The 57,671-nt window shown below is 55.2% G+C and carries 46 protein-coding genes and 1 pseudogene (1 of these 47 running past the window's edge); 11 read left to right on the top strand and 36 right to left on the bottom strand.

What is annotated here, in order from left to right; all coding sequences use genetic code 11:
* A protein-coding gene (locus tag B0G52_RS33150; protein ID WP_094050724.1) for an alpha-galactosidase crosses the window boundary here: on the bottom strand, positions 1-2,023 show its 5' portion. Its footprint begins 167 nt before the window's first position; the window shows 2,023 of its 2,190 coding nt (coding positions 1-2,023); its start codon is at positions 2,021-2,023; its stop codon lies off the left edge, out of view.
* A gap of 145 nt (positions 2,024-2,168) precedes the next feature.
* Here B0G52_RS33150 and B0G52_RS33145 point away from each other — a divergent pair, with 145 nt between their 5' ends.
* The 3 genes from B0G52_RS33145 (at position 2,169) to B0G52_RS33135 (ending at position 4,649) form a co-directional block, all read left to right on the top strand.
* On the top strand, positions 2,169-2,996 hold the full coding sequence (locus B0G52_RS33145; RefSeq protein ID WP_158223987.1) for an AraC family transcriptional regulator: 828 nt from the start codon (positions 2,169-2,171) through the stop codon (positions 2,994-2,996).
* Between the two features lie 170 nt (positions 2,997-3,166).
* A complete protein-coding gene (locus tag B0G52_RS33140; protein WP_158223986.1) occupies positions 3,167-3,604 on the top strand; it encodes a MarR family winged helix-turn-helix transcriptional regulator in 438 nt (145 codons plus the stop codon).
* A gap of 28 nt (positions 3,605-3,632) precedes the next feature.
* Positions 3,633-4,649 (top strand): LLM class flavin-dependent oxidoreductase, encoded by a 1,017-nt coding sequence (locus B0G52_RS33135; protein WP_094050721.1) that lies wholly within the window; start codon positions 3,633-3,635, stop codon positions 4,647-4,649.
* Between the two features lie 36 nt (positions 4,650-4,685).
* Here the strand turns inward: B0G52_RS33135 and B0G52_RS33130 are convergent, their stop codons facing one another.
* On the bottom strand, positions 4,686-4,859 hold the full coding sequence (locus B0G52_RS33130; RefSeq protein WP_198960777.1) for a hypothetical protein: 174 nt from the start codon (positions 4,857-4,859) through the stop codon (positions 4,686-4,688).
* Between the two features lie 324 nt (positions 4,860-5,183).
* Between B0G52_RS33130 and B0G52_RS33125 the strand changes: the two genes are divergently transcribed.
* Entirely contained in the window at positions 5,184-6,476 is a 1,293-nt protein-coding gene (locus tag B0G52_RS33125; RefSeq protein ID WP_094050720.1) for a hypothetical protein, read from the top strand.
* Positions 6,477-6,568: 92 nt separating this feature from the next.
* Here the strand turns inward: B0G52_RS33125 and B0G52_RS33120 are convergent, their stop codons facing one another.
* From B0G52_RS33120 to B0G52_RS33070, 11 genes are all read right to left on the bottom strand, one after another.
* Positions 6,569-10,495 (bottom strand): S-layer homology domain-containing protein, encoded by a 3,927-nt coding sequence (locus B0G52_RS33120; RefSeq protein WP_094050719.1) that lies wholly within the window; start codon positions 10,493-10,495, stop codon positions 6,569-6,571.
* A 372-nt stretch (positions 10,496-10,867) separates the two neighbouring features.
* Entirely contained in the window at positions 10,868-11,275 is a 408-nt protein-coding gene (locus tag B0G52_RS33115; RefSeq protein WP_094050718.1) for a DUF6232 family protein, read from the bottom strand.
* Positions 11,276-12,017: 742 nt separating this feature from the next.
* The gene (locus tag B0G52_RS33110) at positions 12,018-12,782 is read right to left on the bottom strand and encodes a zinc ribbon domain-containing protein (RefSeq protein WP_094050717.1); all 765 of its coding nucleotides are present in this window, start codon (positions 12,780-12,782) and stop codon (positions 12,018-12,020) included.
* Positions 12,782-13,429 (bottom strand): GyrI-like domain-containing protein, encoded by a 648-nt coding sequence (locus B0G52_RS33105; RefSeq protein ID WP_094050716.1) that lies wholly within the window; start codon positions 13,427-13,429, stop codon positions 12,782-12,784. Before B0G52_RS33105 ends, B0G52_RS33110 begins: the two co-directional genes overlap by 1 nt.
* A 271-nt stretch (positions 13,430-13,700) precedes the next feature.
* Positions 13,701-14,654, bottom strand: a complete 954-nt coding sequence (locus B0G52_RS33100; protein WP_094050715.1) for a helix-turn-helix transcriptional regulator — start codon at positions 14,652-14,654, stop codon at positions 13,701-13,703.
* Between the two features lie 70 nt (positions 14,655-14,724).
* Entirely contained in the window at positions 14,725-15,924 is a 1,200-nt protein-coding gene (locus B0G52_RS33095; RefSeq protein WP_094050714.1) for an MFS transporter, read from the bottom strand.
* Between the two features lie 76 nt (positions 15,925-16,000).
* Positions 16,001-16,600 (bottom strand): TetR/AcrR family transcriptional regulator, encoded by a 600-nt coding sequence (locus B0G52_RS33090; protein WP_094050713.1) that lies wholly within the window; start codon positions 16,598-16,600, stop codon positions 16,001-16,003.
* Positions 16,601-16,757: 157 nt separating this feature from the next.
* Positions 16,758-17,189 (bottom strand): L-fucose mutarotase, encoded by a 432-nt coding sequence (gene fucU, locus B0G52_RS33085; RefSeq protein ID WP_094050712.1) that lies wholly within the window; start codon positions 17,187-17,189, stop codon positions 16,758-16,760.
* A gap of 36 nt (positions 17,190-17,225) precedes the next feature.
* Entirely contained in the window at positions 17,226-18,719 is a 1,494-nt protein-coding gene (locus B0G52_RS33080) for a rhamnulokinase (protein ID WP_094050711.1), read from the bottom strand.
* A 35-nt stretch (positions 18,720-18,754) separates the two neighbouring features.
* The gene (locus B0G52_RS33075) at positions 18,755-19,411 is read right to left on the bottom strand and encodes a class II aldolase/adducin family protein (RefSeq protein WP_094050710.1); all 657 of its coding nucleotides are present in this window, start codon (positions 19,409-19,411) and stop codon (positions 18,755-18,757) included.
* Between the two features lie 122 nt (positions 19,412-19,533).
* Positions 19,534-21,324 (bottom strand): L-fucose isomerase, encoded by a 1,791-nt coding sequence (locus B0G52_RS33070; protein ID WP_094050709.1) that lies wholly within the window; start codon positions 21,322-21,324, stop codon positions 19,534-19,536.
* A gap of 126 nt (positions 21,325-21,450) precedes the next feature.
* Here B0G52_RS33070 and B0G52_RS33065 point away from each other — a divergent pair, with 126 nt between their 5' ends.
* Positions 21,451-22,467, top strand: coding sequence for a LacI family DNA-binding transcriptional regulator (locus B0G52_RS33065; protein WP_094050708.1), 1,017 nt, complete (start codon positions 21,451-21,453; stop codon positions 22,465-22,467).
* A 268-nt stretch (positions 22,468-22,735) separates the two neighbouring features.
* Here the strand turns inward: B0G52_RS33065 and B0G52_RS33060 are convergent, their stop codons facing one another.
* The 12 genes from B0G52_RS33060 to B0G52_RS33005 all read right to left on the bottom strand — a co-directional run bounded on the left by B0G52_RS33060 (position 22,736) and on the right by B0G52_RS33005 (position 37,149).
* Positions 22,736-24,322 carry a glycoside hydrolase family 43 protein gene (locus tag B0G52_RS33060; RefSeq protein WP_094050707.1) on the bottom strand — a complete coding sequence of 529 codons (1,587 nt, stop codon included), beginning with the start codon at positions 24,320-24,322 and terminating at the stop codon, positions 22,736-22,738.
* 35 nt (positions 24,323-24,357) lie between these two features.
* Complete coding sequence (locus tag B0G52_RS33055; RefSeq protein ID WP_094050706.1) at positions 24,358-25,518, bottom strand: glycoside hydrolase family 88 protein; 1,161 nt, start codon at positions 25,516-25,518, stop codon at positions 24,358-24,360.
* Between the two features lie 47 nt (positions 25,519-25,565).
* Entirely contained in the window at positions 25,566-26,405 is an 840-nt protein-coding gene (locus B0G52_RS33050; RefSeq protein WP_094050705.1) for a carbohydrate ABC transporter permease, read from the bottom strand.
* Position 26,406: 1 nt separating this feature from the next.
* Positions 26,407-27,312, bottom strand: coding sequence for a carbohydrate ABC transporter permease (locus B0G52_RS33045; protein WP_094050704.1), 906 nt, complete (start codon positions 27,310-27,312; stop codon positions 26,407-26,409).
* A 200-nt stretch (positions 27,313-27,512) separates the two neighbouring features.
* A complete protein-coding gene (locus tag B0G52_RS33040; protein WP_094050703.1) occupies positions 27,513-28,877 on the bottom strand; it encodes an ABC transporter substrate-binding protein in 1,365 nt (454 codons plus the stop codon).
* 132 nt (positions 28,878-29,009) lie between these two features.
* The gene (locus B0G52_RS33035; protein ID WP_094050702.1) at positions 29,010-30,782 is read right to left on the bottom strand and encodes a cache domain-containing sensor histidine kinase; all 1,773 of its coding nucleotides are present in this window, start codon (positions 30,780-30,782) and stop codon (positions 29,010-29,012) included.
* Positions 30,783-30,836: 54 nt separating this feature from the next.
* Positions 30,837-32,429 carry a response regulator gene (locus tag B0G52_RS33030; protein WP_158223985.1) on the bottom strand — a complete coding sequence of 531 codons (1,593 nt, stop codon included), beginning with the start codon at positions 32,427-32,429 and terminating at the stop codon, positions 30,837-30,839.
* Positions 32,430-32,518: 89 nt separating this feature from the next.
* Positions 32,519-33,874, bottom strand: a complete 1,356-nt coding sequence (locus tag B0G52_RS33025) for a glycoside hydrolase family 28 protein (RefSeq protein WP_094050700.1) — start codon at positions 33,872-33,874, stop codon at positions 32,519-32,521.
* Positions 33,875-34,019: 145 nt separating this feature from the next.
* Positions 34,020-34,547, bottom strand: a complete 528-nt coding sequence (locus B0G52_RS33020; RefSeq protein ID WP_158223984.1) for a VanZ family protein — start codon at positions 34,545-34,547, stop codon at positions 34,020-34,022.
* On the bottom strand, positions 34,544-35,464 hold the full coding sequence (locus B0G52_RS33015) for a M15 family metallopeptidase (protein WP_094050698.1): 921 nt from the start codon (positions 35,462-35,464) through the stop codon (positions 34,544-34,546). Before B0G52_RS33015 ends, B0G52_RS33020 begins: the two co-directional genes overlap by 4 nt.
* Before the next feature lie 235 nt (positions 35,465-35,699).
* Positions 35,700-36,437: an oxygen-insensitive NADPH nitroreductase gene (gene nfsA, locus B0G52_RS33010; protein ID WP_094050697.1), complete on the bottom strand. Its 738-nt coding sequence runs from the start codon at positions 36,435-36,437 to the stop codon at positions 35,700-35,702.
* A 19-nt stretch (positions 36,438-36,456) separates the two neighbouring features.
* Positions 36,457-37,149, bottom strand: a complete 693-nt coding sequence (locus tag B0G52_RS33005) for a DNA alkylation repair protein (protein WP_094050696.1) — start codon at positions 37,147-37,149, stop codon at positions 36,457-36,459.
* Positions 37,150-37,370: 221 nt separating this feature from the next.
* On the opposite strand from B0G52_RS33005, the gene B0G52_RS33000 reads away from it, so the two are divergent.
* The 5 genes from B0G52_RS33000 (at position 37,371) to B0G52_RS32980 (ending at position 41,407) form a co-directional block, all read left to right on the top strand.
* Positions 37,371-38,084, top strand: a complete 714-nt coding sequence (locus B0G52_RS33000; protein WP_094050737.1) for a response regulator transcription factor — start codon at positions 37,371-37,373, stop codon at positions 38,082-38,084.
* On the top strand, positions 38,081-39,088 hold the full coding sequence (locus B0G52_RS32995) for a HAMP domain-containing sensor histidine kinase (RefSeq protein WP_094050695.1): 1,008 nt from the start codon (positions 38,081-38,083) through the stop codon (positions 39,086-39,088). The genes B0G52_RS33000 and B0G52_RS32995 overlap by 4 nt, the downstream gene beginning before the upstream one ends.
* Positions 39,089-39,168: 80 nt before the next feature.
* Positions 39,169-39,885 (top strand): ABC transporter ATP-binding protein, encoded by a 717-nt coding sequence (locus B0G52_RS32990; RefSeq protein ID WP_094050694.1) that lies wholly within the window; start codon positions 39,169-39,171, stop codon positions 39,883-39,885.
* Entirely contained in the window at positions 39,882-40,646 is a 765-nt protein-coding gene (locus B0G52_RS32985; protein ID WP_094050693.1) for an ABC transporter permease, read from the top strand. The genes B0G52_RS32990 and B0G52_RS32985 overlap by 4 nt, the downstream gene beginning before the upstream one ends.
* Positions 40,643-41,407 carry an ABC transporter permease gene (locus B0G52_RS32980; RefSeq protein ID WP_094050692.1) on the top strand — a complete coding sequence of 255 codons (765 nt, stop codon included), beginning with the start codon at positions 40,643-40,645 and terminating at the stop codon, positions 41,405-41,407. Before B0G52_RS32985 ends, B0G52_RS32980 begins: the two co-directional genes overlap by 4 nt.
* A gap of 60 nt (positions 41,408-41,467) precedes the next feature.
* On the opposite strand, the gene B0G52_RS32975 is transcribed toward B0G52_RS32980, so the two are convergent.
* The 11 genes from B0G52_RS32975 to B0G52_RS32925 all read right to left on the bottom strand — a co-directional run bounded on the left by B0G52_RS32975 (position 41,468) and on the right by B0G52_RS32925 (position 57,159).
* A complete protein-coding gene (locus B0G52_RS32975; RefSeq protein WP_094050691.1) occupies positions 41,468-41,932 on the bottom strand; it encodes a GNAT family N-acetyltransferase in 465 nt (154 codons plus the stop codon).
* Complete coding sequence (locus tag B0G52_RS32970; RefSeq protein ID WP_094050690.1) at positions 41,929-42,960, bottom strand: aminoglycoside phosphotransferase family protein; 1,032 nt, start codon at positions 42,958-42,960, stop codon at positions 41,929-41,931. Before B0G52_RS32970 ends, B0G52_RS32975 begins: the two co-directional genes overlap by 4 nt.
* 301 nt (positions 42,961-43,261) lie before the next feature.
* Positions 43,262-43,510: a hypothetical protein gene (locus B0G52_RS32965; protein ID WP_094050689.1), complete on the bottom strand. Its 249-nt coding sequence runs from the start codon at positions 43,508-43,510 to the stop codon at positions 43,262-43,264.
* A 144-nt stretch (positions 43,511-43,654) separates the two neighbouring features.
* Positions 43,655-44,323, bottom strand: a complete 669-nt coding sequence (locus B0G52_RS32960; protein WP_094050688.1) for a DUF4956 domain-containing protein — start codon at positions 44,321-44,323, stop codon at positions 43,655-43,657.
* Positions 44,324-44,353: 30 nt separating this feature from the next.
* On the bottom strand, positions 44,354-45,064 hold the full coding sequence (locus B0G52_RS32955) for a polyphosphate polymerase domain-containing protein (protein ID WP_094050687.1): 711 nt from the start codon (positions 45,062-45,064) through the stop codon (positions 44,354-44,356).
* Positions 45,065-48,157, bottom strand: coding sequence for an exopolysaccharide Pel transporter PelG (gene pelG / locus B0G52_RS32950; RefSeq protein WP_094050686.1), 3,093 nt, complete (start codon positions 48,155-48,157; stop codon positions 45,065-45,067).
* Positions 48,117-49,559 carry a GT4 family glycosyltransferase PelF gene (gene pelF / locus B0G52_RS32945; RefSeq protein WP_233163298.1) on the bottom strand — a complete coding sequence of 481 codons (1,443 nt, stop codon included), beginning with the start codon at positions 49,557-49,559 and terminating at the stop codon, positions 48,117-48,119. Before pelF ends, pelG begins: the two co-directional genes overlap by 41 nt.
* Before the next feature lie 20 nt (positions 49,560-49,579).
* Entirely contained in the window at positions 49,580-51,409 is a 1,830-nt protein-coding gene (locus B0G52_RS32940; protein ID WP_094050684.1) for a DUF2194 domain-containing protein, read from the bottom strand.
* A complete protein-coding gene (locus B0G52_RS32935) occupies positions 51,387-52,304 on the bottom strand; it encodes a hypothetical protein (protein WP_094050683.1) in 918 nt (305 codons plus the stop codon). The genes B0G52_RS32940 and B0G52_RS32935 overlap by 23 nt, the downstream gene beginning before the upstream one ends.
* Positions 52,305-52,308: 4 nt before the next feature.
* Positions 52,309-54,489, bottom strand: coding sequence for an NAD-dependent epimerase/dehydratase family protein (locus tag B0G52_RS32930; RefSeq protein WP_158223983.1), 2,181 nt, complete (start codon positions 54,487-54,489; stop codon positions 52,309-52,311).
* Between the two features lie 51 nt (positions 54,490-54,540).
* A complete protein-coding gene (locus B0G52_RS32925; RefSeq protein WP_094050681.1) occupies positions 54,541-57,159 on the bottom strand; it encodes a right-handed parallel beta-helix repeat-containing protein in 2,619 nt (872 codons plus the stop codon).
* Positions 57,160-57,530: 371 nt separating this feature from the next.
* Between B0G52_RS32925 and B0G52_RS36805 the strand changes: the two are divergent.
* Positions 57,531-57,671, top strand: a pseudogene (locus tag B0G52_RS36805) (RHS repeat-associated core domain-containing protein); the annotation flags it as partial.

Below are 57,671 nucleotides of genomic sequence, written 5' to 3'. Positions count from 1 at the left end.
CGTTAGGCTCGGCCAAGACGCCGACGTGCACGGCAAACGCTTCAGATCCGTCCTCCGCTACCGACATCCAGGCCGCGTCGTTGCCTTCGAACGGACTGCGGAGACGATAGAACTCCCCGAATTGGACGACATGGCGGATTTCCTTGTACTGCTTGACCTGTTCCTTGACTTCCGCTTTTTCCTCGTCCGTCATCTGGGTCAGATCCAGCTCGTAGCCGAAGTTGCCCGACATCGCGACGTCTCCGCGCGTCTTGAGCGACGTGATCCGTCCGGTCTGGTGGTTCGGGACCGCGGACACGTGGGCGCCCATCGCGCTGACCGGATAGACGAGGCTCGTTCCGTACTGAATGCGCAGCCGGTGAACGGCGTCCGTATTGTCGCTCGTCCACGTCTGCGGCATGTAGTAGAGCATGCCGGGATCGAAGCGTCCGCCGCCGCCCGAGCAGCTCTCGAACAGGATGTCGGGGAACTGCGACGTAATGGTCTCGAGCACCCGGTACAGTCCGAGCATGTAGCGGTGGGCGGTTTCCCGCTGCCGATGAGGCGGAAGCAGCGCCGAACCGATCTCCGTCATGTTGCGGTTCATGTCCCATTTGACGTAGGAGATCGGCGCCGATCGAAGCACCGCTCCGACCGCTTCGATCAAGTAGTCGCACACATCTTGGCGAGACAGATCAAGGATGAGCTGCTGGCGCGCCTCCGTCCTGCGGCGTCCCGGAACGTGCAGGCACCAGTCCGGATGCGCGCGGTACAGGTCGCTGTCCGGCGACACCATCTCCGGCTCGAACCAGAGGCCGAATTGCATATCCAGCCGGTTGACGCGGGCGGCCAGATCCTCCAGCCCTCCGGGCAGCTTGCGATAGTCGACCTTCCAGTCGCCCAGCGAGCTATTGTCGCTGTCGCGTCGGCCGAACCAGCCGTCGTCCAGCACGAACAGCTCGATGCCGAGCTCTTGGCCGACTTGGGCGATGCTCTCGATTTTGTCGGCGTTGAATTGGAAATAGGTCGCTTCCCAGTTGTTCACGAGCACCGGCCGCGTCCGATCGCGATGAACGCCGCGGCAGAGCCGGCTCCGGTAGAGCCGGTGATAGATTCTCGACATGCCGCCGAGTCCGTCCGCCGAGTAGACCAGAACCGCTTCGGGAGTTTGGAAACTTTCGCCCGGCTCCAGACGCCATTCGAAGTCGAACGGATTGATGCCGATCGATACCCGGGTCGTCTTGAACTGGTCGACCTCCGCCTGGGCGACGAAGCTGCCGCTGTAGACGAGGCTGAATCCGTACGAATCCCCGCGATCTTCGCCGGCATCCGGCGAGAGCAGTGCGATGAACGGATTGTGCTGGTGGCTGCTGGAGCCTCTGCGGCTCTCGACGGACTGGATGCCGGGGACGAGCTCCCTTCCGTAGAGATCCCTTTCCCTGGCCCACGATCCGGACAGTTGAAGCATGCGGAACGAATCGCGGTTGAAATCGATGCTCGCGCTCATCGCCCGAAGCAGGCGAAGCGGCGACGTTCCGACGTTCGTCAGCCTGACGGAGCGCGCGATCGCGTCGTGGTCCGCGAACACGGTGTAGCGCAGCACCGCTTCCAGGCCGGAGCGGTCGTCCTTCAGCGTCAGCTCGAGCGTCTGCGCTTCCTCTTCCCGCTCGGTATACGTGGACGGGAGTCCCTCGAGCCCCGGCTTGCCCGGAATAATGCGGTGAGCCGCATAGGCGAACTCCGTTACGGTCGTACCGTCGTCCAGTTGCACCTGGTAAGCCGGATGACGGAAATCGCTGCCGCCGTAAGCGGGATACTCCTGCGGAAGCGTATCGAACGATACGGTCCGGTCCTCGGGATACGGATTAGGCGAGAACGAAGACCGTTCGGTGTAGACGAGCATCCCTTTCAAGTTCTCTTCACGGATTTTCCGGCCCCAATATGCGTGCACCGGAACTCCTTTCGGATTTAATTGGATAATGTAGCTCGTGCCCGGCCCTTGCAGGTGAAAGGCGCGCTCTTGTTCGCGATATCGAATTCCCATGGGGCTTGTCTCCTTTGCGACCGGCGGGACGCCGGCTTGCCTTATCGGTTATAATATAACTATATTCGTATTATAAATTCGTTCTATCCCTATTCCTATTTTAATATTTTCATATCGCTATCAAAATATGAAAGAAGGTATTCCGATGGTTCAACCCTCGTTTCCGATCGTGACCGAATCCGATTCCCGTCTGCCGCTCTATCTGACGAGCATCGGCCATTGGGAGTATCAAGAACGCACGAGAAGGCCGGGCGGTTTTCCGGACTATCAGTGGCTGCAGTCCGTTTCGGGCACGGGGGAACTGGAAGTGGACGGAACGCGCTGGCAGGTGAAGCCCGGCCAAGGCTTCTTCCTGCTTCCCGAGGAAGCGCATCTGTATTATCCGACTTCGGAGCCGTGGGGACTCCATTGGATCGCCTTTAACGGCAGCCTGATGCCCTCTTGGATGAGCATCTCGGGAATCCGCCGGTCCGGCGTGTACGGCCTGTCCGATCCCGACAGCCTGATCGGGCAGATGAAGGCGATCTACGCCATGTCGCTCACCGGCCGCCCCTTTCTCGGATCGGAATGCTCCAAGCTGCTGTACGCGCTGCTTCTGGACTTGTCCCGCAACGTGAAGAACGGTTCCGCCGCCGCTCCTCATCATTCCCTGAAGCTGCAGCCCGTCATCCGCTTCATCGAGGACAACTGCCATCGGGTGCTGTCGATTGACGAGATGGCTGCGCAGATCAGCGTCAGCGCCCAATACTTGTGCTACCTGTTCAAAAATGCTTTCCAACTGCGCCCGATGGAATACGTCAATCGCGAACGAATCAACCGGAGCAAGGAGCTGATGCTGAACGAACCGCAGCTCAAGCTTCGGGAAGTGGCGCTTCGCGTCGGCTTCGACAGTCCCAGCTACTTCAGCTCCGTCTTCAAGAAGATCGAAGGCATGAGTCCGGAACAGTTTCGCGGTTCCCGCTCGGCCACTTAGCCGCCGCCTGAACACGGGATGCCGCGCCCATCCGACTGTCCGCAGCTCCGGTGCACCCGCCTCCCCGCGCCCACTCACGCGTTAGACTTCAAACGGCGAACCGCCGGTTTGACATCGGATTTCGTTTGCATTAGGATATAGTCAATAAATTGACTAATGGAGCGTCCGCCTTGAACCAAGACGAACAGCTGCACGGGAACATCGTCGTTAACCTTTTCCGCTGCTCCAATCTGCTCGAACGCATTGGCCGCAAGCTCGTCGCTGAGGCCGGTTTGACGAGCGTGCACCAGTGGTTTATTTTGTCCGCTCTGTCGGACGGCGACTTGTCGCTGAAGCAATTGAGGCAGAACGCGCACGTCACGAAGCAGAACATGACGGGCATGATCGAACGGCTGAAGCAGGGAGAGCTTGTCTCCACCTGCGAGGACCCGGAGGACCGCCGCGTCACGATGGTCCGCCTGACCGACAAGGGCAGGCAGGTGCTGAACCGGCTCGATTCGTTCGACGCCTTCGGCCAGGAAACGAACCTTAAGCATCTGTGCACGGAAGATTTGTCTTCCTTTAACCGCTGCCTGCAGCGGCTGATCGACAATATGAACGACGGTTGACTGCCGTCGGCAAGGAGGCTTTCTCACGATGACCCGACCTAATGCCCCTCTTTTCTCCGTCCTGGATCTCGCATCGATCACGCAAGGCAGCTCGGCTGCCGTTTCCTTCCGCAATACGCTCGATCTTGCCCGCCGCTCCGAGCAATGGGGCTATCACCGCTTCTGGCTGGCCGAGCATCACGGCATGCCCGGCATCGCCAGCTCGGCGACCTCCGTGCTCATCGGCCACGTCGCCGGAGGCACGTCCACGATCCGCGTCGGCTCGGGCGGCATCATGCTGCCCAACCACGCCCCGCTCGTCATCGCCGAGCAGTTCGGCACGCTCGAATCGCTCTACCCGGGTCGGATCGACCTCGGACTAGGCCGCGCTCCCGGATCCGACCAGGCGGTATCGCGGGTGCTGCGGCGAGGCCTCGGCGCCGGAGGAGAGGATTTCCCCGAGCTGCTCGCCGAGCTTCGCGCTTATTTCCAGCCGGACTCCGCTCCGGCTAACGGCATCGTGCGCGCTATCCCCGGCGAGGGGCTGAACGTGCCGATCTGGCTGCTCGGCTCCAGCGGCTTCAGCGCGCAGCTCGCCGCCAAGCTCGGGCTCCCGTTCGCGTTCGCCAGCCATTTCGCGCCGGATTACTTGATGCCCGCGCTCGAGCTGTACCGCTCGAACTTCCGGCCGTCCGCGGCGCTCGCCAAGCCTTACGCGATGGTCGGAGTCGGTGTGACCGCCGCCGACACCGAACGGGAAGCAAAAAGGCTTGCCACTTCGCAGCAGCAAGCCTTCCTGAATATGATCCGCGGACGCTTCGGCCAGCTTCCCCCTCCGGTCGACAGCATGGACGGCCTCTGGACGCCTCACGAGGAAGCGGCGCTGAACCGGCAGTTCGGCTTCGCCGTCGTCGGCGACAAGGAGCAGGTCCGCGAGCGGCTTAAAGGCGTGATCGAATCCACCGGAGCCGACGAGCTGATCATCGCCTCGCAGATCTTCGATCACGGCGCACGGCTTCGCTCCTACGAGATCGTCGCCGAAGTCGGCCGCGAGCTTCAAGCATAGGCGACGAGCCGTTGCAGCCGCCAGGCCCTTTCAGCCTCAGACGAGCAAGGCGGCGACCAGCAGCGCCGCGCCGACCGCCAATACAGCCGCATCCGAAGGGCGCACCCGGTACTCGCGTATCGGCGTGCGTCCTTCTTCTCCTCTATAGCCCTGGGATTCCATCGCAACGGCCAGCGCGCCTAAAACAATAATTTGTGTTCGTTGATTCATGCCGTTCACTCCAGGTTAATGTATGGGCAGGCGATGCCGCCGCCGGAATGGTAATGCCGCAGAGCTTCCTCCCTTGTACATAACGAGCTGCCGCCTTTCCGGCCGAAGACGACGACTCAACGATATGCCAAAAAACCGAACAACCAAGCGCGGTCGTGCGCTGCAGTTTCCCGGTTGTTCGGCAAATCACATAGTTATCCGATTGGATTTATTTTAAAATATAACATCCAAAGCGTCTGTCAATGGATTGACAGCATTTGGACCGGGTGATATGATCGATTTTACATTTTGTATCCCGATCTACATAGGAGGTTTTATATCATTATGAAGCATCGCTCGAAAGCTGTGATCGCGTTATCCCTGGCAGCGGCTCTGGTCTGGACCGCTCCCGCTGTCGTGCTTCCTCAGCATGCAGCTGCGGCTTCCGCTACGGCCGCCATTTCCGTTTTGTCTCCGCAGGCGCAAGAGTACGCAGCCTACCTGCAAGAGAAGTACAGCGTCTCCGTCGGAGATTCCTGGACGCGGGGACAATTCGCGGACGCTCTGAACGCCATCGCGGCTCCGGAGAAAGCCGTCGACCTGACCGGCGACGCATCGGAGCCCCTGAAGGCGATCGAGGCCGTAGCGCTCGCGCTGAAAGCAGCCGACCTCGAAGAACTCGCTTATACGTATCCGGCAACCAAAGCCAAAACCGCTCTGGCGTGGGTCAAGCTGGGCTGGACGTCCGAGCAGTACGCTGCCGACCAGGCCAAAATTCTCGCCGCCGCGGTCAACACCGGCTTCCTCGTCTCCAGCTATTATCCGGAAATCCGCAACGACGCAACCGCGTCCCCGTCTTTGGCCGCGGTGCTTCTCGGCAAAGTGCTGGAAGCGAAAGGCCTGTACAAACGCTATATCGGCTACACGACGGACGCTGACATTCTCGTCAAGCTCGGCGACGCTTACCGGACTTCGGACATTATCCAAGCTCCGGAGCTGCGCAAAGTCGTCGACGAAGCGCTGAAGCAAAACCTCGTCACCGGCTACAATCTGAAGGACAGCCGCTACGACGCCAACTTCCTCGATTCGTTGTCGATCGTGTACGGCCATTCGGACTTCAAGCACGCGCTGCAGCTCATCGGCTTGCTCCGCAGCGAGAACATCAAAGCGAAAGTCCAGTTCGAGCCGAAAACGTCCGCCTTTATTTATTTGAAGGAATGGGGCGACCCGGGCGAATCCGAGCTGTACGAGGTCGTGCAGATCGAGAACGGCAACTACATCGAGTATGCCAAGGAATACGATCTGGCGCTCGAATTCGCATCTGAATACGATAAAGATCGCTTCGACCGGATCATTCTGACGTACGCGAAGAAGAACGAAGACAAGCAGCCGGGCCTGATCTACGGTTCGTGGTGGCAGCCGCTCTATTATTCTCTTACCGAGCTGAGCGGCTACAAGGAGATTTCCAATAACAAAATCTCCACAGGCAAATATTATGCGCAATCCTTCTCGCTGAAGGAGCAGTCCGCAGACGTAACCGAAGGCTTCAAGAAGATCGATCCGTCCGCGAACGTCGTCAATTACGACTTCTGGGTCGACGGACCTTTCTACAACTACTTGCAAGGCGAATCGAAATAATCGCAATCGGTCAGAAAGCTGTCCCTTAAGAAAAAGAGGCGTACAAGATGGATCGATCATCTTGTGCGCCTTTTTTGTCGCCGCAATGTTCCTTATATCAAATCCGATTTTTGAAGCAATCGCTGCACGATCGCTGCGACCTCCGCCCTCGTCATGTATGCCTTCGGAGCAAGCTGGGTTCGGCCTCGGCCCGATACGATACCCGCTTGGATACAGTCTGCTATGCCGCTCCGAGCCCAAGCGGATGCGTCCGCCGCATCTGCGTACGGCCGAAGCGCCGACTCCGTCGTCCGAACGGGAAGCTGGGCTTTCAGTCCTGTGATCTTCATCGCTCTGGCGATGATTGCCATCGCTTCTTCCCGGGTAATGCGGTCATGCGGACGGAAGGCGCCCTCCTTGGAACCGTTGATCAGTTCGTGCGCATATGCCGTGCTTATTGCGCTGCCGTACCAGTCCGACGGCGCTGCATCCGTAAACGGCATCGTTTCACGCACCGGCTCGAGTCCCAGTCCGCGTACGATAATGGCCGCAAATTCGGCCCGGGTAATATTGCGGTCCGGACTGAACCTGTCGCCTCCCGTCCCCTCAAGAATCAAGCGCGTCCCCATATCGTTAACCGCATCCTCCGCCCAATGGTTCGCCATATCGCGGAATTCAACCGGCTTCCAGACGACCGAGTATGTGCTGTTGGTCAAGCTGTTGATTATGGCGTAAGTGCCGCCGTCCTTCACAACAATCTTGGTCGGCACGTGGCGCACCGTTCCATCCGGGTCGACGACAACGCCTGTCGAAATTCGATTTGGCCTCACTCCGTCCGGAAGAGCAATCGTACGCTCCACATAAGCATTGAACCTCGATACTTGAATCGCGGAGTGACCGTATAACGCTCTGATCGTAAAATCAACGGGCGGCGCAACCAGTTCGAACGTTCCTTTGGCCGCCGCGTTCTCCGCGACTTTCACTCGATCGGCCGGCGACTTTGCTACCTCTATCTGTAACTTGATGTCCTGCAAGGCTGTCGGTTGACCGATCTGATCGCGCACGGAATCCAGGTTGATTTGCTGCGCCGGAACCGTATACGTTGCCCGATCCTTCTTGATTTGCAGAACCGCCTGCTTGTCTTCCAACTGGTTCACCGTCTCGCCGTTCAGTTCGATCACGATGACATCGAACCCGGCATTCAGCGAAATCGTCACGACCGCATGTTGGCCTTCCGTTGCGAGAATATCGCTCAGTTTGTTCTGGTCAAGGGCGATCGCGATGACGGTTTGACCGTTCCGGTTGCCTGTCGTTGCCGTTCCCGCATTTACCGCTTTGCCATTGACCAGAATAACGCCCTGAGAAAAGTTAGACTCCGATGGAGACGGTGGCGTTGCAGGCTGGGACGGCGCTGTCGGCTGGGATGGCGTATTGCTGCCGCCGGTCGGCGAACTCGGGACGACCGCATCGGACCCGGTGGAAGGAGCGCCGCTGCCGACCCGATTGATCGCCTTCACGATAAATGTGTAGCTTGTCCCGTTCGTCAAGCCGGTTACGGTAATCGGACTGGCCGTTCCGGTTACGACGATGTTGCCCGGCGAGGCCGTTACTTCATACCCCGTAATCGCGCTTCCTCCGTGATCTGCCGGGGCGGTAAAGCTGACGGTCGCTCGACCGTTTCCGGCAACCGCCGTCACATTGTCCGGCGCTGCAGGAACGGTGGCCGGAGTCGCGCTTACCGGCGGGGAAGCTTCGCTGTCCCCCAGGGAGTTGATCGCCATCACGGCAAAATAGTACGTTGTACCGTTAGTCAGACCCGTCACGGTATAACGATAAACCGAGTCGCTGACGGTCGTAATTTCGGTTCCGTGAGTCCCGGGAGTCGCGCTTTGAAATACTTTGTAGCCCGCGGCCCCCGCCACAGGGCTCCAGGCAAGCTCTACTTCGGCATTGCCGGCTACGGGCGGCTGCAGTACCGGAGCGCCCGGGACGACGCCATCGGTCGTGACGACCGCCGTATTCGAGATGCCTGCGTTCGATCCGCCGGTAACGACCAAACGGAAATCATAAGCGGTTGACGCGCTCAATCCCGTTACCGTAGCGCTGGTCGCATGGGCCGCAATCGCGCCTGTCTCTGCTGCTGTCCATGCGTTCGCCCCAGCCGGCGACTGTTCGATGCGGAGGGCCGTCGCTCCGCTTGCTGCCGTCCAGTTAAATGTTGCGGTCGCGCTTGTCTTCGCTACGCTTGCAAAGTCGGCAATCGGAGTAGCCGGTATTGTCAGCTTCTGGATGCGATGGTTTTCATTATCGGAAACATACACGCCGCCGCTGCCATCTACCGCTATTCCGAAAGGTTTCTTAAACTCTCCCAAGCCTCCTCCCGAACCTCCTCCGAGCTTTCCCCACTCGCTCCAGACGTTCGTGGATACCGTCAGTCTCTGGATTCGATGGTTGCCGCTGTCGGCCACATACACATTCCCGCCGCCATCTACAGCCACACCTGTCGGCGTGAAAAACTCTCCCGGCCCGCTTCCCAAACCTCCGCCAATCTTTCCCCACTCGCTCCAGGTGTTCGTGGACAGAGTCAGCTTCTGAATGCGATGGTTGCCGCTATCCGCGACATAGATATTCCCGTTGCCGTCCACCGCCACTCCGCTTGGATCGTTGAACTCGCCCGGCCCGCTTCCCGAACCTCCGCCGACCTTTCCCCACTCGCTCCAGGTGTTCGTGGATACGGTCAGTTTCTGGATTCGATGGTTGGATAAATCTGCGACGTACACATTCCCGCTTCCGTCTACCGCTACGCCTGCCGGCATGAAAAACTCGCCCAAGCCTCCTCCTGCACCACCGCCAGCGGCCCCCCACCCGCTCCAGGTGTTCGTGGACCGGGTCAGCTTCTGAATCCGATGATTGCCGAAGTCCGCGACATACACGTTCTCGTCGCCGTCTACCGCCACTCCGAGCGGCGCAGTAAATTCTCCCAAGTCCGTTCCCGAATCGCCGCCTGCCTTTCCCCACTCGTTCCAGGCGTTCGCGGACAGAGTCAGCTTCTGAATGCGATTGTTGCCGCCATCCGTCACATACACATCCCCGTTGCCGCCTACCGCTATGCCAAACGGGAAATGAAACTCGCCCGGCAGACTGCCCGAACCAGAAACCATTGCAGACCACTGACTCCATGTATCCGTAGCTGCCTCCAGCTTCTGAATGCGATTGTTGGTGCTATCCGCCACATACATATTCCCGTTGCCGTCTACCGCTATGCCAAACGGCGAATCGAACTCGCCCAGTCCGATTCCCGAACCTGCGCCGCTCTTTTTCCACTCGCTCCAGCCGTTCGTGGACACGGTCAGCTTCTGGACACGATGGTTGACGCTGTCCGTCACATACACATTCCCAATGCTGTCTAAAGCTATGCCAGTCGGCGTAAGAAACTCGCCCAGTCCGGTTCCCGGGCCTCCGCCGCTCTTTACCCACTCGCTCCAGGCGTTCCCGGACAGAGTCAGCTTCTGGACGCGATGATTGCCGCTGTCCGCCACATACACGTTCCCACTGCCGTCTACTGCCACCCCGCTTGGCCGATTGAACTCGCCCAAATCGCTTCCTGAACCTCCGTCGCTCTTTTTCCACTCGCTCCAGGTGTTCGTGGATACGATCAACTTCTGGACACGATGGTTGGAATAATCCGCGACATACACGTTCCTGTCGCTGTCTACCGCGACCCCGATCGGGGTATTAAACTCGCCCAGGGCGTCTCCCGGACCTCCGCCGCTCTTTCCCCATTCGCTCCAGGTATTCGTGGATACGGTCAGCTTCTGGATCCGATGATTGCCTAATTCCGCGACATACACGTTCCCGATGTTGTCTACCGCCACCCCGACCGGCGCATTAAACTCGCCCAAGCCGCTTCCTTCTCCGCCGCCTGCCTTTCCCCACTCGCTCCAGGTGTTCGTGGCTTGGGTCAGCTTCTGAATCCGGTGATTGGCGAAATCCGCAACATACATATTCCCGCTGCCATCTACGGCTACGCCAGTCGGCATATTAAACCCTCCAGGAATCGAACTGCCGGTCGCCGTCAGCCGGCCGTATTGACTCCATGCATCCGCCGCATGCGCCGGAACTTCAAATAAGCCTGCGCATGCGATACACAACGCTATGCTCAGGAGGCTCAGCTTTCTTATCCATTGTTTTACTTTTCTTTGATCATGCACCGTAACTCGTCTCCCCTGCTTCTCCGAATGGCGAATTTCCTTGGAATAGACTAAGCCTGTCGCCCTGAAAATTCCATACCTACAAAAGGGTATATTTCTCTTAATCCATCCGTTATCACCGTACGGGCACACATCGCAAAGAGCCCCGAGCGTCCCCCGAAAAAGGGAAACCCGGAGCTCATCTGCGTCTGAGGATTCGGTCTAGCCCACCATCAAGCTCTTGTGCCTCGTCTCCACGATCGAGCGGCTGAACGCGTTCGCGAGCCCTTCCAAATACATATAGTCGGTGACGCCGATAACTTCCTTCTCCCCGGAGGAAAACACGAGCGTCAGCTTATGGACCGGTTTGACCAAAATATAAACCAGAACGTTGGCGAGCAGCCCCGCTCCGCCGAGCAAGGACACGAGCTCATGGAAGCGGAAATCCCACAGCAGGCCGGTCGCGATCAGCAGCAGCTCGAGGACGAGCAGCGCGTACGGAATCTCCCGCCTAGACTTGACCAGCTTGATCGAGCACAGGTGTTGGATGGCAAACCGGGTATTGCCGCTAATGAACAGCTCTCTCGTGATGGTGAAATTGTTGTCCTTGTAGATCGGTTGGTTTTCCATCGTAGTTCCTCCCTGAGGATAGGTTCATCCTGATAATTCGACGTCCGCATGGAAATACCTACCTAACAACGCTTACATCGTCAAAAAAACGAGAGTCATGCCGTCCCCTTTCCGTCCTCCTCAACATCACACCTATCGTTCCTTTCTTTTACCGCTATCCCTTTCCGTCAGTTCGTTCTATCTCCCCTTTCATTCTCTGCGTCTTTTGCCGCTATCCCCTCCGTTCAGTTCACTCCACTCCGTGCCTTCCGACCGATTTTTCGCCCCCTTTTGCCGCTATCCCTTCCGGTCAGTTCACGCCCTCTGCCCCGCCGCTTTCTGGCGCCCTTTTGCGGCTAACACGCAGCCGTGAGGACGACCAACTAAACTGAACTAAACTAAACGGGATAGCTTATCGTTAAACGCTAAATAATCAGGTTTCTGAGATATCGGGATAAGGACAAGTGGAGGAAATACGACGTTGTTGAGCTCGCAAGAAGAGTACGACCAACCTGATTGGAGGGGATACCGGCAAAAGAACTGAAAAGGCGCTACGTACCTATTCATAATGCGATGCAGGCAAGCTGAGCGGACGGGATACCGGCAAAAGAACTGAATAGGCGCTACGTACCTATTCATAATGCGGCGCAGGCAAGCTGAGCGGACGGGATACCGGTAAAAGATAGGCGCGCTATGCCGAACGCTATGGCGAAGAAGGGACCGCCGACCGATGTTCTCGAATCGACAGCCCCTTCGGGTGAAACTATTTCACGGCGATGTAGATGTCGACTACGGCGTCTTCCGGGTTGGCGCTGCGCTCGTCGTACAGTTCGAAGTCGCCCGTGTACGCTCGCTCCGGTCCCGCGGAGGACGACGCCCATCTCCAGATGCGCTGCCAGGCTTCCAGGACGACGGCCCCGATCGGTCCGCGCCTCGTCGTGAAGACGGCGTATTTCGCCGCGGGAACGTCTAACGTCGCCAGTCCTTCCGGAAGCTCCGCGGACGGCTCCTCCCTGCGGCCGATCAGAATCGTGTACTCCCCGGCGGCTCCGTCGACGTAATCCGCGTAGCAGCCGTAGATACGCGAGTCTCCTTCCAGCGCCGCTCCGGACAGAGCACTTTGAACGTCTCCGCTCCAGAAACGCTCCCACAACGCTCCGATTTTCCCCTGTCCGCTCATCTCCGCCGCATTGGTCGTCCGCTCGCCGATTCCGACCAGTTGGAACGGCTCCAGATTCACGATCGCGAAGACAGGCTCGTCCGCTTCGGTCGCCCACCGCTTCAGTCCTGGAAGAGACCCGGCGAGAATCCCTCTGGCCGCCTTCTCCTCCATGCCCTGCTCAACCAAGAAAGGCACGCAAAACTCGATCATATCCTCCACCTTAAACTCCGGCTGAGTAAACGCCCCGTTTTCGTAACAGTAAATACAGTAATCTTCCGCAAACCCGCCCGAAGCGTCCGTTCCTTGAACGTCCGTACCCGTCAGCGGCATTCCGCAGCTCTGGCATTGCAGCGTCGTCTGTTCCATCACTCGTTCTCCCCCGTCCGGCCGTCGCCTTTTATTACAGAAAATCTTAGCACCGTCTTCAGCCTGGCCGGTTCGGTCTTGCGGGGATCGGACAGATAGATTTCCCGATGGAGTTTGCTTGCGCGGATAAAGCCATGCTCCGTACAGAACGCTTCCATTCGCGCGAAGCTTGCCGGCTCGTCGTCGAAGCTTCCGATATGCATCATCTGACAGCTCAGTCCGTCCGCGATTTGCTCGAACCGGGCTTGCTCCAGAAACGGATTCGGCTTCTTCCTCTTCGTCCCTTCCAGGAAACGCTTGAAGCCTTGTACGGTCAGAAAATCGGGCTGGCGGATCATGATCGTGTACTTCAGGTTGTTTTTGTCCGTTGCGGGCTTCGACCGATCAAGCAAGTCCCATACGCCCTCAAGCGGGAAAACCGTGTACTCGTAATAGCCATCCGGCACGTCGTCGCTTCGGTAAGACATTTTCACCGCGTAGCTCAAGCTGTACAAGGCTTCCGTCGCCTTGGCGAACGCCTCGCCGTTCGGGTCGCCGGAGCCGTCGACCGCAATGAACGGCATGCTCGGCACTTTCACGACTTCCGGCGTCGTACCCGGTAAGTAGAGCGTCTTGAAGTCTTTTTTATAATCAACCTTCCTGCTCATTGCCAATCTCCCTTCGATCGCGATCTATATAGTTTGAACCCACGCAAGGGAGCCCATTGCATTCCGAAAGGGATGGCTTTGCCGGCTTCAGACAGGTTGTTTTGAGTTGCTCTGATCGATAAGATCTTCATAGGTATGCAACTCAAAGCCAAGAGGCGCGGGCAAAACCATTCCCTTTCTCCATTTCATTGGGGCACACTCTTCGATGCATCTTGGTTCAACCTATATAGTTCCACTATACCGAAGCAAACTGGACAATAGTCTGTCAGGTTTATGCATCGTACTTCCGTAAAATACCTTCGGCCTGCCGCCGGATCTCTTCGCGAATCGATTCCGGCTCCAGCACTTCCGCGTCCGGACCGAAGCTGAGGATAAAACCGTACAGCCAGCGATCCTCGGGAAATTCGGCCCAGACGACGTATCGTTCCTCTCCGTCCTCGCCTGCCGTCTCCGCCACGATCGCCTCGACGCCGAACCACTCCTCGGCAAGATGCCTCGCCCTGCGGCTGAACCGGAGCTTCAGCCGGGTCGTCTTGCCGGGGGCTTGCCATTGTTCGTTCCACGGCAGGCGCTCCGGCTCAATCGGCCTTCGCACGGCAAACCGCTCCCCGACCGCGATCGATTTCATCCGAAACAGCTTGAACAAGCGGAATTCCTTCCTCGTCCGGCAGTAGGCGTACAAATACCAGGACTGCCGCTTAAGCACCAGCGTATACGGCTCGACGATGCGAGCCGATTCGTTGCCCTGCGCGTCGCAATAAGCGAATTCGACCAATCGCTCCTCTTCCGCCGCCTTCTTCAGCAGCGCCGCCTTTTCCTCCAGATGGCCGCTGCCTCCCCACGGAGACAAATCCACGATAAGCTGCCTCGTCCGCAACTGGAATTGTTCCGATTGCGACGGCGGGACGACACTTTTCATTTTCTCCAGCAGCAGCTTGCGGTTTCGGTCCGGGTAGATCGTCGAGACGCTCTGAAGCGCGTTAACGATTTCGACCAGTTCTCCGTCCGTCAGCACGCTGCGATCCAGCCGGTAGCCTTCGGACAAACCGATTCCGCCTCCCGCCCCCTGATAAGAGATTACGGGAATGCCCGCCTGGTTCAGGACATCGATGTCCCGATAGATCGTCCGAATGGACACTTCGAACAGCTCCGCAAGCTCCTTGGCTTGAACGAATCTTCGATTGACGAGCAAAATCACGATAGATAGAAGGCGGTCCAGCTTCATGGATTTCCAGCTCCGTTTCCGGCCGATTGTTTTCTTCTCCTATCTTAACAGGCCGGAGCGCCTTAGGCGATCATGCCGCCGCCGAGGCCGTCTTCTCCCGAGCCCCCGCCCTCGCGGCCAAAATGAAGCTGATCATCAGCACGACCGCTGCCAGCACATACGGATAGTTGACGTCCACATCGAACAGCAGTCCCGCGATGACCGGACCGGCAATGTTCCCGAGGCTCGTAAACGCCGAATTGAGCCCCGCGACGTAGCCCTGCCGCTCTTCCGCCATCCTCGACATCTGCGTGCCGATCGCCGGACGCAAAATATCGATCGACAGGAAGACGATAAACGTAACCGCGAATACCATCCAGAAGCCGCTGACGAAAATCGTCAGCAAAATAAACACCCCGCACGAGAGCAGACAGAACGTAATGACGTTTCTCTCCCCGAACTTGTTCAGAATCCATCCGAACACGGTCAGCTGCACGACGGCCCCCGAGATGGAGCCGAACGTCAAAATAAAGGCGATGTCCTTCGGCGTGAACCCGAACTTGTGATCGACGAACAAGCCGAAGATCGTCTCGTAGTTGGCCAGACCGAACGACATGACGAAGACGAGAATAAGGCTGAGGAAATACGGCTCCCGGTAAGAGCGGATCAGCATGCTCCACAGACTCTGCCGCTTTTGCGGAGCCGCCTTCTTCCCGGCCGCTGCGGACGAGAGGGATTCCGGCAAAATGAACGCGGTCAGCGCCGCAGCCGCAAGTCCCGCCACGGCCGCCGCATAGAACGGCACGCGGATGCCGTACTCCGCCAGGTAACCTCCGATTCCCGGTCCGATAATAAACCCCGTCGTAATCGCCGCGTTAATGAGCCCCATGCCCCGCGCCCGTTCTTCGTTCGTCGTCATATCGGCCGTGTAGGCCATGACTGCGGGCATGATCAACGCCGCGCCCAACCCGCCGAGAAAACGGGCCGCGAAGAGCAATACGGTCGAGTTCGCGATTCCGAACAACCATTCCGACAAAGCAAACACGAGCATGCCGGCGACAATGATCTTCTTCCGCCCCAGCGAGTCGGACAAGCGGCCCGCGAGGGGCGAGAACAGCAGCTGGGTCAACGAGAAAGCCGCTACCAGCAAACCTACGACGCTGCCGCTGATGTCCAGAAGCGTCATATACTTCGGCATAACCGGAATGACAAGTCCGATTCCCATGAAAATAAGAAACAGGTTTAACATAAGGAGCAGAATCGCCCCTCTTTTTCTAAGAAGCAGTTCCATGATGAAAAATCCTCCAACATTTATACTGAATATTCATTCTAGATAATGACGTAAAAAAAGGGCGACTTCGCCCGCTTCACCCTTCCCGCTTGGCAATCCCGTAGAGAAACGTCCCCATCGCCAAGCGATACAGAGAGAGCGCCTCCTGTTGGTCCAATCTTCGCGAATGCTGACTCAGTCCGTAAACCAGACTATCCAATACGACGGCCAGCCGGTCGGCATCGAACGGCACGAACTCTCCGCTATCGATCCCTTCCTGAAGCAATTTGCGGTTAAAACTAACATACCCTGCGATCATCTCGGCCATTCGCTCTTCGACGTCGCTCGCCTTTTCCGAATTGTTGTAGAACTCGTCCGAAGCTTTCGTCAGCGGGTGATTCAAATTTTCAAGCACAAGCTGCTCCGCCATTCCGAAGAGCTTCTCCTTCGTCGTCGAGTAAAGTCGTTCCTTCTCGGCCCAGCGACTCTCCCATTCGCGGTCCCATTCCTGCAGCAAGTACAGGAAGAGCCCTTCCTTGCTCTTGAAATGATAATAGATGTTGCCCGCGCTGCTGCCGGTCGCGTTCACGATATCCTCGATCGACGTTGCTTTGTACCCTTTCTGAACGAACAACGCTTTCGCCGCGTCGGCTACCTTCTTCTTCGTCTGCTCGCTTTGCAGCTTCTTCTTGTTCATCCCGATCCGATCACCGCCTATAATACTGAACATTTATTCAGTATCTTAACGAAAAAAAGCCGGAATTGCAAGCGGTACTTGCTTCCCGGCTTTCGAATCTCGCTTGTCGCCTCGCTATTTCGGCTTCTCCGTTCGAGAGCGCCGTTGACTATTCCGGCTATTCCGCGATAACGCCCTTCTTGAGGATCAAGTTGGCGTACAGCGCACTCTCTCCCGTAGCGACGATCGCATAAGCTTTCTTGGCGCGCTCGTAGAAGGCGAATCGTTCGACTTCCTCGAACGGCGCGGTCAGGCCGGTCCGGGCTTCGATAATTTCTCCGTACGTGTTCCAGATCGGCGTCTCGACCGTGTCTCCCGGCATGACTTGCATCAACGCGACGGGTTTGTCTACATATTGGTCTAACGGGAACAGCCGCAGGATCGCGTCCAGCAACTCCGGCGCGCCATGCCCGTCGGCGCGAACGAGACGCTGCGCATGGCTGGCCGCCGGAAAATTGCCGTCCGCCAGCACGATCTCGTCGCTGTGGCCCATCTCCATCAATATTTTCAGCAATTCCGACGAGATCAGGCTCGATATCCCTTTTAACATCCGAAGCAACCCCTTTTCGACTCGATCATAACGGGTTCATACTCGTCCGAAGCCCAGAAATGTCCCGTAAGCTTCCGCCCATCCGGCATCCGCCTCCGGCTCGTAGACGTCCACCGGGAACGACGCGGCGACGAGCTCGCGCGCCTCCTTCAAATCCTTGCACTCTCCGAGCGCGACGAGCTGCATCAGCATGTTGCCGATCGCGCTCGCCTCGACCGGACCGGCCCATACCGGCTTGCCGATCGCGTTAGCGGTAAACCTGCACAACAGCTCGTTCTGGATGCCGCCGCCGACCATATGAAGGCCGCCGTACACGCGCCCTGTCAGCTTCTCCGCCTGCTCCAGCGCCTGGCGGTAACGCAGCGCCAAGCTTTCGAGAATGCAGCGGACGATCTCGCCCTCGCTCTGCGGAATCGGCTGATTCGTCTCCGCGCAGAACGAGCGGATCTTGTCTGCCATACCGCCGGGCGAGAAAAAGCGCGGATCGTCGGGATGGACAAGACTGCGGAACGGCGCGGCTTGCCCGGCCAGACGAACCAATTCCGGGAAGCCGATCTCCTTGCCCTGTTCGTCCCACTCCCGCTTGCACTCCTGCAGCAGCCATAGGCCCATGATGTTTTTCAGCAACTGGTACGTGCCGCCCACGCCGCCTTCGTTGGAAAACTCCAGCTCCATCGTCTCCGCGCTGAGCAGCGGTCCGTCCATCTCGGTTCCGAGCAGCGACCAAGTTCCGCACACGAGAAAGGCGAACGGCTCGTCGCCGGCCGGAACGGCGGCGATCGCCGATTCGGTGTCGTGCGTGCCGACCGCCACCGCCCGAATCGCGGGCACGCCAAGCTCCTCCTGCACTTCCGGGGAGAGCGGGCCAATGATCGTGCCGGGCTGAACCGGCTCCAGGAACAGATGGGACGGAATGCCGAGCCGCTCCATCAGCTCGACGTTCCAAGCCTGCTTACCCGGATCGAACAGCTGCGTCGTCGTCGCCATCGTGAATTCGCACGATTTGACCCCGGTCAGCAGGTACGCCAGCAAGTCGGGCGTCAAGAGCAGCGTCTTGGCGACCTCCAGCTTCGGAGAAGCGGCTTTCACCATCGCGTAGAGCTGGTACAGCGTGTTGAACGGCATAAACTGCAAGCCGCTCTGCTCGAACAGCGCGCGCTGGCCGATCAGACCGCTCACTTCTTCGATCAGCCCTTCCGTATGCGGATCGCGGTAATGGTACGGATTGCCGAGCAATTCGCCGCTGGCGTCCAGCAGCCCGAAGTCGACGCCCCACGTATCGATGCCGAACGTCGCAGGCTCATAGCCCTTCTGGAAGGCGAAGCGGATGCCCTTCTTCATCTCGTGCAGCAGCCGGAGCGTATCCCAGTGCAGATGCTTGCCGACCTGGATCGCATGATTGGGAAAACGGTGAACTTCCGTCACTTCCAGCCTGCTTTTGCCGTTATCCCCTTCGGTCAGCCGCCCGACAAGCGCGCGGCCGCTGCTCGCGCCCATGTCGAAGGCCAGCACGGCAGCTCCTTTGGTCATCGCGGTTCACTCCTTCTCTTCTCGCGGCGTCCGCCTTATTTCATTTTCTGCAGCAATTGAATCCGGTAAGCCTCGCTCTCCAGGGAGGCGATTTCTTCGAACTCTTCCTTCGTCAACACTTTAGGCTCCTTGATCGCCTTGGCGATCAGGAAAATTTTCGCGCTTTCCTCGACGACTTCCGTCCGGTAGTACGCCTCGCGCAGGTTGCGTCCGGTCGTCACCAGACCGTGATTGCCGAGCAGAATCGACGAGTGCTCGATTTTCTCCACGACCGCGTCGGCAAGCCGATCGGTCGTCGGCAGCACGTAATCGACGTAGACGGTTTTGCCGACAAGCGCGGCCTGGTCCGGGAACATAATCGGCAGATCCTTCTCCACGAGCGTAAAAGCGATGCAATACGGCGGGTGCGTGTGCACCATCGCGCCGATGTTCGGGTTTTGACGGTAGGCGTACAGATGCATCAGCACTTCCGATGAAGGACGCAGACCGATATCGGTAATATGGCCGGTCTCGATGTCGACTTCCACCCACTGCTCCGGCTGGATTTCGTCGAGCGCGAAGCCGCTCGGGGACAAGTACATTTTGCCTTCGTGGCGCGCGCTGAGGTTGCCTCCCGGTCCGACGACCAGTTTGTTGGCGACCGTCTTCTGCGCGTATTTGCATAACTCTTGGCGAATTTCCTGGCTGCTCATAATCGCGTGGCTCCATTCTATGGACAAACGGCTGCCGCCTGTCCCGGAAGGGGGTAGGGCGTGTCTGAACACCCGCCCTCGGAGTATTCAGACACGCCCTTGCGACAGCGTCGTCGGATTTATTATTTGTACAGCGGTCCGAAGTTGCCGCACGCGCGGTAGTCGGCGCTCTCCGGGTTGTCGGTTCCGAACAGGCCCCATGCCCGCGGACGGAAAACTTTCTCATCCGGCACATTATGCATGCTGACCGGAATGCGCAGCATCGACGCGAGCGTGATCAGGTCGGCGCCGATGTGGCCGAAGCTGATCGAGCCGTGGTTCGCGCCCCAGTTGTCCATGACGTCGTACACGTTCTTGAACGAGCCCTTGCCCGTCAAAATCGGGGCAAACCAGGTCGTCGGCCAAGTCGGGTCAGTCCGCTTGTCCAGCGCGTCGTGCACTTCCGGCGGCAGATCGACGGAATAGCCTTCTGCGATCTGGAGCACCGGTCCGATGCCTTTGACCATGTTCAAGCGCGACATCGTCATCGGCATGCCGCCGCGGGTCAGGAAGTCCGAGGAATAGCCGCCCCCACGGAAGTATTCGACCGACGCCGGACGCCAGGAGGTGGCGTCGAGACATTTCTGCGCTTCCTCTTCGGTAATTTCCCAGAACGGCTTCATAACCGGCTTGCCGTCCTTCGTCTGCTCGCCCGTGCCGTCCATCGTCGCCGAGCCGGAGTTGATCAAGTGCAGGATGCCGCCCTCGGCCGCTCCGGACAGCTTATGGCCCGTTACGCGCTCGACGGAATCGGGACTCCAGTACGTGCGGACGTCTGCGAAGATTTGCGCCGTGTTCGTCAGCAAGTTGCCGAACAGCATAACCGCGCCGTTCAGGCTGTCATTCTCGGTCGCTACCATATACGGAGCGCGAATGCCGTTCCAGTCGAACGAAGAGTTCAGAATCGTCTCCAGGAAGTCGCCGTTCGGGAAGTGGTCGGTCCATTGGCGCTGGCCTTGGAAGCCGCCCACGATCGCGTTGTGGCCCTGCGCTTCTTCGCCGAAGCCAAGCTCGGCCAGACGCGGGTTGCCAACCATCAGGTCGCGTGCGATCAGTGTCATTTTGACAACCGTCTCCCAATCCTTGTCCTTCTGCTCGCGGGAAGTTTGCAGATGAGGCGGATTGTTGTCCGGACCTTCGATGCAGTTTTCCTTCACCCAGGCAAGCGCTTTCTCGAACTCGACCGGATCATAGATCTTCTCGTCGAAGCGGCGCACGAATTCGCTCATGTCGACGTATTCCGTGCGCAGGCCAAGGTACTCCTGGAAGAAGGCGTCGTTGACGATCGAGCCCGCGATGCCCATCGATACAGAGCCCATCGACAGATACGACTTGCCCTTCATCAGCGCGACCGCCAGTCCAGCTTTCGCAAAGCCCAGCAGCTTGCCTTTAACGTCCTCCGGAATGTCCGTCGAACCTGCGTCCTGAACGTCGTTGCCGTAGATGCCGAATGCCGGCAGCCCTTTTTGTGCATAGGCGGACAATACGGCGGCCAAGTAGACCGCGCCCGGACGCTCCGTGCCGTTAAAGCCCCATACCGCCTTCGGAATCGCTGGATCCATGTCCATCGTCTCCGTGCCGTAACACCAGCAAGGCGTAACCGTGATCGAGACACCGACGTTTGCCTTGGCGAACTTGCTCGCCGCGGCCGCGGATTCCGCGACGCCGCCGATCGTCGAGTCGGCGATCACGCACTCGACCGGCGTGCCGTCCGGATAGCGAAGGTGATCGGAGAGAAGCTTGGCAACGCCTTTTGCCATGTTCATCGTCTGCTCTTCCAGAGACTCGCGGACGCCTCTGCGTCGGCCGTCAATCGTCGGACGAATGCCGATCTTCGGGAATTCGCCTTTCCACCTGAACTGTTGGTCTGCCATGTGATTAGCCTCCAATGGAATTAAATAATGTTACCGATAACCCCAAGTTACCAAGGAAAACGCTTGCTGTCAATTCTTTAATTTTGTAAGATAAAAGAACATAATGACGACAAGGAGCTTATCTCCATGGTTACGATCTACGATATCGCCGCCAAAGCCGGAGTTTCCGCGATGACCGTATCCAGGGTTATCAATAACACTGGCAAAATCAGCGACAAAACCCGGAACAAAGTTCGCCGCGTCATGGAGGAGCTGAACTACGTTCCGAACCATATGGCCCGCAGTCTGGTGCTGCAGCAGAGCAACGTGCTGTTCCTGCTCATTACGGACATTACGAACCCCTTCTATACGACGGTCGCGAGAGGCGCGGAGGATGCCGCCAGGAAGCACGGCTACCGCCTGCTGTTCGGCAATTCGGACGAGAGCGTCGAGAAGGAAAAAGATTATATCGACACCATTCTGGCGACAAGAGCGGACGGCGTGCTCGTCGCCCCGACCGGCGATCTGTCGCTGCCCCACTTGGAGACGCTGAGAAGACACCGCGTTCCGTTCGTGCTGCTCGACCGCGAGGTTCCGGGCATGGACAGCGACGTCGTGCTCGGCGACAGCAAGGAAGGCGCGCGCAAGCTGGTCGACCATCTGACGTCGTGCGGTCATCGCCGGATCGCGCTGATCAACGGCTCTCCGCTCATCTCCAGCGCCAGGCTTCGGCTGGAAGGATACCGTGAGGCGCTCAAACTGAACGATATCCCCTTCGATCAGAACTACGTGCTGGAAACCGCGTTCGAGCCCCGCAGCGACCTGAGCGAGATCGAGAGCTGGCTGGACCGCATGTCTCCGCCTCCGACCGCCATCGTCGCCGGCAACAACGTGCTTGCCGTCGAGGTCATTCGCACCTTGCACGCGCGGGGCTTCCGGGTTCCCGAACAAGTATCGGTCGTCTGCTTCGACGATCTCGGCCCGTATTCCGAGATCGACCCGTTCCTGACCGTCATCGCCCAGCAGGCTTACCAATTCGGCTATCTCGGCACGCAGATGCTCGTCGACCGCATCCAGGAGCGCGACGTCACCGGCCTGCCATGGAAAAAAATCGTGCTCCCCGCCGACATGATCGTTCGTCGGTCGGTTAGCACGATTAAGTGAGTCTGGTTTTGCAGCTGCCCGGGAGCCGGTGGCGGGGTCCGAGGCCAAATAAGTGCCTCGGCAGACACGTGACCGCGTGCTCAAGGCCAAGAAAGTGCCTCGACGGTACGCGCCCGAGAGACACCGGCAGGGTCCGAGGCCAAAAAAGTGCCTCGGCAGACACGTGACCGCGTGCTCGAGGCCAAAAAAGTGCCTCGACGGCCCAAGCCCAAGCCATGCCCGCCCCCTGCCTCGAGCGTACAGCTTGGCGTCTCCGCCTGGCATGTTCCTATTCGTCGTCGCGGCCTACGTATCGGAAATAGTCGAAATCCGCATGCTTCATCGTCCCCGATAAATCCTGCGCGCACAAGCCGATCAGCGTTCCGGTGAATCCGAGCTTGCCCTCGTATTCGTCAGAGAGCTGTCCCAAATCGAGCTCGGGGCCGACGGCCTGCCATTGTTCCCCGTCCGGAGAGCAGAAAAACCGGACGCGATCCACCTCGACGCTAACCTTCAAATAACAGCGCGTCCACCCCTCGGCCGACACGACGGCCCCTTCCGGCTCATCGTATTGGCCTGATCGGGTCGTAACGAGCGCGACGTGCTTGCCCCTCTCTTCGTCCCGGCTCACCCGCAAATAAAAATGATCCGACTCGTCGTAATAGAGCGTTAACCCGGCCATTTGATTAAAATGCTCCGGCTCGAACTCCACGCAGATTTCGGCCTCGCAGCTGAAATCGGTCAGCCTTCTGGCCACCATGCTCTGCTGAAACCAGGAGAACAGCGACTCCCGTCCGCGCAGCCGCAAATATCCCGGACGCTCAGACAAACTGAGCCATTCGTCGTCCGCAGGCACGCGCAGCGTGAAATACTGGCCGCCAAGCTGCGGTTCGTCGAAATCGTCCGTCTCCGGCAGAGCGGGAAACGGATGCGGAGGCAGGTTCGGGCCGTCCGAGATCAAGTCCGGCGCTTTGCCGCCGCCGGCAAGACGCAGCCAACCGTCCTCGGTCCATTCCACGCGGACGAGTCCGGTTTCGCGTCCAAGCGGACACAGACGTCTTCCCGGCAAGGGACGAGCGCATATAAAGGATAAATACCATTCGCCGTTCTGCGTCTCCACGACAGCGCCGTGTCCGGCCTTCTGCAGCGGATGCTCGGGCCGATCGATCGTCGTGATCAACGGATAGTCCGGATCGTATTCGTACGGACCTTCGATACGCCGCGACCGCGCCAGCGTCGCCGCGTGATTCCACCCGGTGCCGCCCTCGGCCAGCAGCAGGTAGTACCAACCGTTCCGTTTGAACATGAACGGCCCTTCGGTAACGCCAAGCGGCGTCCCCGTGGCAATCGTCCGTACAGGACCGACAAGCGCTCCTTGCTCCGGCGAAAATTGCTGCATAACCACCCCGCCGAAACGGTTTTTCCCTTGGCGGAAATCCCAGCGCATGTTCAGCAGCCATTTGCTCCCGTCATCGTCATGGAACAGGAACGGATCGAAGCCGCTGCTGTTCAGATAAAGCGGCTCCGACCACGGCCCTGCAATGTCAGTCGCCGTCAGCAAATAGTTATGCAAATCCTTGAACACGCCCCGGCGTCCGACGACGTTCGTAATCATTAAATAGAACGTGCCGTTGTCGTACGTCAGCGCGGGCGCCCAGATGCCTCCGGAGCTTGGAACGCCGCGAAGATCGAGCACAGACGCGCGGTCGAGCGGACGCGACAGCAGCCGCCAGTGAACCAGATCGCGCGAATGGTGAATCTGCACGCCCGGAAACCATTCGAAGGTGGACGTCGCGATATAATAGTCTTCGCCGACGCGAAGCATGGATGCGTCCGGATTAAAGCCCCGCAATACGGGGTTGCGGATTTCCCCCATTCGATCATTCCTCCTCCGGCCGCAGCCGGCATTTCTTACCACAGATACAGATCGTCGCCTTTCAATTTGAAGACGGCTTCCATGAAGTAATAGTCGCCGTAAATGATGGCATGATGATGGGCTGCGGCGTGATAGGCGCCGGAGCCGTTCTGCAGGATGGCGTCGGAGCTCTCCGACCAGTCGCTGCGGGATTTGTCCAACGCTCGCAGCAGCTTAAGCGCCGCATTCAGATAGACATCCTTCTCGTAAGTGCCGACGGCTTTGGCGATTTCGATCAGCCCGCACGCCGCGATCGCGGCGGCCGTGTCGTCCTCGCGCCGAGGCTCCGCCGGCTGCCGGAAGTCGACTGGAATGACGCCGCTGTCCGGAATGTTGGCGATAAAATAATGCGCGATCCGCTTCGCCGTATGCAAATATTCCGCTTTGCCCGTATGAGTGTAGCTCATCATGAATCCGTACAGCGCCCACGTCTGTCCTCTCGTCCAGGACGAGCCCTCCTCGTAGCCCTGTCCGCCGTACGTTTTCACCACACCGCCTTGATGCGGATCGAACTCGACGATATGATTGACCGATCCGTCCGGTCGGACGAAAGCTTCCATTGACGTATCGGCATGCTTCATGGCGATTTGCTTAAAGCGCGGATCGCCCATCTCCTCCGAAGCCCAGTAGAGCAGCGGAATGTTGAGCATGCAGTCGATGATCGCCCAGCCCCGCGTATCGTTGTCCTCCAGATCGTTCCATGCGCGGATGAAGCCTCCGGCCAGGTTAAACCGGCCGGCAAGCAAGTTGGCGGCATGCAGCGCTCGCTTGCGCGACTCCGGGTTGCCCGTCACCCGATAGTTGGCCACGCTGGTCGGCAGCCACATGAAGCCTACGTCGTGATGCAGACCGTAGAACTCCTGAAAGCAGCGGTCCAGCTTGGCTTCGGAGATTTGGGCGATCTCTTTGTACTTATCGTCGCCGGTCTCGTGATGCATCAGCCACATCATGCCGCCCCAGAAGCCGTTCGTCCACCAGCAGATGCCGTCCGCGACGTCGCCGGACGGGTTGCTGACCGAACGATCGTCGTAGGTTCCGTCTATCGTCGTGTACGGAATTTTGTGCCGCGATTTCTCGCTGACCCAGTCCATTTTTTGCGTGATTTTCCCGATTACGCCGTCAAGCCAAACCTTGTCCTCACCCGTTATCAGCGCCATGAATAAACCCTCTCTCTGTTTGCTAAACCGGCCTCTTCATAATTGAATCAGCCCTTAATCGCACCTGACGACACACCTTTGACGAAATACTTCTGCAGCGACAGGAACGCGATCAGCACCGGCACGAGCGACATCGTCGTACCCGCGAAAATCATGTCCCACCGCGACGAAAATTCGCCGACGTAGAAGAACAGCTCGACGATCATCGTCTTCGGCTCGCCGGAAGGCAGCACCAGCATCGGCATCAGGAAGTCGTTCCAGATGCCGAGCCCTTGAAGCACAACCATGCTGGCGGTCACGGGGCCGAGCAGCGGAAAGACGACACGCCAGAAAATGCCGATTCGCGAACATCCGTCGATCTCGGCGGACTCCTCGATCTCCCGCGGAATGCCCTTCAGGAAGCTGGTGTACAGCAGAACGCCGAAGCCGACGGAGCCGGCGATGTAGATCAGGATCGGTCCCGCGAGATTGCCGAACAGCCCCATCGTCTTCAACTGCTTGAACAACGGAATCATATACACCTGAAACGGAATCATCATGCCGAACAGAAAATAAATATACACGCCGTTCGTCCACTTGCTGTTTTTGCGTTCGATGCCATACGCCGCCATCGGAATAATGAAGATCATGCAAATAATGGACCCGGCGGTCAAAATCGCGCTGTTGGAGATCGCCTTCGGATAGTCCGTCTTAGTTAACAAATACTTGAAGCTTTCCAGATAAAAGCCGCTGGGAAACGCGATCGCATCCCGCAAAATTTCCCCGTTCGTTTTAAACGCCGACATAATGTTGAAGTAGATCGGAAAAGCGAACAGGATCGCGACGATCAACGTTACGGCGAACAGGACGACGTCTCCAGGCCGGATTCGCGCTTTCGTTTTTCTCATCTCACATTTGCACCTCTCTCTTGCGGAGCACTTTGATCTGAACGAGCGAAATGAGCAGAATGAGAATGAACAGCACGAGCGCCAGCGCCGTTCCGAAGCCTTGCCGCCCTTCTCCGAAGGCGACTCTGTAAATGATGTAGGTCAGTGTTTCGGTCGCGAAGCCCGGTCCGCCGTTGGTCATGACCGCGATCTGATCAAACATCTTGAGCGAGCCGATCATCGACAGCATCACGCAGACCGTTGTCGCTCCGGCGAGCAGCGGGAACGTAATATGGCGGAATTGCTTCCATCTCCCTGCCCCGTCGATGCTGGCCGCCTCCATCAGCTCCTGGGGAATGCCTTGCAGTCCGGCCAAATAAATGATCATATAGTAACCGGCCGCCTTCCACACCGTCGACAAAATGATCGAGAGCAAGGCGAAGTCGGGGTTGCCGAGCCAGTCCGTTTTCAAATTTCCGAGCCCGATCGCATCCAGCAGTTGGTTCACGACGCCGAAATTGTAATTCAGGATGATCATCCAGATGAAACCCATAATGATGCCGCTCATCAGCACCGGAAAATAGAAGATGCTGCGAAACAAATTGCGGAACCAGCGAACCTTGTCGACCAGCACCGCCAGAGCGAGCGCCACGATGTTTTCGAGCAGGACGAGCGCGATCGCCAAATAAATCGTATTTATTAAAGCGTTGTGCACGCGGGGGCTGTTCCACATTTCTTTAAAGTTCTCGAAGCCGATATAGCGAATGTCCGGGTTGATGCCGTCCCAGGACGTAAAGCTCAAGTTAATGCTGCTCAGAGTCGGCCAGATGACGAATACACTGTACAGCGCAAACGCCGGCAAAATGAACCACAACGCGTAATCTTTCCACCACGTCTTTCTTTTGGTTTTAACGAACGAAGCGCTCACGGCTCTCTCCCGCCTTCCTTAGTAGACTGTGCCCGTCAAGCAAAATGCCTTTGCGTCCTCCAGATGCAAAATCGAGTTTTTGTCGGAGGTCATTCAGAAAAGTACAGCGAATTTTTTACTTTTTGAATCACTGATTAAAACAACCTCCGCCTCAACCGGCAGAGGTTGTCTGTTCCTTCATCTCGGTCCGCTTGTATCCGTTATTGCTGATTGGCCTTCACGTTGCTGTCGTATTCGGCGTCGGCCTGCTTCATGTATTCGGCGACGTCCCCCTTATTGACGATGAGCTCCTGAAGCAGCTTGTAATACCAGTTGCGGAACTGCGGAGGAATCGCGTTCTCGCCATACCATTGATTGATCATCATCGACTTTTGGATGCCGGGATCGGCCGCGATCGCGAGCACCTGCTGCATGATCTCGTTCGCCTCGATGTCCATCTTCGCCGAAGTGGAAGGAATGCTTCCGCTGTTTTCGATAAACGTCTTATACTGGGCGGGATCGAAGAAAAACTTGACGAAGGCCGAAAACGCTTCAACCTTGTTCGAATCCTTGGCCGCTTCCGAAGACAGCGACCATCCCGAGAGGCCCGGCAGGCCGACGACAGTCGTCTTGCCTTCCCGGTCCGGCAAAGCGTAGAAGCCCAGCTCGAAGTTCGGGTCGGCCTCCAAAATCTGTCCGATCATCCACGGTCCCGAGAACAATTGCGCCGCCTTGCCCGACACGAGAATCGAAGCCGTCTGGTTGTCGGCGGTGCTGAGCCAGCCTTTGTCTACATACTTGGAGAACAGCTCCTTGTAGTCGGTAATGGCCTGAACAACCTGCGCGTCAGTGAAGCTCGCCGTTTGCGCCGTACGCTTGGAGTTCCAGTCCGGATCCTTTGCGTACACCTGGCTGATGAGGAAGTAGTTGACCCAGAAGCCCATATGCCACAAATCTTTGCCGCCGACCACGATCGGGGAGGTACCCGAAGCCAACAGCTTTTCCTGGATTGCTATGAACTCGTCGTACGTTTTTGGAAGCTCCGTCACGCCGGCGTCGGCATACGCTTTCTTGCTGTACAGAATGCCGTTCGGCGCGTTGGCGGAGAGCGGCGCGTTATAATATTTGCCTTCGTAGGAAGGCAGGTAGGAGAACAGGCCGTGAAGCTCCTCCGGCAGCTCGGCCAGCTTGCCGGCGTCTGCGAACACCTTCGTGTCCCTCATTTCGACGACGTCCGGGAACTCGCCGACCGCATCCTTCGTCTTCAGCCAGTCCAGATAGGAATCGCTTGTCGTTTCGCTCAGGTTTTTGATCGTGATGTGCGGATACGCCGCGCTGAACGCGTCGAGGACGTCTTCGATCGCCTTTTTCCCCGCAGGGTCACCCGTCGCATATCCGATCGAAAGCGTTACCGGAGTCGGCGTGTCTTGCGACGCTTGCGGAGAGCTTGAGCCGGACGACGCGCTCGGCGAAGGACTCGGAGAGCTGCTGCTGCCGCTGTTGCCGTTGTTGCCGCCGCAAGCCGTCAACACGAGCGATGCCGACAAAATGCCGGATGCCAATTTCAGTAACCGTTTGCTTGCCATGTTTGGATTTGCCTCCCTTTGGATGTTGCTTCTGTAAGGATCGTTGTCCTTGGTTATAAGCTTAGCATCGGGCTTTCGCTTGTGAAATGAAGTTTCTTAAGCCCCATGTGTGGGAGATTTAAGCGTTTGGCCTCATATCTTCCTGACAGGAAAGCTCAGCCTGACCGACGTGCCGACATGCTCCATGCTGCTGATCTCCAGCCCGTAGCCGTCGCCGCACACCGTTTTGATCCGGTCGCACACGTTTTTCAAGCCTACGTTTTTGCTCGGGGCTTTCGTCTCCGCGAGCTGGTCCTTCAACCGCTGCAATTGAGTCTCGCTCATGCCGACGCCGTCGTCGTATACGGTGACGGACAGCGTGTCGCCGGCCCGCTCCATTGTGACAAGTACGCTGCCTTTGCCGCCCTTGGGCCGAATGCCGTGCTGGATCGCATTCTCTACGATCGGCTGCAGCGACAGCTTCAAGATCGGGAAGTCCATGCGCACGTCGTCGGCGACGTTCAGCCGAAGGTCGATCCGATTCTCGTAACGGACGCGGATAATATGAAAATAATCGTTCAGATGGTCGATCTCCTCCCGTACAGTAACCCAATCCTCGCCGTAATCGATCACGTACTTCAACTGATTGGACAGGGCAAGAATCATGTCGGCCACTTCGCCGTCGTCGTTGTAGACCGCGTTCATGCGGATCACTTCCAGCGTGTTGTACAAATAATGCGGGCGGATCTGGCTTTTCAGCGCGTTCAGCTCCGCTTGCTTCTGTTTGATTTCCGCGACGTAGGCGTCGTTGATGAATATTTTGAGCCGTTCCACCATCCGGTTGAATCCGAACGCCAGCCGGCCGAGCTCGTCTTTGCCGTAGGATTCGATCTGCGTATCCAGATTGCCCATCTCCACTTTGTTCATATGCTGCAGCACGTCGCGGATCGGCGAAGCGAGCCGCCTGGACAGCAGCGTGCCCATAGCCAGCAGCGCGATCGCGCAGACGACGATGGCGAGATAGACGGCCGATTGCGTGGAGGTCAGTTGGGCGAACAGGCTTCGCTCGGACACGCGCATGAGCACTTGCCCCGACAAGTAAGGAATCTCGTCGCTGAACACGAGATAATCTTCGTCGTCGAAGCGCTCGGGCGCTGTCTCCGCCGCCTCTTCGCTCGCCTTTTCCCGATCCGTCCGGTTGCTGTAATAAATCCGATTGGCCCCGTCCAGCACGTACAGCTCGTCGTCCTTGTTCAGATTCATCTCCTGGAAAAAGCTGTCCAGAACCCCCGCGTCGACGTCGATAAACAGGCTGCCCACCACCTTCGGTTCCGCAGTCAGCGTGCCGGAGATGTCGATCAGATTGCGCCCGAACGTAATGACGCGCCGGTCGGGAGAATTGTAATAGTGCTCACCGTGGGTCGGGTAGATCGACAGATGGTTCGGTTTCTCCGCGAGCGGCTGCAGCCACTCCGCGACAGGCAGCTTCTCTTCCAGCAACGGCTTGCTCTGCCTCGTCTGGAAATACAGCTTGCCGTCCAGCGAGCGGACGAAATACACGCTGCGGATATGTTTGTCGCTGTAGAGCACCGTTCTTAGAAAAGCGGCGATCGGAATGCTGTTGATCTGCTCGTACTCGTTCACGTTGGCGGTCTGGTTGACGGAGATTGTATGCGAATAGCCCTCGTATCTTCCCGTATACATCAGGCGGGTAATGTCGTCGTAATCGGAAAAGAAGTTGTTGACGTTATAGCTCAAATAAAGCGACATCTGCTTCAGATTGTTGACCGTAAACTGCTGAACGTGCCCTGTGAACGCTTGCAAAGAAAAGATGCTCAGCGCGATGAGCGGCACCAGGCCGACCAGCAAAAATGCGGCCGAAAATTTGACGAAGACGCTGTTCCACCATTTTCGTACGAAAGACATGGCGTTCCCCCCGGCAATCTGGATGACAAGCGCGCGTCCCGCGATCCCCCTCGCTCAGTCCCTGAGAGATTGCTTGAATTCCTGCGGCAGCTTGCCCGTATGCTTCTTGAACATGTCGCTGAAATGCCTCGCATTGTTGTAGCCGACCTTCTCCGCGATCTCGTACACCATCAGATCGGTCGTCTTAAGCAGTTGGACGGCCTGCTCCATTCGCAAGTCGGTGACATACTGCTTGAAATTGCGCTTCGTATGCTTCTTGAAGAAGCTGCTGAAATAATAAGGGTTCATAAAAGCGATCGCGGCGACCGATTCCAGCGAAACGTCCTCCGTATAATGAGCTTCGATGTACCGGACGATTCGGGCGATCAACGTTTGCTCCTTGCCGGCCGGCTTGTCCCCGATCCGGTCGTACAACTCCTGGAGCATGTCGACAATGCCGCCGCACATCGCCTCGTACGTCTCGTATTGTCTCAATCGGCTTTGCAGATGCTGAATGTCGAAGCCCAGATCGGACATCGGCACGTCGGACTTTTTCACTTCCTGCACGATGTACAGAATCGAAGAGAAGCAGGTGGACACGGCAAGCTGGCGGTTGCCGATCGTCGCGGCCTTGATGACCTGCAGCAGCGCCCTCATCGTGGACAGCGCATGATCCCATGCGCCCTCGGTCAGCCCTTTCACGATCTCGGATTGAAGCGTGAACCATTCGTTCTCGCTGTCTTTGCGCTGTTCGCGCACGCGATAGCCGATCGCCCGGTTCAGTCCGGTAAAATAGGTCATCTCCAGCGCCTGTTCCGCTTGCTCGCGCGAGACGCGCACTTGGGACAGGACGCGGACGGGATCGCCTACTCCGACAGAAACCTTCAATTTGAGAAAATTAAGAATGTTGTCCCTGATCGCCGACGCCAGCTCCATCGGGACGCCCGGCTCCTCGCAGCTCAGCACGAAAACATGCTTCCCCGCCCGGACGAACGAATATCCGGCGCCGACAGCTTCAACGCTCTCTTGCACGATATTGCGGACGGCGAATTCGACCAGCTTCTGCGTGGCCGCGGGCCAGCGTTCGTTATCGTTGCCCGTCGGATCGATCCCGACAATACCCGCCGCATACAGAGGTCCGGCAAGCTGATTGCGCAAGTACGCGTAGCCTTCCGAGTGCTCCGACAACACGCCCTCCGCCAACTGCTCCACCCATACGTCCACTTCCCCGTCGCGGTTTTTCCGCTCCAACTGGTCCAGCTTGCGCCTGCGGCGATCCTCCTCGTTTTCCTCGCGGATCAGGGACAGCGTCTTGGCAATGACTGCTTCAAGCTCCGACTTCTTGACGGGCTTGACCAGGTAATCGACAGCTCCGTAAGCAACGGCATCGCGCGCGTACGAAAACTCCTGATAGGCGCTGATAAACACGGTTTTGATCGGCAGCTCGCGCCGCTTGATTTCTTTAATGATGTCGATGCCGCTATAGTGAGGCATGCTGATGTCGCTAATGACGATGTCGGGCTTGAGCGCTTCGATCGTCTCCAGCAGCTCCTTCCCGTCATAGGCGTAACCGACGATCTCCATCCCATACTCTTCCCACGGAATCAGCTTGCCGAGCCCCTTCAAAATAATCGGTTCGTCGTCGGCGAGCACTACGGTTATTTTCATGCGGCTACCCCCTTCCCGGATCGTCTCGTCCATAACGCCAAAACAGGGACGCGAATGGTCTCGTGCCCCTGTTCCAGCTCTCCCGTTATTCAATATACCGCGATGTCTTTCTTTAAGGTTGTGCAATTTTCCACGAAGTAATCTTCTCTCGTATCCTCACGCAGAGCATGGAGCTTCAGCCCGTCCAGCACAAGCCGCTCGACGTTGCGGACATCCATGAACGTCGCCCGGCTCCAGTCCGGGTAATAGTTTTCGGACACTTCCTCCGGATGCTCGAGCCGCATGTCCCAAACCTGCGGATATTCGGAGGGAATATCCTCTCTTTTGACGCCGCCTACGAATGTGTAGGTCACGTTTCTGAGCGTCAGATCGCGGATCGGGCGATCGGCGCAGGCATCGACGCGAATGCCGTTAAAGGCGGGACTGCCCATAACATCGTCGGCGAAGCGGTAGTGGGTACGGTGCATCTCCTCGTCGTCCGTGCAGACGAGATCGGAGAGCGAGATCCGCTCCAACGCGCCGATCTCCGGCATCCGTTCCAGGCCGACAGAGGAGCCGATGACGTCCAGACGATTGTTCAGCAGCACGAAAACCGGCCGCCGGACGTTCCGCATGACCAGCCCTTGGGCGACGATGTCGGTAATGCTGCCGCCTTCGGTGCATTCGATTTTGATCCCTTCGCGCCATACGTTCTCGAACGTACAGTTGCGGATGGCGACGTTGGAGATGTCTCCGATCGACTTCAGTCCGATGCGAATGCCCGCGCAAATGGAAGAAAAGTGACAATTGGTAATGTGCACGTTTTTCATCGGATAAGCTTTGCTGCTGGCCTGCAGACAGAGATTGTCGTCCGTGCCGCGAATTTTGCAGTTGGCGATAAACACGTTGCGGCAGCCGTCGTAATCCAGTCCGTCCCCGTTGTAGCGCCTCTCGTTGCAAATGTCCAAATCTTCGCACCAGATGTTCTCGCTGTCCAGGAAAGCCGTCGTCCACGCCGCCGAGTTATAGAGCCGCAAGCCTTTGACATGAACGTTGCGACAGCGGAGCATGCGGATCATCATCGGACGGTAAATGCTGCCCTCGTTCGGGAAGCAATCGGCGTTTCCATTAATCTCGCCATGGCCGACGATGCCGATGTTGTGAGCGTCTTCGGCATAGATCAGACATTTATCCATTTCTTTCTCATTGATATACCGATTATAATGCGTCCCGTCCGGATAGTCGACAATATGCGGACTGGCCAGCAGCGTCCCCGACGGATTCACCCGCAAATAGACGTTCGACTTCAACACAATCGTTCCCGTCACGAACGTGCCTCCGGCCAGCACGACATAACCGCCGCCTGCCTCAAAGCAATCGTCGATCGCCGCTTGAATGGCTTTCGTATCGACGGTCATTCCGTCGCCCGAGGCCCCGTAATCTTTTACGTCGAATAGATCCCGCATCCTTCATTCCCCCGCAACGGCTAAGATGGCTGAAAACCGGCAATCCTCCGAAACGGCTATCGGATCGCGCGGTTGTGTGTGTTCCATTGTAGAGCACGCGACGGGAAAGGGGTATGCGGCTTTTTAAGCGGCTTGTGCTCCTTTTTTAAGAACTTTTAACGGTGGTGTCGGATTCGTAATCCGGTTCATCGGCTTTTTTCCGCCCTGCTTTGGCAAACAGAGCGTACAGCGCGCAGCCGGCCATCCCGCCCGCCGTATTCAAAATCAGATCGTCCACGTCAAAGCTGCCTATGGAGAAAATCGCCTGGGACATTTCCAGCGCCAAGCTGAGAAAGAACGAGATCGCCAAGACGTTCTTGGCGGACCTCGTTCCCTTGCGGGCTCCGAGCGCTGCCAGCAGCAGCCCGAGCGGCACGAAAATCAAGAAATTTCCATACAAGTTCATCGAGCTGTGTCCCGTACCGGCGTTCAGCGCGCTCGTGATTTCATGCAGCGGAATCAGGTTTCCCTGCTTGATCCTCGTCAGGATGCGTGCCGGTTCCTGGAAGCCGATCTTCAGTTGCTCCGTCAACAAGGAGACATCCGCGGAATGACCTTTGAACAGAATTATTTTAACTAGAAAATACAAATAAACGGCGAGAATCGCTTGCAGCACGATCGTTCTCAGCTTCACGAAGGTCCGGCCTCCTTCGCGCCCGGCGAGCCGGCGCCCCAAGTCGTAACGATAACCCCGCCCATGTTGTCCCCGGAAAGCTCGTAACTGCCTTCGATCGGAATGGAGAAAGGCTTTCTCGCCTTCACGGAGTAGTAGGACACGGTATACGCCGTTCCGTTCACTTCCGCCTGAATCCGTCCTTGTTCTTTGAGGTAGTCCAGATACTCTTCCAGCACCATGCCTCGCTTCTGCATGATCGCGCTGTGCGGGAGCCCGACGTAGCGAAAATGCCAAGGCTCGTGCTTAACGCCCGTTATTTCCGTCTTGTCCTCCGGATAGCGCAGCACGAAGCCGTGCTTCCAGGCGTTCTGCTCCAGCCACTTGCCCTCCGGCGCGTCCTTCATCAGCCCGAGCGAAGAACCGACATCGAGCGACAGTCCCAGATTATGCTCGCTGTAGCCCGGCGGATTGGCGTAGTCTGCCCCCATCTTCTCGTACAGCTCGGCTTGTTTTTCCTCGTCTCTGTAGCCGCTCGTAATCAGAAATTGATCGACTCCGTCCGCTCTGGCCTCATCGATCATCGCGGCCAACTTGCGCAGCAGATCCGGCGGCAGCTCGACGCTGTTGTCCAACACGCCGATTCCTTCCATTAAATCCGGCCGCTCGAACAGATTAACGACGTCGGGCAGCTTCGCCCCTTTCGGCACGGGGTGGCGGGAATTGACGAGCAGCAAATCTCCTTGATGCGCCTCGTCCGGACCGATATCCAGCATCGCCGTTTCCGCCGACTCCGGCTCCGGCTCCGGCTCTTCCCAGCGCGCAGACTCCCCTTCCACCACGACGATTTTATTTTCATCCGAGCCCGCCGGCTTTAATGCATTCCACCCGTAGCCGAGCATAAGCGCAATTGCTGCCGCGAATAATAGTTTTTTCATGCTGCGAATCCTCCCTTATCTTTCTTCAGGATAAAGGAGAGTTTTTAAGAATAAGGCGGGAAAATCCTAAAGAATTTATTAAGAGGGGGAATAGGCAAGAGGCCGCCCCCCAGATCCAATGTCGACCTGACGAGACAGCCCCGCGATATTCGATCCATTTCTCCGCCGTTGTCCGGCAGATCGGGAAATGCCGTACATGACCGGTTCCGTCCTTACGCTCGAACCTGGACATTGGCTATTTTCTCAGAAAACCCTGCTTCATTAAGAAAGATTGCATGTGCAGACGCGAAGGAGACGCCATTCGTTCCGCCATCTGCTCCGACCAAGAGCGGCTCGTTCTGCCTTCGGACCTGGCCAGCATATATTCGCGGGTCGCTTCGTCATACTCGGCAATCGCCGCAAGCTCGTTATTTGTATGATAAGATTCCCGATGATAGACGGCCCTCAGAGGCAAGCGCGGCCGGGAGATAGGCGATTGATCCGGATAACCAATGCACATGCCGAATACCGGATAGACGAGCTCCGGCAGCTTAAGCAGTTCGGCAACCTCGGCGATGCGATTGCGGATACCGCCGATGTAGACGATGCCGAGGCCCAACGACTCAGCGGCTACGGCTGCGTTCTGGGCGGCGAGCGCTGCATCGACGGTCGCGATAATAAAATGCTCCGTCGTGTCCGTCTGCGCTTCGGTCCCGTGCATCGCCGAAGCGGCGCTTAGTCGGTGAAGGTCCGCGCACCATACGAGGAAAAACGGACATTGCTCGATGTATACCTGATTGCCGCACAGAACGGCAAGCTGCTTCTTGAGCTCGGCATCGGTAACTCCGATGATGCTGTAGGCCTGCATATTGCTCGAAGTGGACGCCATTTGTCCGGAGTGCAGAATGGCATCCAGCTTGTCTTGTTCGATCGGAGTCGTCAAAAATTTGCGGATGGAGCGGTGGCTTTGCAGCAAGCGGATCGTATCGTTCATTTGGCTGCCTCCCCTTGCCTCAACACCTTACATATTTGCGCTTGAACCCTAGTTGTCCTCTTGCTTCCGCCTTCTCGATATTCCCCAAAGCGTTCAGGACTTTCTTCTTCACTTCGACTTGGCCGATCGCTTTAGCAGTCTCGACCGCTTCCTCATGGAGCGGCAAGTAGGAGACGCCGACCGTGTAAATAAAATTGCTCATCGCGTATTTGGTCCGTTCGGGACGATCGTGAATCGTGTTTCTCACGAGCTCGAGCATATCCCTAAGCTTGTTTTCGGAAAATTCGTGATCCGGACGGTTGCCCAGCAGCCAGCAGTAGCAGTTCCACCCTGCTGACATTTTCAGCTCTTCCCCGCTGGCGATCCATTTATCGGACACTTCTTGCGCAATGTCCGTCTCAGAGAGCGTAACCGCGACGACGAAGTCCGACAGCATATAGAAATAAGCGGTCTCCATCCACCGATCGAAATCCGCCTCAGTCATTGCTTTCGGATCGGCGATAACTCCGGCAAAATACATCGCGTCGTAATTGCCCGTAGCATACAACTGCTCGGCCAGCGGCTGATTTTTCTTGATGATTCTGGACATCGGCTTCATCTCGCCTGTAGCGACGCCGAACAGCGGCTCATGCGCTCCGTTGGACATGTACATCTTCTTTAACCGTTCCTTGCCGAGTGCTTCGAGCTGCTGCATTACCGCTTCGAATTCCATCGTGATCCCGTCCCCTTTCTAATCAGATTATAACGCTAACTTGTCCTAAGTACGAGCCTCCTGCCGGGACAGCATCCGAAAAGCCCTATAAATCGTTTTGATCGCTGGATAAGCAAAATGTATAATCGTTGTGAAATCAATTCGTATATTCGTATGGTCAGGTTGAGCGGATAGAGCCCGTTGCGATGAAGGAGACAAGGCAAATGAATGATGCGAGATGGATGGCTGCCGACACGCCGGAACAGTTTCGAACCGAAAGAACGAGAGGCATCCTCTATATTGAAGACAACCGGGAAATCGGCCAGTGGGTCAAGGAGGAATTGGAGCAGCGCGGCTATGCGGTACAGTGGCTAACATCCGGAGAAGGCGCGGAACGGGAAGTGCTTGAGAAAGATGTCGTCATCCTCGATATTATGCTTCCCGGGCTGGACGGTTTTACGATCGGTCAACGATTAAAAAGAGCAGCCCCGTCGGTACCGATTTTGCTCCTGTCCGCTCGGTCGGCTGTCGATGATAAGCTGGCGGGGCTTAAGTTCGCCGACGATTATGTGACCAAGCCCTTTCATATCGACGAGTTGGCAGCGAGAGTGGAAGTTCTGCTTCGCAGAAACGGATCGGGGATTCCGAAGCGCCTGAAGCTCGGACAGCATATCGTCGTGAACATGACCGAGAATACAGTGCTGAATGAAAGTACGGGAGAAGAAATTATACTGACGGGCAAGCAGCATCAAATTTTGATGTATTTTCTGAGCCGGCCCAATCAAATTCTGCCTAAAGAACACATTTTTGAAGCGATCTGGGGTGAACCGTACATGGAGGGCGACAAAACGCTGATGGTCCATATTCGCCACCTCCGCAAGAAATTGGAACGAAACCCGGACGCGCCGGAAATCGTTGAAACGGTTCGAGGCATCGGATACAGGGTCAGGCTATGAAACGTTTTGGATCGTTTTTCCGCCGGTATTTGCTGTTCCATTTTCTAGTTCTGATTTCCCTTCCGCTTCTGGCGATTTTCTTGTTTGCCGGCGTATCTCCTTCCGAAGAACCAGCGGGTACGCTCTATGAATATCGCAGCATGGTGGTCCTGATCGGCCTCATCTTTTCCGTATTGATCTGCATTTCGTGGATATTCTTCTATCGCCTCCGCCAACGGCTGATCCGTCTGCAGGAAGCGATGGCCGTCCCTGCAGACGGCGACCGGCTTCCCCGCCCTATGTCCGTTCGCTCCGCGCGCGTGGACGAAATCGGCCAGTTGGAAGCGTCATTTAACCGAATGGTCCTCCAACTCGAAGACAGCCGCCGCCGGGAACTGGAAGAGGAATCGCTCAGGCGAAGATTGATTGCGAATTTGTCGCACGATTTACGAACGCCGCTTACCGTTATTCGCGGACACGCCTCAAGGTTGAGCAAAGAACCGCTCAGCGTGGAAGGGCGCGACTCGCTGGGGGCGATCGATCATACGATTACACGCGTCGGAGAACTGATGGACGACCTGCTGGCGTACACGCTGCTCACCTCGGGCAAATACCCGTATCACCCCGTTCCAACGGATATTGTACGGTTGGCGAGAGCCTCCATCGCCTCCTGGTATCCGGCATTCGAGCAGGCGGGCTTCCACATCGAAGCCGATTTGCCGCTGCGGACGACGTTCTCCTGGGAAGTCGATCCGCAATGGATGACACGCGTGCTTGACAATCTGTTTCAGAACATCCTCCGACATGCTGGAACCGGCCAATATGTCGGTATAGCCGTGAATGCGGAATTGGAGAGACTGACGATCGCAGATCGCGGCCCCGGAATGGACGAGCCCTCCGCCGACCGCGGCGCCGGTATTGGCCTTGCGATCACTGCGCATATGTTGAAGGAAATGAAGCTTCAGGCGGATTGGGTATCGGATGAGAACGGCACAAGCGTGACGATCTGCCAAGCGAAAAATTAAACTGGATTTAAACGGAGCCCTCCCCGGCATTTAACCTGAACCGGTTAAAATGAAAAGCAGGTTAAGAAGGAGGGCTACACATGCTTACCATCCATCGACTCGTCAAACGCCGCGGTTCCCGCACGATTCTCAGCGGCATCAGCTTCCAGGCGCGGTCCGGCCGGGTGACCGGCTTCCTTGGGCCTAACGGTGCAGGCAAAAGCTCGACTCTCCGCATTTTGCTAGGGCTTGACAGCGCCACTTCAGGCGAAGCGCTTATTAACGGAGTACCGTACGCGCGTCTTCGCAACCCGCTCGCCACCGTTGGCGCCTTGCTCGACGGCTCCGGCGCTCACCGCGCCAGAACCGGACGCGCGCATCTGAACTGGATCGCCCGTTCCGCAGGCTTGCCTCGCTCCCGGGTCGACGAAGTATTGGCGATCGTCGGTCTGACCGATGCTGCGTCCCAACGAGTCGGCAGCTACTCCCTCGGCATGGGGCGCCGACTCGGGCTCGCTGCCGCGCTGCTCGGCGATCCCGAAGTCCTGATTCTGGACGAACCTGTGAACGGTCTCGATCCGGAAGGCATCCGCTGGATCAGAACGTTGGTGCGCGAACGAGCCGCAACGGGCCGTACGGTGCTGTTATCCAGCCATCTGATGGGAGAGTTGGCCGAGACCGTTGACGATGTCATTGTCATTAACCAGGGGCGAATCGTCGCCGACGGGACGCTTGCTGAAGTTATTGACGGTCACGGCACGCTTGAGAACGCGTTTTTCGCACTTACGACCCCGAACGGCGGCAGGGTCGCGCAATGAGGGCGATTACTGCCGAGTTGTCCAAGCTGTTCTCCCTTCTATCAGTCTGGGTTGCGCTAGCCATAGGGATGATTGTCCCGACGGCTATTGCCGCACTCAACTCTGTATCGACCCGGAAAGAGATTGCTCTTGGCGATCACACAGCCGTCGGTATCGACATGGGCTATCAAGAATTGGCGTTCGGCGTTATCGGCGCGATCATTATTGGCGTTGTCGCGATCAGCCACGAGTACTTCGCCGAAAGCGGCGAATCCGGCGGCGGACGCCAGATTACGACCAGCCTGATCGCGATACCATCCCGCCTCCGCTTCCTGTTTGCGAAAGCAACCGCTGTCGCCATGGTCAGCGCGGTGCTGGCCTCAGCCGCTGCAATCGCTACGATGGCTGCGATCCGGATCGTCCTTGGGGAGCATGCGCCGGAGATCGGAAGCGAGGACGTTCCGCGTCTGGCCGGCATCGTTTGCTACTGGGTGCTGACTGCGCTTCTGGCATTTGGGATTACTGTCCTTACCCGTCATGGCATCGTTCCGCTCGCTATCCTGATCGTGAATACTTCTGTCGTCACCGTCACTTATCTGCTCACTCGTCTTACATCGTTGGCATACTATTTCCCCGATATGGCCGGAATTCGCATGTTTATTCGCAACCTTGAAGACTCGACTGTCGAGATTGCCCCGCTCGTCGGCGGACTGGTCATGACAGCCTGGGTCGCGGCGCTTCTCATCATTGCCGCCATCGTATTTTGCCGGAGGGACGCATGAGCGCCGAAGTCGCCCGGCCTCACAGCCGGGAGTTCGTTCAAGCGCTCGCAGCAGAACTGTCCAAGCTGTGGTCGCTGCCAGCCGTATGGCTCACCTTGGGCGGTTCGCTGATCCTCAATCTCGTTCTGGCAGCTGCCTTCGTCAGCGCCGGATTGCAAGACTTAACCGGCACGCCAAACGCACTCGATATCGGACTAGCCTCGATTAGCTACATACAAGCCGGGTACATCGTTCTCGGGATCGTTGCTTCCTGCTCCGAGTATACCGGAGGGCAAATTCGCACAACCCTTACAGCGATGCCCCGGCGCAGCCTTCAACTCATTGCCGCGCATCTTGCTCTGATGATCGTGGTTGTCCCTGCCGCACTCATCACCGCGACGTCCGGCGTCCTGCTCGCCGCAATCGCTCTCGGCGACGCTTCAGCGCCTGTGGAGTTGGGAAGCACTGTCGGTATCCTTGCAGGTGTAACGGGGTACCTCGGTCTTACCACTCTCATCAGCGCGTCCTTCGGAGTTTTGCTGCGCCGGACGCTTCCGGCGGCAATTGTCGTACTCGGCTACTATTTTATCGCCGGCCCGCTCTTGCGAGAGCAAACCGCTCACGCGAAATACCTCCCCGACACTGCGGGCCTCGCCATGTGGTTCCCGCAACCCGGCGACGCAAGCGCGCTGTCCCCGGTACACGGGGCTACCGTCTTGGTCGCTTGGACTCTTGGTGCGTTTGTGGTTGCTTTGGCAGTGTATCGTAAGCGGGATACTTGACTGTAAAGAAAGCTGGCGACTTTTCGCCAGCTTTCTTGTCCCAGTCCTCATTGCGTCTCTTTATGTGAGCTGCCGTCCTTTCTCATAATCCACCCTATAGCTCCTGCAAAGTTCTTTTTCGGTTTCGGAATAGACGAGAAAACCAAATCTTTCATACAACCTCGCTGCCGCGTGATTCTCTTTGCGGTGATTGATATGAATGCAGGGGACATGGTACTTGCCGATGAGCTCATCCATCATCAAACGCATGGTTGCTGCGGCGATGCCTTGACGTTGATAACGCTCGTCTATCATTAGAGGATTGATGTACCCGCTAATGCCGTCCTCATCCAAACCGCCGCCAATCAAGCCCGCGTATTCCTCGCCGCATTTTATAGCAAATAGATCGGTATGTTCTTCATATCGGCTAATCCCGATCCAGTACACATTGGGGACAGCAAATACTTGCTTTTGTTCCTCTGAAACGGACAATTCGCAGACTTTCAGCCAATTGTTACTGTCCAGTGGCTCAAGGGTTATGTTCATCTATCTATTCCCATCTCATAGATTTTTTGCAGAGTATGGATGTGCAGCATTTTTTCATCATCCGTTTCTTCGAGTTTGTTTTCCTCCTCTGCGTTCATATACCACTCGACGAGCCTGTAGCCGAACATAAGCAAGATCAACTCATAAACACAATCATCCGTGATGTGCGAAATATCCGCGTATTCCGAAAAGCCTTTGAAGTACGCCGGGATGCATCTGCGGTAGTATTCAACCATATGCTCAACATCGGCTTCGTCCGCGATAAGGCTTGCTATATCTTCACCTAAATAGCCCCATCCGGCAGTATCCCAGTCGATGACTGTGGTTTTACCGTCTGAATCGAATAGGTTCGCCACCCAAAAATCCCTATGACACAGCACGATGGGAAGCTTTTCAATACGGTTGAATATTTCATCTGCGTCTTCATCGATGTCGATGAGCATTTTGCAGAGGTGTTGCGGAATTTCGCAATCGTCGGAGCGTATATAGTCGTACACTCTTTTCCATGACCGATATCGAAGATAGAAGTTCTTCATATACTCCACTTCGCTCAGGTTGGTCAGTTCCTGCAAAAAAGCTGGCTGTTCTGCATACAACCTACCTTGAAAGCGCCCCAATTCCTCGGCAGCGCGTTCATAACTATCACCGGTCAAGTCTAAACCCGATGTGCCGTCGATATATTCCATCCATAGGCGCGTTTCGTTTGCTTCTTCGTTCATTTCAACGTGGTAACATTCAGGCCAACGGAATCCTTCGGAAAATAGAGCGCTAAAATTGGATTGATACAAATCATACTCCCTGCGCCATGAATCGGTGTCCCCGTAGCGTTCCCATTTCTTCTGCGTTTTCGAAACGATTTTGTAGGGTAATTTCCTGCCGTCAGCCGATATTGCACTGCCCGTTACAAGCTGTACATCCCCCAATGTACCTCCATGTAATTGCACGGTTTGGAAATCAACGTGGATTATTTCTGTGTCGAGCATGTTGCTTAAAACCTGTGTCAGAGTTTCGGTTTTTATTTCGCTCATTATGAAGCCCTCCTATCGTTTTTTGCAAAACTGTTTGTGTACATAAAAATACCGCGAACAAGCAGCCTCCTGGGGAGCTGTTGTTTCGCGGCGAGAAGCCATAAGTCGGCTTATAGTCAAAAATAAACCGCTCCTTTCGCAAGAACAAGTTAAAGGTCTGATTCACAACTTTAGTGTGGCACAATCCTTTATAAGGGAACAATGGAAAGTTTGGTTATAGGCAAGTTTTATTGATCAGCTAACGAATCAATAGCAGGCAGGCCGGTTTGCTCTAATCGTTCGTTTTATAACTTTTAACTATTTAACGGCTAATATTTTTTAGTTGCTCCTTATAATTCCACACCGCTGGCTTAGGCGGAAATGCCCACAATGCTCCTTTATTTATCCAAGATTGACGGTATTCATCTATAGTTGTCTCTTGATCTTGATCTTGATCATGGTAACCGGATTGAAATCCGCAACAGGGACAAATATTAAACATTGGGCCTCCGTCATCGGTATACTGTGGCATTTCTAACTTATCAAATTCACAAACTTTGCATATAAACATTTTCTTACGATCCCCTTAACTAAGGTTTAGCGACCGCTTCGAATTCCACTAACTTGACCCAAGTACGAGCCTCCTGCCAAGAACGCCCAAGAAGCCTCGCGAATGAAGGCTTCTTGGGCGTGCATTATCTGGAACATCGAACGGCTATTGCGCGTAATCCCCGGTGTAGTTAACCAAGGATGCATCGCTAACTCCAGGTGCTTCAATGATCGACTGCAGAAACGAGGTGTTGTCGTCTACCAGCTTGATTTCGTAAGTCACTTCCGTATAATTTTTGCGTACGTTTTTCGATTTCAGCTTGCCGCTGAGCTTCTTTATTTCCGTCCGCAGGAAAGCGGTGGCTTCGTCGGTGTGGCGGATGATCAGCAGATAAGCTTCCTCTCGGATTTTGCGTTTGCTAAGCCAGACGATGACAAGGCCGATCAACAAGGAGCCGCCCAGCGCGATCGGATAGACTTTGGCGCCCGTAGCGATCCCGGCTGCCAACGCCCAGAACATATAGACGACATCGAGCGGGTCTTTAACCGCGGTACGAAACCGCACAATACTGAGCGCGCCGACCATGCCAAGCGACAAGACGATGTTCGTGCTGATTGTCATGATGACAAGCGTCGTAATCATCGTGATCAGTACGAAAGACACGTTGTAGTTGTAACTGTACACGACGCCCCGAAACGTTTTGCGATAGATGGCGTAAATAAACATTCCGATTGCGAACGAAATAGCCAGACTGACGAATGCCTCGTAATACGAGACGGTCTGGAAACTCTCCAAAGTCAATACGCTTTTCTTAATAATGTCCTCAAAGTTCATACGGATCCTCCAACCTCATCATAAACAACATTATTGTGTATGCAGCAGCATCAGCTTTTCCCGGCATAGAACGTACTTTGAAATCGTAGATCGCAGATGATGTACCGGCGTTATCTGCTCTCTGACGACATTAGGCAGCATATCGTCGAATTTGACCTCCATGATCGTAATGCCAGGCATGTTGATCTCGGAGAACGACAGCTCCGGGTGAAACAGATCAAGCTGGTTAGTCGCTACCGCAAGACGCTTGTCGAAAGTGATTCTCACATTCCCTTGCGGATAGATGAACGCTTCGCGCCAATAATCGACAATCACGTTCGGCGTATAACCGCCGACGGTCAAGGAAGCGTAGAAATCGCGAGCTAACGGATCTTCGCTTGCATACAAGCTTTCGTATTTTCCATGCAAAATTTCCTCGTACTGCTCCCTGGAGATGCGCCAAGATTCCTTTGCCACGTATTCTCCCAGCTTGCTCTTCCGCTCCAGAGCGATATGCTTGTCCGAACCGTTATAGATGCGTATCCGAAACTTTTGCCGTCTGAATACGCCGTCGTTTTTCGTTTCCAGCGCGGTTCTGCGCAGGTCGTCAAAATACAGGCTGCGAATATTGTAGCCGTCAATATCGACCGAATTCGGATCCAGCGTCATCAGATGAGCAAGCTTCATGCGAAGCGTCAAGTAATCGTGCAGATGGATGTAGTATTTTTGCTCCGTACGCAGCCGTTTGCCCCTAAGCCTCATTCAGTTCACCTCGAAATCCTTAATGCCGTAGTACATATCACCTTCAACGTCCGTATAGATTTCAAAATTGAACTGCCGATTGCCTTTACCGTCCACAACGTCTACCCGCCAAAAATATCGTCCGGGAGCCAACTCCGGAATCGAATGCGAGATGTCCCGCAGACTTCTGTTCTCATAGACGATGTCCGTGAACTCCTTGTTTTTGGATATGACCATTTCATAGGTCAGCTCGTCGTCTTGCAGATCGAACGATACGCCCCAATCGAAGTAGATTCGGCCGTCGCGCTGCGTCGCTTCATTCAAATAAAACGGCTTGGGCTTTTCCAGATCCTCGTAGTAACGTTCCAGCGCCTTTTTCGGCGTATCGATAATCCGTTGTATGTCTTGATCGTAAGCGGCCAGACGATCGGGCAAATATTGAACATCCGGCATTCGGCCGACGAACGGCTCTACGGTATCGCGGTATTTGCCGATTTGCTCCTTTACGGTTTCCTCGTTGATGTAGCGGCTGAGCTCTTCGATCTTCCGAGTCAACTTGTCGACATTCTCCTGGTTCCGGAAAAAGCGGTTATGCAATTCAACTCCCCAATAGTTGCTCAGACCGGTTTGATAGGGACGGATGAAATGCATATTTCTCTGAAGCTCCCATCCCCCATCGTAATCCCATGGAAGGAAGTACCACTTCTCGATATTAAGCGGAGAGTACAGGAAGAAATTGTTGGCATCCGTGTCCATATTGTCCATTAAAATGTTCATGGCAGTCCAAGTCAGGAAGTTGTCGAGATCGAAATATCTCTCTACCGTATCTTCAATCGGAATGCTGTAATCGTTGACGGCTTCCAGCATGGAGATCAGCTTGTCGTGCTCTTTGCGCCCTTTGATTTCCAAAATCTCCTCGAATTTGGCGACATCGTAAGTTTCGTCCGTCGTCGATTTGATCCTGTCCGGATAACGATGAAACTCGAAAAACTTCACTTTGTACAAAAATGCGTTCGGGTCCAGCATATGGGCTTTCAAAAAACGTTTGTTCGGCTGTTCGACATTCGTGTACAAGCCATAATCGACATAAGGAGCTTGCTTGTCTCCGTTGGAAAGATCTTTGACATAGAGCTGGACGAACTGCGTTCTCAGGCTTGTCATATCGGGGATCGTTTCCATCAGATCAAAGCTAAGCTTGTTGCGCAGACGCGACAAATCATCGATGTGCTTGTTCAGATTCAGCGTTCGCTGATCCATGTACAGACCGGTCTCTTCATAGAGACTCAGCTTATAGGACTTTTGAACGCGCGACCAAGCCGAATTGCCGCGCACCGCAATCGATGCATTGGGCGCCGTCGCATCGTGCTCGAACATCCCCGGCTTAGGTCCGAGCCCGTCCGGCAGCCCTTCCTGCACGATAGCTTCAAGCGACTGTCCCGATTCCTTGTCGACTTGGCGGTTTAATGCGTACCAGTCGAATGAAGAATTCTCTTCTTTCGTCGGCAGGACGGTGATATACAGCACTTTAAGCGAATCGTCCTGATCTCGTTTGTACAATCGTTTGTCGTCTTTTAACCTGTAGTCGTGGTCGACCGTAATTACCGTGGCGGGACTATCGTTCGTCTGGGAAGAAGAAGCGCCCGAACTGCATGCCGTCGCCAGCAAGCACACGATAACCATCGTTGCAGCAGCGCTTGCTTTGGCGTTGCCTCTGCTTCGGCTGTATTGCTTGTTGTTACTGATCGGTTGTGCGCAGAACGTGTAGTAATCGATATTCCTCAGCACATAGAGCAGCCGCGCGCTTACGGCCAGCAACGAGACGAACGAAGCGATGAACATGCCAAGACCGTCATAATTCAGCTTCATCGTTACGATCGTGCATCCGATATTCAGCGTTACGAACAGCAAGCCCGTCCAGAGCACGCCTTTCCGATCGTCAAAGTACATCAGAATGTGCACAAGCGAGAAGAAAATAATGAATAAGTAATAAGCGAGCGACAAAATGATGAACAGATCCAACTGCTGCATCGTAAAGCCGATTTTCGGCAATAGCAGCATGCCTGCGCCAAGCGACAAGATTGTAACGAGAAGCTGGATCTCCATCAGAAAGCTGATTTCCCGCATCAGCGTTCTCTGCATCTGCTTTTTGGCATTTTGAATATCCTGTATCGTTCCGTCGGCATTAACGTTCAAATAGTAATGGCGAAACTTTTCAAAGAAGGACGTTTCGACGGATACGACAAAAGCGACGAGCGTAGGCAACACGGTCAGAAACGCGTAAAAGACGGGCACATCGTAAAACATGAACACCCGATAGGCGCCTCCGATCACTTGCCCCTGATCGCTGAACCAGTAAACGAAATTGTGCAAGTAGATTCCCGAGTATATAAGCATGCCGCTGAAAAACAACGCCGGGTACTTCTTCATATGCTGCAGAAACTCGTAGTAGCTGCCGGAATCCGCTTTGGGGAATTTCTGGTGCATATGAAACCCCGTTAAGAAACATATGGTCAAAAATCCGGCGTCCAGTCCGATAAAGGCTCCCAAAAGAGTAGAGATCGAGAAATACTTCATCAATGCCCATGCGACCAGCACAGCCATCAACGCGCCGGCCAGGAAGCTTCGCGCAATGCGCATGTAGTCCTTTAACGCGGACAAATAGATGCCCTGTATCCACACCATCACAAGAAAAACAAAAAAGAAAAAGGCGCTGAATTTGTACGCAAGACTCCCTTCTACCCGGCTCAAGAAGATTGCCGCAATGATCGAAGAGATCGGAATAATGATGCTCAGCACTCCGTAGTAAGAAGACATGAGCTTGTTAAATTGCTTCGTATACAAGCTGTCCGCAACGTAGCGTGTAACGATAAGGGAAATTCCGGAACTGATCACGATCGAAAATATAAAGCAATAGGATACAGTGGCGATATACAATTCCCAGTCCAGATAGGTTCCCTGATGGATGGACATCAAGCGCTGCAAAATAATGATCAGCGACATACAGAGGATCATGGGGCCGACCGTAGTCATGGAGGAATACGCGTAGGCTCGCAGATTGTTGAGCAACCCTTCCTTACGAAAGAGCTTGCGCAACTCGAATCCTATCCCCGCCATTGGCCTCGCCTCCTAATTCTCCGTATAATTTGCGATAATTCGCGATTACATCTTCTTGCCGATAGTAACGGCTGACGCGCGCGTAAGCGTTCCGTCCGTACTCTTCCCTTGTCTTCTTGCTGTTGGCCAGTTGAAGCACCGCTCGGGCAATTTGCTCGACATGCATAACCGGAACCACTAAACCTGCCGGACCTATTCCGTCATCCAATCCCTCAAGCAGTTCCTTGCAACTGCCGACATTCGTTGCAACGTAAGGCTTGGCGGCGGCCATGCCCTCCAATATCGCGAGCGGCTGTCCCTCGCTAATGCTCGTCAGCAGCAAAACATCCATTTTGCCTATGTATTCCAAAACGTTGACCGCACCGGTAAAAATGACATCTTTCAACTGCAGGCTGTCTACCAGCTTAGTGCACTCCTCGTAGTACTCCTCGTCTTCTTCGTAAGAGCCCATAATAAAAAACACGGCATCTGGTCGTTCTTCCTTAATGAGCATGAAGCTCAGCAGCATCGTTTTGATGTCTTTAATCGGCACTACGCGGATAATTGCGCCGAGATACAGCTGATCTTCGGGCTTTTGCCGATCCAGCCCATCGTACCTTTCGACTAGAACTCCGTTCGGAATAATTCGGATTTTATCCGCGTCGCAACCCAGTTCAATTTCAATCTCGCGATTGCGGTTAAACAGCGTCGTCACTTGGTCCGCGTTCTCGTACGCGCTGCCCGACAAGCGGTAGAAGTATTGAATCCACAAATCTTTGAAGTACCCTTTCACCCAATCGGCCTTAATGATTTCTTCTTCTCTCTCCCTCGAGTAGATACCGTGCTCGGTTAGCAGGAACGGCTTCCCGTGAAGCTGTTTGGCCAGCGCGCCGACCACTCCCGCATAACCGGTAGATACGCTGTGATACAGATCCGCTTGCGGCACGTTCTCTCTGATAATCAGAAAGAGCGGAAGAATCATCGAACGAACCGTCCAGAACATTTCCGTGAAAGGAACGAGCGGATAGCGCTTCAGGCAGAGCGCTTGCAGCACGTCATAGAAATCTTTGCTCTGCAAAAAATCCGACACTCTCGCATATTTGTCTTGGCGCAAAAGCGCAAACAGTTCCTTCCACTCCACATTCCCCGTATCTCCGAGCAGCCTCATCAGGTTGTCGCGATTGGCATCTGTAAGACTGACCCGCGTTCCCCATTGGCCTTCCTCGGTCAAATAGGTATCGAGGAAAGTTTCCTTGACTTCGATGACGTTGTCAGGCAGCTTGTACTTGAACTTGCCCTGTTGCGAGCGTTGCGCCGCGATCGTGTAAATGATGAATTCATGCTCCTGCATTTGCGTGGCGATTTGGTGAATCCAACTGGAGACTCCCCCCGTGACATAAGGGTAGGAGCCTTCGGCAATCATGCATATCCTCAAGTTTCCACCTACTTAAGTTCAATATTGAAATGCGCGTTTGTCGCTTCGACCAAATACGTATTTTCATCAATCAGTTGGACATGGCAATGAGTTAACTTCCCGATTTTCTTGTCGGTGCGAAGAATGAAATATTGCTTTGTGCGGTAGTTCTCGATGTCGACGGCCAGCTTCTCCTCCGATTGCTTGCGCGTGATCCGGCTGTTGAGCACCGCCGCGACATGCATCGCGGCATCTCCGGAAGTTTGCGCCTTTAACCAGGGGTAGGTATCGCTGATCCGATCAAGCAGATTCCCGAAATCTTGATACAGATTTTTCCAGCCTTTCTTTTTGCCTCGATGCTCGTCGAGCAAATCATCCGGGTGGATAAAGTGCGAGAAATAACCGTGCGCAGTCATGACGCTCGCTTCCAGCCATAGCATATCCGGCGCTTCGCTGTAGCCGGACGTAATGCGCGGCATCTCCACTATGCCGTCGGGAGCAATTTCAAATTCCTGTACATAGGAGAAGCCTCTTGGATCGTCCTCGTACAAGCTCGCAATGACGCGAAGGCTGTCCCAGTTATCGGCAAGAGCTTTCCTGCCTTGCTCGCTCAATACGTTGGAAGGAGGCACGTAACTGACCGTATCGTAGCTCGGAAAAGCCTTCTTCAAGAACGCGACGACAGTCTGCACGGAAGTCTCGATATCCTCGTAGGAACTCCAAGTTTTGTAATCGTATTCTTTGGCGATATCCTCCCGAAACTGCAAAGGCTGATGATTGTAGCCGTGGATGCCGATCTCGCCGCCAGTCTTCAACACTTCGCGGCCGTATACGATCAGATTGGTCAGATCCTCCTGCCTGTAAGCGGGAAGCGGCGCCGCGACAACCTCGTTGTAGTCTTGAATCGCAACGGCAGTATACTTCAAGTCGTATCTATTCGCCGCCCGTATCATATCCGGCCACCAAATATCTTTGAAGAACGAAGCGATATTGCGCTTGTAGTCCGCGTAAATGCCAAGGTCTATCGCTTTGCTCAATGGTGCCGGATAATCGTCGATGTAGAAAAGCTTGGCGTTAAAAATCGGATAGATGTAGTCGCGAATCAGCATGCTGAGCGCACCGACGATCAAGCCCCGGTTCGATTTGGTGAACAGATTGTTCCCGTTATAGACCATTACAGCCCCATCGCCGTACTCATAGCGCCAAATGATCGGCGAGAGATCTCCCTTGGCAAGCATTTCGCTGCTGTGATCCAGTTCTACGGAAAGCGAGTCGTTGTAGAAATGATCGTCGGCAAACTTCTGATTTTTCTGCCCGATCAGCACGTTCGAAGTAAATTCGATGTCGTTATTTCCAATGACGTACCGATAGTTGACAATTCCGATTTTACGGTAGATTCGAGTGAATACGGGACCTGGATGATCCATTCTGGTCATGAAAAGATAGCCGCCTTCGGCAATATACCGCTCAAGCTCGTCAACGGCGTCCGGCATGGTTTCGATGCTATTAAGCAGTAGGACGGCCCGGCACGATTCGAAGCGGATCTCGTCCGCAGCGACGTCCTGAATCGTATAAGGCTGCTTGATATAGCGATACACTTCGCGGAAGTTGTCGTAATACTTCACGCTTAGTTCATCCAAGCTGTCGTATACCATACAGTGCGCATCGGAAGTCGACTCGTCCGTTACGAGCATGTTCGCGGCCTCGAACTCTCGAAGCTCCGCCAGAGACATCGGATTGTTATTCGAGACATACTTCAGCACGAGATCGGAGCGGGCAATCTGAGAAATAATGCCGAAAGCAAGGATGCCCACCAGAATGATATAGACGTTTCTTCTAAATTTGACGTTGTTGTCCATCTGCTTCCCCTTCGGACCAAAACCGCACTGCAGTCAGACCTGCATTCGACAAACGAATTGGCGAGTTTTTCAAGCGATTTAGCGTCAGCTCCAGCTTCCGGCTGGAACGGACAATGAAATAATACTTCAGCAATGCCATGTAAGCTTGCTCGCTTAACGGATAACATTCGACGTACCGCTGGGCGGTCTGCTCAGCATCCGAATAGAGCCCCAGTTCGATTTCCGTTTCCAGCTTGGCGGCAAACAGACTTTCTTCTTCCTCGTTCTGGTTCAAATAATTCGTCAGAACGAACAAATACGTATATTGATATTTCCTTTTCGTACGCTCATCAAGAAATCCGCTTTTTACATAGGCAGTCAGTATCTCGATATACGCTTTCGCGGTTTCCGCATGATTCTGATCTTGTTCATAACGAACTTCCAATTCCTGCAAGGAAATCAATAGCTTACGCTTAATTTCCATTATCGCGCTTACCGCATAATGCGAGGTCTCGGTATCTTCGTTATTGACCGCGAGCTGCAGAACTTCGATGTACTTGATCGTATCCTGCTTCAGCACCTCGATCAGCGCTTGCCGCCGATCTTGATGCCGGCTGGCGACCAATGCGTCCTCGATCGGCACGACGTCCAGTTCGCGCTGCTTTTCGACACCGTGGAATACCCCGATTCGGCGAATCGTATGCTCCTGCTCCTGCTGCTCGACATATTCCGCAAACTGACGCTCGAAGCGATGACGCGGCTTTTGCAGCCACACCGTCGGCAAGAGCCAGCCCAACACGGGAACGCAGGCTACGAACAACAGCTTGATGAACATCAACTGTTTGTCATGCCGATTCAACAGCGCAAGAACCGAAGCGGACAGGATGAGATACAGTCCGTAATAAAGCCAAAGCATTCTCTCACTCCTCGTTCACGACGGTAAAGGAAATTTGCGGATGGGACAATCGCGGCATGATCGTGTTCAAATCCTGCTTGCTCGTATTCGACAGCAACAGTTGAAACCGCCCTTCTTCCGCCAAACCTACGTAGTCCGTCTCGCGCAACAGCGGCTCGATGAATTGCGCCGCCTCCTGCGGAGAAAATTGGTTCAAGCTGCATTGCAGCAGCAGATAAGGAATATGGTGTTGCAGCTTGGCCTCATGCTTGGTCTGCACGATTTCCTTAAAAACGGCGGGCTGCATGATTCTGGTTCCTTCAACGTACCGATGATTTTCCGTAGCCTCAATAAAGGTAAAGGCCTTGCTTAACGACGAAGCTATTAAATCCGCCGTAATTTGGAACAGATTTTGCTGGTACAAGGAGAAGCTTTCGAATTTCATGCCGTCAATGGCAATGACTGCGGCAACCTGGTCATGATGATAAAGCGGAACCGCCATCAACGGCAGGCCCGGCTCAAGCTGTTTGTTCGTGTACATCTGTCCGTTTTGCAGCATGTGCTGCAGGTGGCCGAAATCTGAAACCCTCAAGGACTTGTCCAGCGATTTCGCATCGTATCCCGAACTCGCCAGCAGCCGCAAAAAGTTTTGATACTTGTTTATGCGATAGATGGCAACCTTCTCGACGCGCATAATCGACTTGACAACGTTCACCGCAGAGTTAAACACCGCTTCGGGCTCCAGACTTTCGAGCTCTTTGGTAGCGTAATAAATTTTGCCGTAGCTGTCTCCGGCGTTCATGATGCGAAGTTGAAGCTCATCTTTTACCTCGCGAACCTCTTTGTAGATATCTTCAAGAAATTCGTAGCGTTCGCTGGCTTCGGCAGCTTTTCGCTCTTGCTGGGAGATCCGTACGTTTTTTCGCTGTATCGCGTAACCGACGACAAGTCCGATAAACAGATAGATCGCAATGCTGAAAAAGAAATCCGTGTCATAGGTAAGCGACACAAGGTCTCTGCCTGCCTGCAGTTCCTGATAGGTCAGCAAGCCAATTGATAACGCAACGGCCAGCAGCGCCTGACGATTTCCGTATAGGATACCGACGATCGTTATGTAGAACAGCTTGACGTCGATGACTCCGTACATGTTGCTGACAATACTCAGGCTCAGCCAGGCGGTTAATGCGAACGCCAGCAAATTCTCGAACGTCGGCATCAGCCACTTCGGCAGCTTGGGACGCGCTCTCGCCGGCGCGGGATCGGCTGCGGCGGTTGCCGCGGCCTCCTTCTCCCCGGCCTGACTGGCGAAGTAAGCGTATGTACGCTCCAGGCCTTCTTTAAGGCCATAGAGCGGAGACCAGTCTAAATCTCGCATTACCGCCGAATTGTCCAGTCGCGAATGCAGAATATCCTGAGGACGAGGCGGCTCGTGTTGAACTTGCAAGTCCGGCCGGATTTCCGAGAGGGATCGAATAATCTCGTTGACGGAATCCTGCCGGTTCACGGAAAGATTGTAGATGCCCGTATGCGAAGAATTGGCGCTGCGGTATACCGCGTCCGCCACGTCCTCGACATAGATGAAATCCCTGGTTTGCTCGCCGTCGCCAAACACCTTCAGCGGTTTGTCCTGCAGCATGTTGTTCATAAATATCGAGATGACTCCGCCTTCGCCTTCGGCACTTTGCCGCGGGCCGTATACGTTGGAGAAGCGGAACCCGATCGTAGACAAACCATGCAGCGCATGCCACTTATCTGCGTACAGCTCGTTCACGTATTTGCTGATGCCATAAGGCGAAATCGGCTCTACGCTCTTCGTTTCCAGATGCGGCAAGGTTTCGTCTAAGCCGTATACCGCGGCCGATGAGGCATAAATAAACCTTTTCACCCCGTACTTGACCGATAAATCCAGCATGTTCACGGTCCCCAGCACGTTAGAGTCCGTGTCCAACTGGGGATTCGCGAGGGATTTGCCGACGCTGATCTGAGCCGCGAGATGAACGACCGTATCGAAGCGATACGCGCGGAAAATTTCTTCGCATTTGGGATCCGTCACATCCAACGTATAGCCGCGATGTTTGATTTGCACGTTCGCTTTATTTCCGGTCGACAGATTGTCGATGATGAATACTTCGTAGCCTTCCTTGAAAAACCGGTCCGCGACATGGGAACCGATAAAGCCGTATCCTCCGGTAATCAACACTTTCATCTCTTGCATACCTCGCTTCTCGCATAAATGACGTTGTGCAGGGAACATGAACTATTTCGTAATTTTGTACTCGACCAGCGCCTCCACTTCGGGAAGCTTCAAAGTCTTCTGATCGTCAAGCATAACTCCGATCGCAATCGTGCCGCCCGGCCCGATGCCAAGCTCCTCCAATCTCACTCTCATTTCTATGAAACCCGGAGAATTGGCGTACGAGGCGTTGTCCAGCGACGATCGCTTGCGGAAGTCCCAACTCTTGTTATCTCCTTGGTAACGGTACATCGCACCATTTTCGATCAGATCGTCTATGCCCGATTTCTTCCACCTGGAAGACTGGTAGCCGGAAGTCGAGTCGTTATCCGTATTGATATAGATCTGGTTTTTCTTAGGCGTGCCGTTGGTTCGAATGGCGATAAACAGGAACTCCGAATCATTCGTAACGTAAGCGGCAAGCGACTGATCCGCTTTGGCGGTCAGAGCCTGGAATGGCTTCCAATCGTCGGCCCGGCCATCGATGTGAATACCGACGGAGGGCGTCGGAGTCGCTTCTTGCGTCGGCTGCGGAAGATCCGGAGCGCCGCTTACAGCGACCATGCTTCCCCCGAGCGGCAACTGATCCCTCTTGGAATCCTTCCACACGTACCCGACTGCAATGCTCCGCTTATCGTGAACGTTCAAGTCGGTTAACGGAATCGCCATTTCGATTGCGGCATGGTTAAGCGCTACTTCGTAATTGCGGTAATCTTTGACCTGCCGCCAGCTCCAGTCTTTGCCGCTTCCCGCGTACCGGTACAGAATTCCGTTCTCCAGTAAATAGTTCGCTTGTTGATTCGACCAGAACGGGACAGCGAAGGAATCGGCTCCTTCCGTCCGAATGTACAGTTGCCCTTTTTCTTTCAGCAATTGCCCCGTTATGAGTACGTATAGCGTCTCGCCTATAACAGCGCCCTTCAACTCCTTTACGTTCGAATCGCTTGTTGCCAGCGAAGCATATTGCCGCCAGTCTTCGATCAAACCATCGATAATAAAAAGCGGTGGTGTCGAAGATTCCGGTTCCTCAGAAGGCGCTGTCGGCAATTCCGGCTCTCGAGGGGGGACTGTTGGCAACTCAGGTTCCCCCGGAGGCGTTATCGGCGATTCCGAAGTTGATGCTGCATATTCTATCGCGCCGATGTCTATTGCTTGTCCGATTACCCGTGAAGAAGCGATCAGGTCCGAAGTCCCGACTTGCGAATAGAGTTGCGTTCCGGCATCGATCGCAGGGGAACCGGCGATCAATTCCGGTCGGCCGTCGACAAGCAACCTTAACATCGGATCGGCGTATTTAGCGTTCGGATCCTGATTCGCCGATTGTCGGTAGCTGTCAAAACTGTTGTAGACAACATTACCGTAACGCCAAGATGGGCTTGCTTCGTTCTCTGTAAAATAAAGATTGTTATCCAGAATATTGTTCATGCTGGTCGAGCGGTTATCGAAAATAAACGGCGTATCCTTGCCCGCAATCACTAGATTGTTGACAATGACGTTGTTCTGCACATGATGCTGGAACGTAATCTCGCCGTCTCCGGTACGCAATTGATTGTTGCGATAGAACGTATTGTTCAAGATGGCGCTGTCTCTAACTCCACCGTTGTCCGACGAGGAGCCGCCCATAATCAAACCGGACATATGATTGTCGTGGATGTAATTGTTCCTCACGGTGATCATGCTGGCGGCGGCACCGCCTCGCTCGCTTGCGATCTCGATTCCATAGTTGCTGCTGAACACTTCATTGCCTTCAATAACCGTATTTGTACCGCCGTCGACATAGATTCCCGCCGCTGCCCGATGACCGCGATAGGCCGGATTGTGAATGGTGTCGACATAAGAAACTTTATTACCCGCGACAACCCCATTGCGGGCTTGGTCGACGCAATTCCCGGAGCAGGTTCCGTAGAAGCCGGCCACATCGATCCCGATATTGTTGACTCTCTCGATGACATTGCGATTTACGTGGAAACCGTCGACATTCCCTACGATCGTCAGCGCTTCGCTGGAACCCAAAGTCAGATCGTGCAGGTAGTTGTTAGAGATCGTAACGTTGCGGATCGGCGTGCCGCTGTTTCCGTAAACGACGATTCCGTTGGCGTTTCCGTTCGCATCGGTATTCGCTATGTTGTGAATGCGGTTGTTCTGAAGAATCAGATTGGAAGAGCCTTCGACGACTTTGATTGCCGAAATGTATTTGCTTCGGTCGGCGACCCGAAACTCGGTCAACTCGAATCCGTCAAAAATAACATGGCTCGCGCCGTAAAACTGAACAAGGCTCGAACTTCTGCTCTCCGCTCCGCTGATCACGGGAGTCTCTCCCGGATAAGCCTGAAAAGTAACGTAGTCTCCCGAATCTGAGAAGCTTTTGATCGTAATATTCTCTTTGTAAATTCCTCCCCGGACAAACACCGTTTCACCCGGACGAAGCACCCCTGCTGCATGCTGAATCGTTCTCCATGGCGAGGCTTCAATGCCCGTATTGGCATCGGAGCCCCAGGGCGCCACATAATAAATGGCCCCCGGCGCCGCATTCGCTTTGACAAATGCCGGAAGATTGGAAACAAGAAGCATTATGCTCATCAGGACCGTAAAACCGATTTTTACATTTCTCATCATGATGCGGTAATCGATGTGCTCCTTCATAATGAAGTCTCCCCCCGCTCAGAAAGGCTCATGTTGTCGCTGCACTGGCTATACTTGTACAACTTTTTCCCAGAAATGGTCATAGCCGCATCAATCGTTTGTACAAGCCGAGGAATCCATAAATTACGACCGGAACCAACTTTGTAAATTGAGATCTCGATAACCATATTATGACATATCACTTTAAATTGCGACAACAAAATTTTACATTCAGCAAATGAACAAGAACTGAACATCCAAAATCTAGGAAGCATTCAGAAAAAACCGCTTCAAATTCTCCCGAATTCCCCGGTTATTTGGCGCCATAAAACCGAAAATTTCGATGGAGCTCGAAGCGGACCGCTATTATTACGATGACGCGAATAAGCCTCAGCCTTCAATATCTCCGAGCCAGGTGGTATGATCTGAGTGTTGGTAGGTTTATTAATGAGGATAGCTACGAAGGAACGCTAACAAACCCACTAACACAGAACCTGTACACGTATGTCTACAATAATCCGCTGCGCTTCAAC

It is taken from the genome of Cohnella sp. SGD-V74 (assembly GCF_003001675.1).
GTDB lineage: Bacteria > Bacillota > Bacilli > Paenibacillales > Paenibacillaceae > Cohnella.
This window is presented reverse-complemented; position numbering and strand designations above follow the sequence as displayed.

Excerpts from the sequence above, each read along its gene's own strand:
- B0G52_RS33145 (WP_158223987.1), top strand. The coding sequence starts at position 2,169 with ATGGTTCAACCCTCGTTTCCGATCGTGACCGAATCCGATTCCCGTCTG.
- B0G52_RS33135 (WP_094050721.1), top strand. The coding sequence starts at position 3,633 with ATGACCCGACCTAATGCCCCTCTTTTCTCCGTCCTGGATCTCGCATCG.
- B0G52_RS33130 (WP_198960777.1), bottom strand. The coding sequence starts at position 4,859 with ATGAATCAACGAACACAAATTATTGTTTTAGGCGCGCTGGCCGTTGCG.
- B0G52_RS33125 (WP_094050720.1), top strand. The coding sequence starts at position 5,184 with ATGAAGCATCGCTCGAAAGCTGTGATCGCGTTATCCCTGGCAGCGGCT.
- B0G52_RS33120 (WP_094050719.1), bottom strand. The coding sequence starts at position 10,495 with ATGCCGACTGGCGTAGCCGTAGATGGCAGCGGGAATATGTATGTTGCG.
- B0G52_RS33115 (WP_094050718.1), bottom strand. The coding sequence starts at position 11,275 with ATGGAAAACCAACCGATCTACAAGGACAACAATTTCACCATCACGAGA.
- B0G52_RS33110 (WP_094050717.1), bottom strand. The coding sequence starts at position 12,782 with ATGGAACAGACGACGCTGCAATGCCAGAGCTGCGGAATGCCGCTGACG.
- B0G52_RS33105 (WP_094050716.1), bottom strand. The coding sequence starts at position 13,429 with ATGAGCAGGAAGGTTGATTATAAAAAAGACTTCAAGACGCTCTACTTA.
- B0G52_RS33100 (WP_094050715.1), bottom strand. The coding sequence starts at position 14,654 with ATGAAGCTGGACCGCCTTCTATCTATCGTGATTTTGCTCGTCAATCGA.
- B0G52_RS33095 (WP_094050714.1), bottom strand. The coding sequence starts at position 15,924 with ATGGAACTGCTTCTTAGAAAAAGAGGGGCGATTCTGCTCCTTATGTTA.
- B0G52_RS33090 (WP_094050713.1), bottom strand. The coding sequence starts at position 16,600 with ATGAACAAGAAGAAGCTGCAAAGCGAGCAGACGAAGAAGAAGGTAGCC.
- fucU (WP_094050712.1), bottom strand. The coding sequence starts at position 17,189 with ATGTTAAAAGGGATATCGAGCCTGATCTCGTCGGAATTGCTGAAAATA.
- B0G52_RS33080 (WP_094050711.1), bottom strand. The coding sequence starts at position 18,719 with ATGACCAAAGGAGCTGCCGTGCTGGCCTTCGACATGGGCGCGAGCAGC.
- B0G52_RS33075 (WP_094050710.1), bottom strand. The coding sequence starts at position 19,411 with ATGAGCAGCCAGGAAATTCGCCAAGAGTTATGCAAATACGCGCAGAAG.
- B0G52_RS33070 (WP_094050709.1), bottom strand. The coding sequence starts at position 21,324 with ATGGCAGACCAACAGTTCAGGTGGAAAGGCGAATTCCCGAAGATCGGC.
- B0G52_RS33065 (WP_094050708.1), top strand. The coding sequence starts at position 21,451 with ATGGTTACGATCTACGATATCGCCGCCAAAGCCGGAGTTTCCGCGATG.
- B0G52_RS33060 (WP_094050707.1), bottom strand. The coding sequence starts at position 24,322 with ATGGGGGAAATCCGCAACCCCGTATTGCGGGGCTTTAATCCGGACGCA.
- B0G52_RS33055 (WP_094050706.1), bottom strand. The coding sequence starts at position 25,518 with ATGGCGCTGATAACGGGTGAGGACAAGGTTTGGCTTGACGGCGTAATC.
- B0G52_RS33050 (WP_094050705.1), bottom strand. The coding sequence starts at position 26,405 with ATGAGAAAAACGAAAGCGCGAATCCGGCCTGGAGACGTCGTCCTGTTC.
- B0G52_RS33040 (WP_094050703.1), bottom strand. The coding sequence starts at position 28,877 with ATGGCAAGCAAACGGTTACTGAAATTGGCATCCGGCATTTTGTCGGCA.
- B0G52_RS33035 (WP_094050702.1), bottom strand. The coding sequence starts at position 30,782 with ATGTCTTTCGTACGAAAATGGTGGAACAGCGTCTTCGTCAAATTTTCG.
- B0G52_RS33030 (WP_158223985.1), bottom strand. The coding sequence starts at position 32,429 with ATGAAAATAACCGTAGTGCTCGCCGACGACGAACCGATTATTTTGAAG.
- B0G52_RS33025 (WP_094050700.1), bottom strand. The coding sequence starts at position 33,874 with ATGCGGGATCTATTCGACGTAAAAGATTACGGGGCCTCGGGCGACGGA.
- B0G52_RS33015 (WP_094050698.1), bottom strand. The coding sequence starts at position 35,464 with ATGAAAAAACTATTATTCGCGGCAGCAATTGCGCTTATGCTCGGCTAC.
- nfsA (WP_094050697.1), bottom strand. The coding sequence starts at position 36,437 with ATGAACGATACGATCCGCTTGCTGCAAAGCCACCGCTCCATCCGCAAA.
- B0G52_RS33005 (WP_094050696.1), bottom strand. The coding sequence starts at position 37,149 with ATGGAATTCGAAGCGGTAATGCAGCAGCTCGAAGCACTCGGCAAGGAA.
- B0G52_RS33000 (WP_094050737.1), top strand. The coding sequence starts at position 37,371 with ATGGCTGCCGACACGCCGGAACAGTTTCGAACCGAAAGAACGAGAGGC.
- B0G52_RS32995 (WP_094050695.1), top strand. The coding sequence starts at position 38,081 with ATGAAACGTTTTGGATCGTTTTTCCGCCGGTATTTGCTGTTCCATTTT.
- B0G52_RS32990 (WP_094050694.1), top strand. The coding sequence starts at position 39,169 with ATGCTTACCATCCATCGACTCGTCAAACGCCGCGGTTCCCGCACGATT.
- B0G52_RS32985 (WP_094050693.1), top strand. The coding sequence starts at position 39,882 with ATGAGGGCGATTACTGCCGAGTTGTCCAAGCTGTTCTCCCTTCTATCA.
- B0G52_RS32980 (WP_094050692.1), top strand. The coding sequence starts at position 40,643 with ATGAGCGCCGAAGTCGCCCGGCCTCACAGCCGGGAGTTCGTTCAAGCG.
- B0G52_RS32975 (WP_094050691.1), bottom strand. The coding sequence starts at position 41,932 with ATGAACATAACCCTTGAGCCACTGGACAGTAACAATTGGCTGAAAGTC.
- B0G52_RS32970 (WP_094050690.1), bottom strand. The coding sequence starts at position 42,960 with ATGAGCGAAATAAAAACCGAAACTCTGACACAGGTTTTAAGCAACATG.
- B0G52_RS32965 (WP_094050689.1), bottom strand. The coding sequence starts at position 43,510 with ATGTTTATATGCAAAGTTTGTGAATTTGATAAGTTAGAAATGCCACAG.
- B0G52_RS32960 (WP_094050688.1), bottom strand. The coding sequence starts at position 44,323 with ATGAACTTTGAGGACATTATTAAGAAAAGCGTATTGACTTTGGAGAGT.
- B0G52_RS32955 (WP_094050687.1), bottom strand. The coding sequence starts at position 45,064 with ATGAGGCTTAGGGGCAAACGGCTGCGTACGGAGCAAAAATACTACATC.
- pelG (WP_094050686.1), bottom strand. The coding sequence starts at position 48,157 with ATGGCGGGGATAGGATTCGAGTTGCGCAAGCTCTTTCGTAAGGAAGGG.
- pelF (WP_233163298.1), bottom strand. The coding sequence starts at position 49,559 with ATGATTGCCGAAGGCTCCTACCCTTATGTCACGGGGGGAGTCTCCAGT.
- B0G52_RS32940 (WP_094050684.1), bottom strand. The coding sequence starts at position 51,409 with ATGGACAACAACGTCAAATTTAGAAGAAACGTCTATATCATTCTGGTG.
- B0G52_RS32935 (WP_094050683.1), bottom strand. The coding sequence starts at position 52,304 with ATGCTTTGGCTTTATTACGGACTGTATCTCATCCTGTCCGCTTCGGTT.
- B0G52_RS32930 (WP_158223983.1), bottom strand. The coding sequence starts at position 54,489 with ATGAAAGTGTTGATTACCGGAGGATACGGCTTTATCGGTTCCCATGTC.
- B0G52_RS32925 (WP_094050681.1), bottom strand. The coding sequence starts at position 57,159 with ATGAAGGAGCACATCGATTACCGCATCATGATGAGAAATGTAAAAATC.